The following is a 56346-nucleotide window of genomic DNA, read 5'->3' as shown; positions in this document are numbered from 1 at the left end:
GCTGGTCGGGCAGTACACCCACCGGCTGTTCGCCGCGCTGACCGGTGATTTCGGGGTCTCGACCCGCACCGGTGAGCAGGTGTGGCCGCTGATCGTGTCGGTGCTGCCGCACACCGCCCTGCTGGCGGGTGCCGCGCTGGTCCTCGCCGTCGCGCTGGCCTTCGCCGTCGCCGCCACCGCGGGCTACACCCGCACCAAATGGATCGCCGACCTGGTCGCGACCCTGCCCGCGGCGGGGGTGTCGGTGCCGGTGTTCCTGGTGGGGCTCGCACTGCTGCAGGTGTTCTCGTTCCAGCTGGGCTGGTTCCCGCCGATCGGCAACGAAGGCTTCGGCGCGCTGGTGTTGCCCGCGGTGACGCTGGCGATTCCGGTGTCGGCGCCGATCGCGCAGTTGCTGATCAAGAACTTCGACGCCGAACTGCACGCCGGGTATGTCACGGTGTCGGTGGCCAAGGGCGCGACGCGGCTGTGGGTGTTGGTGCGGGAGGTGTTGAAGAACGCCGCCCTGCCCGCGCTCACCATCGCCGGCGTCACCTTCGGCAACCTGCTCGCCGGCGCGGTGATCGTCGAAACCGTCTTCTCCCGTGCGGGATTGGGCCGATTGACCGAAACGGCGGTGCGCACCCAGGACGTGCCGTTGGTGCAGGCGGTGGTGGTGTTCGCCGCACTGGTGTTCGTCACGGTGAACTTCCTCGTCGATCTCGTCTATCCGCTGGCGGATCCGCGGCTGCGGTCCCGTGTGCGAGCAAGGACCTCCGTATGACCGTCCTCGACAACGACATCCGTACCGCACCGACGGTTCCCGATCGCGTGCGCACCGCGACCGCGGTGCTCACCGCCGCGCCGGGGCTGACCCTGGCGTGGCTGGTGATCGCCACCGTGCTCGCCTGGGCGCTCGTCCCGTCCTGGTTCGCGAAATACTCACCCTTGGAAGGGGATTCGGACGCCAGTTTCAGCGCACCGAGTCTCGAGCACCTGTTCGGCACCGATCGCCTCGGCCGCGATCTGCTCGCCCGCACCATCTACGGCACCTCGACCACACTCACCGCGACCCTGCTCGCGGTGGCGCTGGGGTTCGTGATCGGATCGGCGATCGGTCTGCTCAGCGGGTTCCTCGGTGGCCGGGTCGACGCGGTGATCATGCGCTTCGTCGACGTACTACTGGCCATCCCGAGCCTGCTGCTGGCCATGACCGTGGTCACCGCGCTGGGCTACGGCACGGTGAACATCGCTGTTGCCGTAGGCATCTCGGCGGTGGCGGCGTTCGCGCGGGTGATGCGCTCGGAGGTGCTCAAGGTCGCGGGCACCGACTATGTCGAGGCCGCCTACGGCTCCGGGGCCGGTTTCGGACGGGTCGTGGTGCGGCACGTGCTGCCGAACTCGGTCTCGGCGGTGCTGTCGCTGGCCGCGCTCGAATGCGGCACGGCGGTGCTGGCCGTGGCGGCGCTGGGCTTCCTCGGCTACGGCGCACCGCCGCCGGACCCGGAATGGGGCCTCGCGGTCTCCGAGGGCAGGGACTTTCTGGCCACCTACCCGTGGATCTCGCTGCTGCCCGGCATCGTGATCGCCGTGGTCGTGCTGTCCACCAATCGAATCGGGCGAGCATTGGGAGAGAAGCGATGAGCGAGAAGGAAACTCTGCTGCGGATCGAGGACCTGTCCGTACGCTACCGCGCCCGCGGTGCGGACGCGCAGGCCGCGGTCGACGGTGTGTCGCTGACGGTGGGCCGGGGCGAATTCGTCTCGATCGTGGGCGAATCCGGGTCGGGCAAGAGCACCACCATCCACGCCGCGCTGCATCTGTTGCCCGCGTCGGCGCGGGTCGAGGCCACGGTGCTGGCATTGAACGGGCACGACACCGCGTCCTGGACCGACCGCAAACTCGCTCGATTGCGCGGCCCGTTCGTCGGTTTCGTGCCCCAGGACCCCGGCACCTCGCTGAACCCGGTCAAACGGGTCGGCACCCAGGTGCTCGAGGCCTTGCGACTGCACCGGCGCGTCGAATCCGGGCCGGGGCGCGAACTCGCGGTGGCGAAACTGGCCACGGCGGGATTGCGCGAGCCAGAACGGGTGTACCGGCAGTACCCGCACGAACTGTCCGGCGGTATGAAACAGCGGGTGCTCATCGCCATCGCGCTGGCCAACGACCCCGCGCTGCTGGTGGCCGACGAGCCGACCTCGGCCCTGGACGTCACCGTGCAGAAGGTGATCCTCGACCACCTCGCCCACTTGCGCGACACCCTCGGCCTCGGCGTTCTGCTGGTCACTCACGACCTGGGCGTGGCCGCCGAACGGTCCGACCGACTGATCGTGATGCAGCGCGGCCGCATCGTCGAGGAGGGCCCAGCCGGTCGCATCCTGGCCGACCCGCGACACGACTACACGCGCCGACTGGTCGCGGCGGCACCCACCCAGCGCAGCACCCGCCTGACGAGCACCGAACCCCGCCTCGAACCAGGTGACCAGTCCTCCGCCGGCGGTCCGACGCCGGTTCTCGGAGATTCGGCTTCGTCGACAGGGACCGGATCGTCGGCCGTGCGTGCGCGGTCGGCGCCGACAGCCATCGGTTCGTCGCCGGGGCGGGCGACGGCTGTGCCGAAGGCGACGGGGCCACTGCTCGAGGTCCGGGAACTGACCAAGACTTTCGCGCACGGTGGCGTGCGCGCGGTCGACAACGTCTCCCTTGCCGTCCGCGCGGGGACAACGCACGCGCTGGTGGGGGAATCGGGGGCGGGCAAGTCGTCCGTCGCTCGGATCGCGGCGGGGTTCACTTCCCCGGACTCCGGTCAGGTGTGGTTCGACGGTGCCCGCATCGACGGGCTCTCACGCGGGAAACTCCGTCCGATCCGTCGCGAGATCCAATTCGTCTATCAGAACCCGTATTCGTCGCTGGACCCGAAGTTCACCGTGGAGCAGATCATCGCCGAACCGCTCATCGCGCTCGGTCTGCTCCCGCGTGGGCCGCGACGCCGCGATCGGGTGCGTGAACTGCTCGACGAGGTAGCTCTGTCGCGAGAACATCTGGCGCGCAAGCCCGCCGAACTCTCGGGTGGACAGCGTCAACGCGTCGCCGTGGCCCGCGCGCTCGCCGCCGGACCGCGAGTCCTCGTCCTCGACGAGGCGGTCTCGGCCCTCGATGTCTCGGTGCAGGCGCAGATCCTGCGTCTGCTGGTCGATCTCCAGCACCAGCAGGGTCTGACGTACCTGTTCATCACCCACGACCTGGGTGTGGTGCGGCTGGTCGCCGACGAGGTGACAGTGATGCGCGCGGGTGCGGTGGTCGAATCCGGTTCTGTCACCAGTGTTTTCGAGAACCCCACCCAGGACTACACCCGACGGCTGCTCGACGCGGTACCGGTCGGTGCGGGCACGTCCGTCGCCGTCGATGCCGTGGTGGCGTGATCGGCGAAGCGCAGCTGCACAGAATCGCTCTGATCGTAAGGATTTCCTGGAATGTCGCTACTGCGGATGATGGGCGAATCCGGACGCCAACCGGTCGAAGCGAGGAATTCATGTACGACATTCGACGCCTTGTCCTGTTGCGCGATCTCGCCGAGCGAACCACCATGACCGCCGTATCGGAATTGCACGGGATCACCACCTCGGCGGTCTCGCAACAGTTGCGCATTCTCGAAGAGGAAGTGGGCGCGGTGCTCACCCGCCGTGAAGGTCGGGTGTTGCGCCTGACCCACGCGGGGCGGGTGCTGGTGGACTACACCTCGCGCATCATCACCGCGCTCGAGGAAGCCGAGAGCGCGGTGGCCGCCACCGCGGAGGCCATCACCGGTGTGCTCACCCTGGCCACCTTCCGCACCGCGCAGACCCGGCTCGCGCTGCCCGCCGCGGCGAGACTGATGAACGAGAACCCCGGCCTTCGGGTGCAGGTGGTCGACCTGATTCCGGTGGACGCGGTGCCCGCGGTCCGCCAGCAGGAGGTCGACATCGCGATCACCTATTCGTACTCGTTCCGGGCTCGGGATCTGCCGCTCGGGCTGTCCTCGGAGTACCTGTTCGACGATCCGCTCGTGCTGCTCGCCCCACCCGGCCTGCGGGAACGGGCCCGCCAGCAGGGCTTGTCCGCGGTGCGTGACGCCGACTGGATCGCCGCCCGCGACGGCGCGCCGTCGATCGTGTCGGTGATGTACGCCTGCCGCGAGGCCGGGTTCGCCCCGCGGATCGAGCACCGCAGCGGCACCTTCGCCGGGATGGCCGAGATCGTCGACCACGGGCTGGGCGTGGCGGTGGTACCGGAGATGTCGGTGCCACCGGAGTACCGGCACCTGGTCGCCTGCACCATCGCCAACGGGTCGCGCCAGGTCGGCGTGACCTACCGGCAAGCCTCCCTGGAACGGCCCGCTGTCGCCGCGGCCATTCGGATGCTGCGCACCATCGCCGCGCCCGAGCAGTTGGCGTCCTGATCGCGGTCGACGATCGAGAAAAACTGAACGAATCCGGTAGACCGGCTGTCTTGTTCGCTGGTATCGGAGGTTCCGATACTGGATTACGGATGCCGAACGTGAAAAGGGGGTCTCGTGGAATTGCCGAATATCCGGATCGAGGCCGCCGCCACGGCTCCGCCCTGTCGTCGTTGATTTCGACGATCCACTTCATCGCGCCCCGGTTCCCTTTCCGGTGAATTCCGGTGCGCCGCAAAGATCTGCGTTCGACCGCCGCCGAGCGGTCGTGACGCGACCAGGAGAGTGACACCCGCATGACCGCTGTGGCACCAGCACACACCGTGCACGGTCTCGACGAGGACGCGTTCGCCGACGCGCTCGCGCTGATCGCCGATCGCGCCGCCGAACACGACCGGGCGGGGGCCTTCCCGTTCGCCGCCTTCGAGGCGCTGCGCGCGATCGGCGCGCCCGCGCTCACGGTTCCGGTGGAATACGGCGGTCTCGGTGCGGGTCTCGCCGAGGCGGTCGAGGTGATCGAACGCGTCGGCGCCGCCGACCCGTCGGTCGGACTGATCCTGCAGTGGAACTACACCAACCATCTGAGCTTGCTCCGCGACGACAGTCCGTGGCCCGCCGACCTGAAGGAACTGGTGTTGCGCTCGGCCGCGACGGACGGCGCGCTGATCAACGGCCTCGCCGTCGAACGCGAACTGGGCAGCCTCTCCCGTGGCGGCATCCCGGCCACCACCGCCACCCGGCTGCCGTCGGGGGACTGGCGCATCGACGGTGAGAAGGCCTACGCCACCGGCATTTCCGGGCTGAGCTGGTTCACCGTCACCACCAGCACCGCCGAGCCGAGCCCGCGTGTGGCGACCTTCCTGCTCGACCGCACCGCCACCGACTGGCACGTCGAACCGACCTGGAATCACCTGGGCCTGCGCGCCTCCGACACCCAGTCGGTGGTCTTCGACGGCACGGTCGTGCCCGACGCCAGGCTCGTCGACCTGCGCGACACCCACGGCGGCACCGCCAAGATTCGCCGGGCCGGGCGCCAATCGCTGCCCCTGCTGTTGGCCGCGAACTACAACGGCGTCGCGATCGCCGCGCGGGACTGGCTGGTGCGCTACCTGCACACCAGAGTGCCCACCGCACTGGGTGATTCGCTGGCCACCGTGCCGCGTTTCCACGACCGTGTGGGTGAGATCGAAGCCTGGATCCAGACCAGCCGCGCACTGGTGCGCCAGGGCGTGGCGAGCCTGGCCGACGACGAGCACGGTCGCCTGCCCGCGCTGGCCAAACACGTCGCCACCTCCACCGCCATCCGGGTCACCGAGTCCGCGCTCGACCTGACCGGAAACCCCGGCCTCGACCGCCGGCATCCGCTCGAACGCCACCATCGCGATGCCATGGTCGGGCGAATCCATTTCCCGCAGAGCGATTTCGTGCTCGCCGATCTCGGTCGCGCCGCGCTGGCGGCGGGCCGTGCCGAGGAGGAACAGCCGTGACCCGACGACAGGTGCACCTCAACGTCAACATTCTCAACGCGGGAGTGTTCGGTGGTTCGTGGCGCTTCCCCGGCACCGACCCCGCCGCGAGTTTCACCCTCGACCACTACGTGCGCATCGCTCAGCGCGCCGAGGAAGCCAAGTTCGACGCGATCTTCCTCGCCGACGGGCCCGCCATCCGCGAGGACATCCGGTACCGGCCGTTCAACAGCCTCGAACCGACCGTGATCCTGGCCGCCCTCGCCGCGGCCACCGAGCGCGTCGGCTTCATCGCCACTCTGTCATCGAGCTACAACGACCCCTACGACGTCGCCCGCCGCTTCGCCTCGCTCGACCTGCTCAGCGGCGGTCGCACCGGCTGGAACGTGGTCACCACCGCCGGTGTCGACGCGGCGCGCAACTTCGGCTTCGACGCCGAACCGGCCCATGGCGCCCGCTACGAACGCGCCGCCGAATTCGTCGAGGTGGTGCGCGCGCTCTGGAACAGCTGGGAGCCCGACGCGCTGATCGGCGACAAGGCCACCCACCGCTTCGCCGACTACACGCGCATCCACGCCGTCGATCACCACGGCCCGCACTTCGACGTGGCCGGTCCGCTGAATGTTCCGCGCTCGCCGCAGGGCGAACCGGTGGTCGTGCAGGCCGGCGCGTCGAAAGACGGCCGGGCACTGGCCGCCCGAGTCGGCGAGGTGATCTTCACCGCCGCCCAGACCGCGGACGAGGCGGGGGAGTACTACCGCGACGTGAAGGCGCGTGCGGTCGGCTACGGGCGCAGGGCCGAGGACGTCCTGATCCTGCCCGGCCTGTCCACCGTGCTCGGTTCCACCGAAGCCGAAGCCGCCCAGCGCCGCGAACTGCTGGCCGAGCTCGTGCCGCCGGACTACGCGCTCGACCGGCTCGCCACCCAGCTCGGCGTCGACCGCGACGATCTCACCCTCGACGGCCCGCTCCCGTGGCACCTGCTGGCCGACCCCGACGAGGCGGGCGGGTCGCAGACCTTCTACAAGATCGCCCTCGGCCTCGCTCGGCGCGAGAACCTGACGGTGCGCCAGCTGCTGCGCCGACTCGGCGGCGGCGCGGGCCACCGCATCGTCACCGGCACACCGGAACAGGTCGCCGACGCGATCATCGAGTGGGTCGAGGCGGGCATCGCCGACGGCTTCAACCTGATGCCTGATGTCCTGCCTGGCGGCTTCGACGACTTCGTCGACGGTGTCGTGCCGATCCTGCGCGAGCGCGGCGTGTTCCGCACCGACTACGAGGCGACCACCCTGCGCGGTCACCTCGGCCTGCCCGTCCCCACCTACCGGGGCACCATCGCCGAAGGGGCTGCCTGATGGCACGCAGACTGCACTTCCTCGTCAACGTCGGCAGCGCCGGCTACCACCCGGCCGCGTGGCTCGAACCGACCCTGCCCGCCGACGCGTTCATCCAGCTCTCGCACTACCAGCGGGTCGCAGCGGTTGCCGAACGCGGCGGACTCGACGGCCTGCTGTTCCCCGACATCCCCGTGCAGCAGCCCGGCATCGCCCGAGCGCCCGCCGCCACACTCGATCCGATCCTGCTCAGCTCGGCGCTGGCCGTGACGACCGAGCGCATCGGGCTGATCCCCACCGCGACCACCTCGCTGAACCTGCCCTACAACCTGGCCCGGCGGATCCTCTCGCTCGACCACGTGAGCGGGGGCCGCGCGGGCTGGAATGTGGTCACCACGTTCGAACCGAACGCCGCCCGCAACTTCGGCATCGCCGAGCTGCCCGAGCGCGACGAACGGTACCGGCGTGCCGGCGAATACGTCTCGCTGACCGAGAAGCTCTGGGACAGTTGGGAATCCGACGCGCTGATCGGTGACCAGGAAGCCGGGGTCTTCGCCGATCCGGATCGGGTACACGCGGTGGACCACCGGGGCGAGTTCTACTCCGTCGCCGGACCACTGAACGTGCTGCGCTCTCCGCAGGGCCGCCCGGTTCTCGTGCAGGCCGGAGCGTCCCCGCAGGGCCGGGCCTTCGCGGCCGCCCATGCCGAGGCGATCTATACGACGCAGCTCAGCCTGTCGGCCGCGCGCAGCTTCTCGGCCGAGATCCGTTCGGCAGCGGCGGCTTCCGGCCGCGACGGCGACGCGATCCGGATCCTGCCGGGCCTGGTCCCGGTGATCGGGTCCACCGAAGCCGAGGCCCGCGCACGGTTCGACGAGTTGCAGGGGCGACTGCACCCCGACAGCGCTCCGGTGCGCCAGTTCGCCCGCTGGCTCGGCTATCCCGACGTCGAACTCGACCTCGACTCCCCGCTGCCGCACGAGCTCACCACGCTGCCCGCCGACCGGATCGGCCCGCAGGGCTTCTTCGCCTCCCTCACCGGCTACGCCCTCGAAACCGGCCACACCGTGCGGCAATTGCTCACCGAGTTCCTCGGCGGCCACCGCGTGGTGATCGGGACACCACAGACGGTCGCCGACCACATCGAGCTGTGGCACCGCAACGCGGGCATCGACGGATTCACCATCATCCCGGCTGTCCTGCCCGACTACCTCACCGACTTCGTCGACCAGGTCGTGCCCGAACTGCGCAAGCGCAGGCTCTTCCGTCGCGAATACGAACACACCACCCTGCGCGGTCACCTCGGCCTGTCCGAACCCGCGAACTCCTTTGCCCGCGAAACTGTTTCCACAACCTGAAAGTGACAACCCACTCCATGACACTGCGACACCTCGGCCGCACCGGCGTACTGGTGAGCCCACTCACGCTGGGCGCCATGAACTTCGGTGCCTGGGCCAACCCCGACCACGACGACGCGGCGACGATCATCCACCGCGCCCTGGACGCGGGCATCAACGTCGTCGACACCGCCGACGTGTACTCCCAGGGCGAGAACGAACAGATCGTCGGCAAAGCCCTGCGTGGCCGCCGCGACGACGTGGTCCTCGCCAGCAAGTTCCACGGCCAGATCGGCACCGACCCGAACAGTCGCGGCAACTCCCGGCGCTGGATCATCCGCGCCGTCGAGGACTCGCTGCGCCGCCTCGGCACCGACCACCTCGACCTCTACCAGGTGCACCGCCCCGACCCGGACGTCCCGCTGGAGGAGACGCTGCGCGCGCTGGACGATCTGGTGCGCGCGGGCAAGATCCGCTACTACGGCACCACGACGTTCGAACCGCATCAGCTGGTCGAGGCGCAATGGGTGGCTCAGGACCGCAACCTGGCGCGCCCGGTCACCGAGCAGCCGCCGTACTCGATCCTGGCTCGCGGCGCCGAACGCGCCACCCTGCCGATCGCCGAACGGCACGGCCTGGGCGTACTCACCTGGAGTCCGCTCGCGGGCGGCTGGCTCTCCGGCCGCTACCGGGCGGGGGAGACCGCGGCCGAGTCGAGCAGGCTCGCCCGGCAGCCGCACCGGCACGACCCCGAACTGGTCGCCAACCAGCGCAAGCGCGCCGCCGCCGAGGAATTGGCGAAACTCGCCGACGAAGCGGGCCTGTCGCTGGTGCATCTGTCGTTGGCGTTCGTACTGCAGCATCCGGCCGTCAGCACCGTCATCATCGGGCCGCGCACCCTGGCCCACCTCGAGACCCAGCTCGGCGCCGTCGATGTGCGGCTGAGCACCGAGGTGCTCGACCGCATCGACGAGATCGTCGCACCCGGAACCACACTCAGCCCCGCCGACGAGGGCTACCTGCCGCCCTCGCTCACCGACGCGGCCGTCCGCCGCCGCACCACGATCGGAGCCACCCGATGAGCCTGTCAGACCTGCGCCTGCTCGGCCGTACCGGAGTTCGGGTGAGCCCGTATGTGCTCGGCACCATGAACTTCGGTTCCCGTGGCGGCACCACCCACGAAGAATCCATCGCACTGATCCATCGGGCGCTGGACGCCGGAATCAACGCCGTCGACACCGCCGACACCTATTCGCGCGGCGAATCCGAGATCATCGTCGGCAAGGCGCTGCGCGGTCGGCGCGACGAGGTGATCCTGGCCAGCAAGTTCCACAACGCCGTCGATGACGACCCCACCCACCGGGGCAACTCCCGGCGCTGGATCGCTCGCGCCGTCGAGGATTCCCTGCGTCGCCTCGACACCGACCACCTCGACCTCTACCAGGTGCACCGCCCCGAATCGGTGACCGCGCTCGAGGACACCGTCGCCGCTCTCGACGACCTGGTCCGCGCGGGCAAGATCCGCTACTACGGCACCTCGGTCTTCTCGCCCGGCGAACTGGTCGAAGCGCAGTGGATCGCCGACCGGACCAAGGCCAATCGCTCTGCGGCCGAACAGGTTCCGTATTCACCGCTGATTCGCGGCATCGAACGCGAGACCCTGCCGATCGCGCGCAAATACGGACTCGGCGTCATCACCTACGGCCCGCTCGCCGCGGGGTGGCTCTCCGGTGAGTACCGCCTGGGCGCACCCCAGCCGAGTTCGCATCGGGCCGAACTGATCCCGGGCCGATTCGACATCGACGCACCGACCAACGCGGACAAACTCGCCGCCGCCGACGCGCTCGCCGTGCTCGCCGAGGAATCGGGCCTCACCCTGATCCAGCTCGCGATCGGTTTCGTACTCGCGCACCGCGATGTCACCGCCGCCATCATCGGCCCACGGACCGACGAGCACCTCGACGCGTACCTGGGTGCGGTCGACGTCGTCCTGAGCGAGGAGATCCTCGACCGCATCGATGAGATCGTCCCGCCCGGCACGATCTTCGCCGACCGTGACACCGGCAAGATCCCCGACGCGCTGGCCGACCCCGCCCTGCGTAGACGCGCCGCCTGACCCGTCGGTGATCGCTGAGGGAGACGTCATCCCCTCTTCCTCAGCGATCTCCGGGTTCGGCAGCCACTTCGGTTGATCGTTCGCCGCCCGGCACACGGGATCGCCGTCGCGGATCGAGGCCGTGGACAAGCGCACCGAGCGGCCGGTCACGCCGAGGTCGGCGCCGCGTTCGTGAAGGCCGGTTCCCAGCCCAGTTCGGGAGCGATCAGGTGCACGGTGTCGTGCAGGATCTGCTCGTAGTTCTCGCGATGGAATTCGTAGGGCAGTTCCAGGCGCAGCTCAGAGGTCTGCGCGAGCACCGGGTCGGCTCGCAGCTGTTCCAGGATCTGCTCCGCGGTCCCGACGATGTCGGGCGCGAACAGAATTCGGCGTTCACCCTGCGGGCCGAGAGTGCGCTCGTGGCGGCTCGCGGCGTAGGTGCGGTAGCGCTCGCGGGTCGCGTGGTCGGCGCTGTCGAACGGCACGATCACGCGTCCGACCGCCACACGGGCGGGTCGAGCCGGGTCGATCAGGCGGCGATAGTCGGCGATCAGGGTCAACTGGGAGGTCGTGAAATCGTCACTGGCGTCGCCGAAAACGACGTTGCCGCTGAGCAGATTCAGTCCGTTCGCCGCGGTCCAGTGCACGGATCGGATGCTCCCGCCGCCGTACCACACACGATCGGCCAGGCCGGGGCTGTGCGGCTGAAGGCGGGGACGCTGGGTGTTGCCCGGCGACTGGATGACGGTGTCGGCGTCGCCGAGGTAGTCACCGCGCAGGTTCTCGAGCAGGCGGGCGACGCGGCCGTAGGACAGGTCGAAGCTGCGCCAGTCGCCGTCGAAGACCAGGTCGCCGATGAGATCGGCGTGCGGTGGGGTGCCCGCGCTGAAACCGGGCTGCAGTCGGCCCTTGGACAGCACATCGGCCAGCGACAGGTCCTCGGCGAGCCGGAACGGGCTCTCGTAGCCGATCGGAATGACCGCGGCGCCCAACTCCACTCGGCTCGTGCGCTGGGCGGCGGCGGCCAGGAAGACCGCCGCCGAACCCACGCCGTGCTCGAGGTGACGCTGGCGGATCCAGGCACCGTCGAACCCGAGGCGCTCCCCGAATTCGAACAGTTGCAGCGTGTCCTCCAACCCGGTGTACGGGTCGTCGTCGAGGTAATTGCCCGGCGTCAGGAACGCCAAGGTGCTGATGCGCGGTGCGCTCATGCCTGACGCTCGTAGGGGATCTTCTCTCCTGCCTCGACCGCGATCGGGAGCCGGTTCTCGGCGGGCGGCAGCGGGCAGGTCGCCAGATCGGTGTAGGCGCACGGCAGGTTGACCGCTCGATTGAAGTCGAGCACGACCGTGCCGTCGGCCGCCGGGGTGGATACCTGCACGATGCGATTGGCGGCGTAGGTGGTGACTCCGGAGGTGGTGTCGGTGAACAGCACCGACAGGTCGCCGGGATTCCTGCCGGGGAACGCGGTCAGCCGCAACGGCTGACCGTCGATGTCGAACTCGACCTGCCCCGGTGCCTCGTAGACGTGCTCGAGCCCTTCCACCGAGGCGCCGACCGTGGTCGGTCGCGGCTGCTCGAATCGAACGTAGCGACCCGTCACCACCCACTTCGGGTCCGGTGCGTACGCGGGCGTGCCACGAAAGTCGGTGCGCAACTGGTTGTTCGGGTGCCGAGGGCGCACGATGTCGTTGCCGCCACGGCGGGCGACCTCGATCACCGCGTCACCCCACACAGCGTTCACCCCGTCGCGCTCGGCGATCGGACCGAACGCGTAACGGCCGTGCACCGGCGTCCCGTCGACCACCAGTTCCTCGCCTTCGTCGAGGACCACGACCACACCATCGACACCGGTGGACCAGGCGCCCGGCGCATCGGTGAACCGCTCCGGGGTCTCGGTGAGCCAGTGCAGGTTCGTGATGGCCAGGAATCCGTGCCGGTCGGACAGGCGCGCCTCCTGCTGACGGTGCCATTGCTGCCAGTCGGCGGTGAAATCGTCTACCTCGGCGACCGGGGTTTCCTGTGTAGCCATGCCATCGATCCAACCCGACACCACCGCCGTCGAACAGATTTGTGCTCACCCCGAACACAAGACATTCGAGTAGTCCGATACTCGTTCCGATCAATCAGAGGACTGCCGAGAATCGGGTGGACGGATCTGAACGCGATAGGAGTTCGCGATGCGGTTGATCGGGCTGGGACGGCATGTGGCGCTCGCGCTGTGCACGCTCGCGCTAACAGTGTCCACGCTGCTTTTCCTTGCCTGCGCCGACGACAACCCCGGTCCTGCCGAGGCACCGTTGCGCACCACCTCTGCCCCCACGGTGACGCCGGGCACGACACCACCGCAGGGGTCGATGGACCTGCCTGAACTGTCTGGATCGCCATCGCAGGGTCCACCCGACGATTCAGGCTGGCCCGAACCGTCCTCGTTGCAGATGCAGACCCGCTCTACGGGGGCGCGACCCACGTCGGCCGGTCCCTTTCCCCTCGGCCCGACCACCACGCCTCCGCTCACTCGAACGGAGCTGTCATCGAACCCCACCGTCCCGATGCCACCGTCATGACCTCTGGTCCCTCGCCACCGCCGGTGCCCACCACCGCGACGACCCCACAGACGACCGACCCGTCCTCGACCGTGGCGATCGACAAGTGGTTGGGCATCGTCGCGAACATCCTCGCCCCCATCACCGTGATCACCGGCCTCTGCTTCTACTTCGGACTGGTGGCCGCGCGCAAGTACTACGGGTATTTCGGGGTCGATGCCAACGCGCTCGGGCTCACGTCCGCCGACTATGTGATGCGCAGCGTGAGTGTGCTGTATCCGCTGATCGTGGCCTTGCTCGCGCTGTACTGGGTCTCGGTATGGGTACGTGAATACGCCGACCGCGCGATCCATGGCGGCCGACACCCCCGCGTCGTCCGCTGCTGCGCGTGGGGTTGCGTGGCACTCGGGATCGCGCTGACCGCTCGCGGCATCTTGGGAGTCACCGCGCCGGGACTGGTGCTCGTCGACTTCGTCGGTTTCACCCCGGGTGCGCTCGGAATCGGTGCCTGCCTACTGATCGTCGGCGGCTGGGCTGTGAGACAGGTGCGATCACTGTCGTCCCCCAGGCCCTCGACGTCCGTGCGACGTGCCAGTCAGGTAGCCGCAGGCGCCACGGTGATCCTGGCGTTGTTCTGGCTGACCAACATCTTCGCGACCGACCACGGCCTGCACGCGGCGAAAGACACCGCGGCCGGGCTCTGGCGCCGCGAGACCGTTGTCGTCCTCGACACCTTCGAACGCTTATACGCGCCCCCCGAATTCCTCAGGGAGACAATGCTTCCGGTCGTCGCGGGACAGAGGTTCCACTATCGGTACGAGTGTTTCCGCACGCTGGAGGTACGCCCGGATCGCGTTGTGCTCGTGCCGGTCAAATGGTCACCGGAGAACGGTTACAGCCTCATCGTCAGGTTCGACGACTCTTCGCGAATCACCTCCACCCGCTACCGGGCTCTCGCAACGGCCGACTACGCGAATTACGACAGGTGGAAGTGCCCGGAGATCGAGCAATGACCTCGATATCGGGCACTTTCTCGCTCACCTCGGACTCCGGCGCGACCGCAGACCGAATTACCGGGCAGCCACGACCACCTTCATCTCATCGAATCCACGCCTCGACCGGTGATCGCCCCGGTGGTTTCCAGGATGGTCGCGGCGACCAGGTGTGGGTCATCGACCATCGGGACATGACCGACACCCGGCAGGATCCGGTAGTGCGCGGCCGGTAGGCGTTGCCGGGCGACGGGGCCGTAGATCGCGGCAGGCAGAATTCGATCGTGTTCGGACCAGGCGAGCGTGATCGGGCAGGGGAGTGGGTCGAGCGGGGCGATCTGTTCGTCGGTGCTCAACAGGTCCGCGGTCACCGTGCACTCGAGCAGATCGCGGACGATGTCGAGGGCGGCTGTGGAGGTGGCGCGGTCGCCGTGAATGGCGATGTCGCGCAGTACGATCCGCCGGACCAGCGATGAACGCAGCCCCAGGGGCGCCAGCGGTCGTCCCAGCTTCGCGAGTGTCAGTCCGCCCGCGATCTTGGCGGTCGAATCGGAATGAGTCGTACTGCCCGAGTCCCAGAACCCGGCCGGGGACAAGGCGCAGACGGTGACAGCACGGCCGCGGCGCGCCAGTTCGATGGCCATCCAGCCGCCCAGGGAGTTGCCGGCGATGTGGACCTGGCCGAGGCCCCTGGCATCGAGGTCGCGTTCGACGTTGTCCACGAGGTGGGCGCACCGCGCCGGGCGCAGGACCGCGGGCGGCCCGCCGCGATGGCCGAGCGCGGTGGGGCTGATGATCTCGTGATGTGGGGTCAGCAGCGGAACTACCTCGGTCCAGGCGCGTTCGGACATCGTGACGCCGTGCAGGAGTAGTAGTGGGATGTTGCTGGGCATGGTCGTCCTTCGGATCGGTGAAGAGGCAGCGCACGTGGTCAGCTGACGAAGGCTGCGTGAGATCTCAGTATTCGGCGGTGGGCCAGGAGGCCGCGTCGGTGTTGCGTGACACCCGCCGTAGCAGAGCCACGAGGGTCTGTTGCTCCTGCTCGTCGAGTCCCTCCAGCAGCCGACGGTCCCGTTCGACGCGGCTGGGCAGTTCGGCATCGACGAGTTCGCGTCCGGCCGCGGTCAGTTGGAGCAGCACCACTCGGCCGTCCCGTTCGAACGGCAGTCGTTCGAGCAGGCCGATCTTCGCCAGCCGGTCGGCGTGTTTGGTCGTCGCCGCGCCGCTGGTCATGGTTCGCGAGGTCACTTCACTGGCGCGCAGTGGGCGCCCGGCGCGGGCGAGGACGCACAGAATCTCGAAGTCGCCGCGGGTGACGCCCCTCGGTGCGAGCGCCCGATCGAGCTGGTGCAGCGCCAGCGAGCTGATCCGGTTGATGCGCCCGAGTACCTCGATCGTCGAGGTGTCCATCGCGGGATAGGTCCGGGCCCATTCGGCTCGGACGCCGTCGACGAAGTCGGGGGAGGTGTCGCCCATGCGCTCATCCTAGGCGACCGGGTTCACATTATTTCAGATATGTTTTACAAGTAAAATAGATTTAGGATGGAGCCGTGCCTACCGCGACTCCCGACCTGCAGACCTCGACCGCGGTCACGCCGACTCGGCTGCGGCACTCCGGTGGCGCGCTGGCACACTCGGTCGCCGTCTCCACGTGGCGGCGGGCGCTCGAGGTGCGGCCCGCCGACGCGACCGTGGCGGCCTCGATGCGCGTCGGCGCCGCCGCCGCGCTGGTGTTCGTCGGCTGTGGTCTCCTCGACCTGCGCCAGTACGCCGGCTTCGCGGTACTCGGCGCGCTGGCGTCGGCCTTCGCGCGGCACGAGCCGATGGTTCGGGTCGCGGCCAAGGTGAGTCTCGTCGGCGGGCTGCTTGTCGCTTTCGTCGCAGGTGGAGGGCTGCTCGCCCTCGCACACCTGCCGATCCGGTCCGAGGTCGCGCTGATGTCCGGCGGTGCCGCCGTCGCGGCCATATCGGTGTCGGCCTTCCGGATCACCGGCCCCGGCCCGGTGATTCTCGTCTTCGCGGCCACCGCTGCCGTCGGTTATGTGACCACGATCGGCGATCTAGGCCGGGTGTGCCTCGCTGCGGCGATCGGTGCCACGGTGGGATTGCTGGCGCAAGCGGCCCCGCTGCTGGTGTTGCCGCTCGGCCCGGCCCGACTGGCTGTGGCGCGAGCGCTCTCGGCCGTGGCCGCGCTCGATCGCGGCGGGTCTGTCGAACCGGCCCGCGTCGCGATCGCGCAGGCGCGGGAGAAGGTGGCGCTCAGCGGCGTTCGCGGAAATGACTCGGGACACCACCGTGAGCTGATCGCGCTGCTCGACGAGGCGGAAACCGCGCTCGACGAGTGGGCGGCGGGGGACCCGGCACGGGTGTTCGAGGTGGCACGTCACGAGGCCGAACTGCGCAAGATCAAGCGTCGCAGCGCGATCTTCGGCAACGGCGCGCCGGTCGAGGTGTCCGCGCTGCCGCGGCCGGAGGGGTTCGTGGCAACGGGTCTGTCCGGACTGCGCTCGCGCGTGGTTCTCGGCAACGCGGCGCGAATCGCCCTCGCCTCGGCCGGCGCGGGGTGGTTCGCCGCGGCGGCCGGTCTCGACCATCCGCTGTGGGCGTCGATGGGTGCGATGGCCGCCATGCAGGGCGTCTCGTACGCGCTGACCGTGCAACGGGCGATCCAGCGTCTGCTCGGCAACGTCGGCGGCGCGGTCATCGGGGCGCTGCTGATCGCGGCCGGTCTCGGGTACTGGCCGACGGTGGTCATGATCGTGGTTCTGCAGGTGACCGCCGAACTGGCGGCCACCCGGAACTACGCACTCACCTCGCTGTCGGTGACGCCGATGGCGTTGCTCATGGTCGGCCTCGGAGCGCACCTCTCGCCCGAGATCGGCATCAGCCGGATCGTGGACACACTGATCGGCGTCACGGTGGGCGTCGTCGTGGCGGCCGTGACCATCAGTCGCACCGACCGACAGCACCTGCCGGCATCCTCGGTCGCGTGAGTCGCAGAGGTCGGCCCGGTGGTTTTCCGCGGTCGACGAGGTGCGCTGGCGTAAACCTCGAACGTAGGCTCATAATGATCATGGTTTTTATTCTCGTCTGCTGTGTTGAGTGCGTGATTCATTCCACGACCGGGCGGAGGATTACCACGATGACCGTTTCAGCGAGTACCCAGGACCGAGCGAATCTCTTCGACGAACTCGACCACGCGATCAGTGACATCGCCGCCGGACGGGCGGTGATCGTGGTCGACGACGAGCACCGCGAGAACGAGGGCGACCTGATCATGGCCGCCGAACTGGCTACCCCCGAGACGCTCGGGTTCTTCATTCGCTACACCGGTGGGGTGGTGTGCGCGCCGATGTCGGTCGAGCGGGCCGAGCTGTTGGGGCTGCCGTTGATGACCGCGGCGAATCAGGACTGCAAACAGACGGCGTTCACCGTGACCGTCGACGCGGTGGCGGGTGTGGTGTCGGGCATTTGCGCGGCCGATCGGGCCGCGACCCTGCGCGCACTGGCCGACCCCGCCACCCGGGCCGAAGACCTGCAACGGCCGGGGCACGTGTTCCCGTTGCGAGCGCACCCGCGGGGACTCGCGGCGCGCCAAGGCCACACCGAAGCGGGCGTGGAATTGATGCGACTGGCGGGGCTGTCACCGGTGGCGGCGATCAGCGAGGTCTGTCACGACGACGGTGCGGTGATGCGGCTGCCCGCACTGCGTGCCTTCGCCGATCTGCATGGGCTGAAGCTGATTTCGATCGAACAACTCATCGCCCGCGGCTGTCGTCGAGACAACGGCGCCCGACCGGCATGAGCGATCGCGTCGAAGCCGTCCTGTTCGACCTGGACGGAACGCTGGCCGCCACCATGCAACCCTGGGACCGCTGCTGGGCCGACTACGCTGCCGATCACGGTCACACCTGGACCGACGCGGACCGCCACCGCACGCACGGCCACGGCGACTGGGCTCGCTACCTTGCCCGGGTGTGCGGTATCGACGCGGTCGATCGGGTCGTCACCGACTGCGTAGAGGCGATGGTCGGCCAGGTCGAGGCCGGTCGTATCGAGTTGCTGCCCGGGGTGGACGTACTGCTGGCCACGGCCACGAGCCGGGTGGCGACCGGTGTTGTGTCGGCCTCTCCACGGCGGTTCGTCGCGGCGGCCCTCGACCATTTCGGGCTGCGCCGGTCCCTGCGGGTCGTGGTCGCTCGAGAGGATCAGGTGCATACCAAGCCTCACCCGCAACCTTGGTTGCACGCCGCCGCGCTACTGGCAGTCGAACCGAACGCCTGTGTGGCAGTGGAGGATTCAGTGGCCGGGGTTCGGTCCGCGCATGCCGCCGGGATGCGGGTGCTCGCGATTCCGAGTTGGGCGCCCACATTGTCGCCGAGCGTTGCCGCGCTGGCCGAGCATCTCGCCCCCGATGCCGACCACGCCCAGCGGTGGCTGAACAGCATTTTCACCGAACCGGCCCGCACAATCGCCCGCTGACGCGACCCTGGTCCCCGACGTCGTCAACGGGAGCGTTGGGTGTGTCCGTACACCGAATTGTCCCGAGCCGAAGATCAGCACGCCGGGTCTCGGCTACTTCGTGGTCGCCTAGAAGGTGGCAGTGGTGTTGATGCGTAGTGCGGTGACGAACTTGCGATAGAGCTCGTCGCGTTCCAGCAGTTCGTGGTGTGTTCCTCGATTGCGTACGTGACCGTGGTCGAAGACGATGATCTGGTCGGCGTCGATGACGGTGGACAGTCGGTGGGCGATGGTGATGACGGCGCCGTTGCCGGCGATAGCGCTGATCGCGGCTTGGATCGCGGCCTCGGTGACACCGTCGAGTTGCGCGGTTGCCTCGTCGAGCAGCAGCAGTTCGGGCGGTCGCACGAGTGCCCTGGCGACGGCGAGACGTTGGCGTTCGCCGCCGGAGAGGCTGGTGGCGGCGACCTGGGTGTCCAGCCCTTCGGACAAGCTCTTGATCTTCTCCGACAGGCCGACGGCGTCCAGAGCCTGCCAGGCGTCCTCGTCGTCTGCGTCGTCGAAGCGGAACAGCACGTTGTCGCGGACGCTGCCGGGAACGATCGGCGTCTCCTGCTCGACATAGGAGATGCGGGAACGGACCTCATCGATGCTGAGGCTGCTATAGGGCACCCCGTCGAGTTCGATGGACCCGGATCGGGGGTCGATGAACCGCAGCAGAAGCGAGAATATCGTGGTCTTTCCCGCTCCTGAAGGTCCGACCAGTGCGATGTGTCCGGTGCGGGGGATCTCCAGGCTCACCCTGTTCAGGGCTGCGGTTTCGGCGTCCTCGTAACCCGCGGTCACCTCGCGGAGAACCACGCGGGGCGGGTCGGTCGGCTCCGACGGTGCCGACGTCGAGACGGGCGGCTTGGCAGTGAGGTCCTCCATTGTCAGGTGCTGGGTCTGTTGGATGCGGGCAGCCGCGGCCAGGCCGGTTTGCAGCTGGGTGAACGCCATGGTCAGGCTGGAGATGGGTTCGATGATGTTGAACGCGTACAGCAGGAACGCCACCAGGGTGGACACCGTCAGCTCGCCCAGGCTGACCCGCCATGCTCCGATACCGAGGATCGCGATAATGGCCAGTTGGATGCCGCCGCCCGCGATCGTCCAGGCGGTCGCGGTGATCCAGACCGACCGGATCGCGTGCTGGGCCGAGGTGGTCGCCTTCTGCTCGGCGCGCTGGATCTCGCGTGTCTCGGCCCGCGAGGACTTCACCGTGCGCAGCGCGCGCAGGCCGCCTTCCAGGGTCCCGCCGAGTTCGCCGATCGCGTCTTGGGAGCGCTTGTCGGCCTCACCGATCTTCGGCATGAGCACCGCCAGCAACACCGCCACCCCGACAATCGCGGTCAGGGTCGTCGCCAGCAGCGGAAGGTCGAGAACTGCCATGAGCACGACCGTCCCGACCAGGCCGACGACGCCGTTGACGACCTGGACCACACTCGTGGTCAATGCTTCACGCAGCAGCACCGTGTCGCTGGTGACCCGGGTAACCAACTCGCCGGCTGTGAAGCGCTGGATCTGTTCCAACTTGGCGCGGAAGAACCGTTCGATCAGCGATTTCCGCGCGTCGAGCACGACATGCTCGGCCAGCCGCCCCAGCACGACGTTCTGCGCGAATCCCGCCAGCGAGCCGATCACCAGCAGCCCGAGGAGCAGACAGACGGGCTGCACCAGGTCGGCATCGGTCCCGAGGGTATCGAGCACCCCCTTGGTGACCAGCGGTGTAGCCAGCGTGACACCGGTCGCCGTCAAGCCGAGCAGAACACCGACCACGAGCGTGGAGCGGTGCGGCCTCGCGTACGACCACAGAATGCGCAGCCGCTCGCGACTGTCAGCACGTGAACCAGCCATGCCAACAGTGAACACCACTGTCCGGCGAGGGCGGTTACGTCCGCGTCGAACGCTGTCCGAAGGCGTTCGCCACCGAGGAGCGTACTGACGGGAACGGTTGTCGAATGATCGTCGTTCGCTAGGTCGGCTGAGCCTTCACCGTCTCCTCGCGAGCCGACTGATAGTTCGGAATACGCACGGCGGCTGAGTGATTCGGGTCGTCGGCGGCCAGGAACTCGGACAGGACCGGGTGGACATCCGGGCGATGCGTATCCGAGGGGGTGCCGGTCTCGATGACCTGCCCGCCGTCGACCATGACGATCCGGTCGGCGCGGTCGAGGTGGCTGCGTAGATCGTGGCTGATCACCAGCACCGCCGCGCCGGTTCGGTGCCGGTAGCGGTCGAGGTGTTCGAGGATCCGTCGGGCCAGCGGCGCATCGAGCGCGGTGGTGATCTCGTCGCACACCAGGACCTCGGGTTCGGCGCCGAGTGCTCTCGCGAGGGCGGCGCGTTGAAGCTGGCCACCCGACAATCCGGCGGGGTATCGCAGTGCTTGCTGTGCGTCGATATCCAGGTCCCGCAACAGTATTCGCGCCTGCTCGCGGGCAGCGGCACGGTCGACTCCGCGCAGCCGGACAGCGGTGGCCGCGACCTGGTCGAGAACCGTGCGCCGGGGGTCGAACGAGGGTGCCGACTCCTGCCATACGTATTGCACCGCGGCGATGTGTGCGCGGCTGCGCCGACGGAGCGGCCCCAGCGGCACGCCGCCGAGCACGACTCGGCCGCTGTCCGGAGTGACCAGCCCGGCGATAGTGCGCCCGATTGTCGACTTGCCCGCCCCGGACACACCGATCATCGCGACCATCTCGCCGCGATGCAGATCGAGATCGACATTCTGCAGAACGCGCGAACGTCGCTGGGAGACGGTGATATCGCGCAGTCGCAGAATCGGTGGTGAATCCGGAGACGCACGTCGTTCGGGCGATGCGGCCGACGGGACCGGTTGCCCGCTGCCGTGGAGCCGACCCGCGCGCACGAACAGGGTCAGGTCGCTGACTCGGTCGACGGCGACAGTGTCGTGAGTGACGAGCACGACCGCCTTGTTCGTGCTTCGCAGCCTCTCCAGTCCGGTGAGCAGGGCGGACCGTCCGAGCGGATCCAAGCCGACGGTCGGTTCATCCACCACGAGCACATCAGGATCCGACATCAACACCTGCGCGAGCGCGAGCCGAGCGCGTTCGCCACCGGAGAACTGGAACGGATACTTGCCGAGCAGAGGGCCGAGGGCGTCGTCGGACACCTCGAACGCCGCGGCCGCCAGGATGTCGGCGATGTGGCGGCGCAGGGTGACTCGGTCGGTGCGCGGCAACCCGAGCTGACGTCGGCGCAGTCGCGCCAGTTCGGCGAGGGCGGTACCGATCCTGCGTGCGGGGTTCAGGGTGGACGCCGCGTGCTGGGGAAGGTAGCCGATCCGGACACTGTCGCGCTGACCTCGGTACCGAATGCTGCCCGCGACAACGTTTCCCGCGACGGCGACGCCCGCGATCGCGGTAGCGATGGTGGTCTTGCCCGCGCCGGACGGACCGAACAGGGTGACGATCTCGCCGGCGTGCACGTCGAGGTTCACCTCGTCGACGAGAACCGTATGGCCCGCGGTGACCTGAAGCCCACGTACCGCGATGAGCGGCTCAGACATCGCGGGTGGTCCGATGTGCGGCGCGGGTGCGTGGGTCGGCGAGCAAGTCGTCGGCGAGCAGATTGACTCCGACGATGAGCGCCACGATCAACAGCGCCGGAAGTGCCACCGACCACGGTGCGATGGTCAGTGCGTCCTTGTTCGCCGCTACCGACACGGCCCAGTCGGTGGAGGTGGTGTCGAAGCCGAGACCGAGGAAGTTGGCCGAGGCGAGGAAATACACGGCCGCGGTGAATCGCAGCGCCAGATCGGCCGCGATCGGCCGAGACATCGCGACGATCGCGTATTTGCCGTATCGGAAGGCGCGGCTCTCGCCCTGCATGCGCAAGGCGTCCATGACCGGACTGCGAACTGTCCCTCTGGCCGTCATGCGGACGAAGCGCGCGATCGGCGCGACGAGCACGAACCCGATCGCGCACGCGATCGCGACGGCGGAGCCACGGGTCCGCAAGGCGGCGACCATGATGATGAGCAACGAGGGCAGACACAGCAGCACATCCATCGGGCGCATCAACAGTTCGTCCACCCACGCGCGGGGCGCGGCGGCCGCCGCGACACCGATCATCGACCCGACGAGATAGGCGATCGCGACGGTGAGAGCGGCGACGACGAGGAAGGTCCGTCCGCCGCTGAGGGCCGCGGCCAGCACGTCGCGCCCGAGCCGGTCGGTGCCGAACGGTGACCACTGCGACGGCCCGAACGGCGCTTGGCGATGCTGCGGCGCCCCCGCGGCGAGGAACGGTCCCGCGGCCGCGACGAGCACCGGCACCGCGACGAGGACGCTGAAGATCCAGCGGCGCGGGGTCATCGGCCCACACCTTCGGCCGACACCGGCACCATGCGTTGCCCGGCGATGTCGATCAGGGTGTTGATGACGATCGCGACCACCCCGGTGATCGCGACGATCGCGAGGATGACCGGGGCGTCCCGGTTGCCGATGGCGCCGATGAGTGCCGAGGCGACGCCGGGTACCACGAACACGGCCTCCACGATGAGCACGCCGGACAGCAATCCGTCCCCGGTGCGCCCGAGCTCCTGCATCGCCGGTGCGAGCGCGTTCGGCGCTACATGGCGCGCCAGCAGCGACATCCGGCCGACGCCGAGCCGACGGGCCTGCGCGATGTAGGGCTGATCCATCACATCGATGACACCGGCACGGACCAGCCGCACCAGGGGAGCGGCGACGCGCGCGACCATGACTATCAGCGGCAGCACCAGGTATTCCGGCCGGTCGAGCAGGGTGTCGAGGTCGGTCCCGAGGAAGGTGGCAGGCAGCAGGTCGAGATCGATGGCGACGTAGCTGACGAGCAACACCGCCAGTACGAAGTCCGGAACCGAATCGAACCCGATACTGATCGCGCTGACGATCCGATCACACCACGATCCCGGCGCCGACCCGGCGGCGAAACCCGCTGTCACCGCGAGGGGGACCAACAGCGCCGATGCCAGCACAGCCATCAGCGCGGTCGTCAGGAACGGGTCGGCGATCACCTCGCCGACCGGGTGTCCGTTGGCGTAGGACACGCCGAAGTCACCGGTCACGGCGCCGGCGAGCCAGTCCAGGAACCGCTGGACCGGTGCGACATCGAGGCCGAGCAGGTGCCTGGCCGCCGCGCGTTGCTCGTCGCCGAGAACATCGTTGCTCTGCACATCGGCGGCGTCGCCGGGCAACAGCAGCGACAACACGAACACCAGAACGAGCAGCACACCGAGCTGCCCGACGCCGATGACGGCGCGGCGCACCAGGAATCGGGTGAACGGTGTCGAAACGCGCACGGACGCTACCGGATACCGACCACGACACGGTCGTCGCCGTACTGCCACACGATTCCGGCTTCGGCGAATCCCGCGTCTCGGGCGAAGGCGACATAGTCGTGCACGGTCGGGCGATCGCGCACGGTGTGCTCGAATCCGCCGTTTCGCAGTCGCACCAGCTCGGCGAGTTCGGGCGCCCGGTTCACCGCGTCCCACCAGGATGCCCAGTCCTCGGCGGCGGCGGTTCCCTGCCGCTCGGCGCGGCGCGCGGTCATCGATCTGCCGAGGGCGTCGAGCCTGGGACCGGCCGGGCCCTCGTAGAGGTGGTCACCGTCGACGAACAACCCGCCTGGTTTCAACGCTTGCGCGCAGGTCCTGATCAAGTCTCGCAACGGATCCCGATTCATCCAGTGCAGGGCGGTGGTGCTGACGAACGCGTCCGGGACCCGGTCAAGGTCGAGGGCGTCGAGCCAGCCTTCCCGCCGCAGGTCGGCGAACACTGTCCGGAAGCGGGGGGAATCGTAGGCCAGGTCGGCGAGGCCGAGCAGCAGCGGATCGGCGTCGACGCCGACAACGGAAGCGGCGGGGAACCGGTCGAGGAGGCGCTGCGACAGCGTTCCCGGGCCGACCCCCAGATCGACGATCAACAGGTCCTCGCGGCCACCCAGTTCGTGCACCACATCGCCGATGACCTCGAATCGCTGCTCACGGTCGGGCATGTAGTGCTCCTGCTGGCGGTCCCAGCGTTCGATCCAATACCGCGCTCGCGCGGCGTCGAGTCCGGTCATCGCGCGCTCACCTCGTCGAATCGGGCCCAGCCGTGCGAGTTCGGCACCGCCGCGGGCAGTCGCTCGAAGCGATCGCCCGCGGCGCTGTTCCACGCGGTGTTGCCGAAGAATACGAATCCACCCCGGTCGTAGAGGATTTCGTGCATCGTGCGGTAGATCGCCGCCCGCCCTTCCTCGGTGGGGGTCGACTGCGCCTTGACATACAGTGCGTCGAATTCGGCATCGGACCACTTCGTCCGATTCTGTGGCGATCCGGTGAGCAGGCGCGACGCGAAATGGTTCGGAACGGGCAATGGCCCGGACTGACCCATCGTGAGGTGACCGGTGTTGAGCGCGTCGGTGTAATAGGTGTCCTTCGATCCGAGCACGACATTGACCTTCACCCCGCAGCGGCTCGCGTGCTCGGCGAAAAGTCGTGCCGACTCGACGAATCCATGCGCGACCGGCGCGGTGAAGAGGTCGAACGAGAGCTCACGCACCCCGGCGCGACGCAGCAACCGGCCCACCTCGTCGGGATCGAAGCTGTGCTGCGGCAGGTCGGCGTAGTACTGGAACCCCTTGCCGAATACATCGTTGGCGATCTCGCCGTTGCCCTCGAGCGCCACCTTGACCAACTCGTCGCGATCGAGCATCCGCATCACCGCGCGGCGCACATCAGGATTGTCGAACGGGGCGCGGTCGGTCTTCATGGCGAAGAAGTAGATGCCGCTGTTGGGGGTGGCCGCGAGCGTCACGCCGCGTCGTCCCTGCAGGGTCCGTGCCGCCGACGGCGTGAGGTTGTCGGCGTAGTCGATCTCGCCGCTCTGCACCGCCGCGAGCCGGGCGTCGGACTCCGCGCTGACGATGCGAAGTCGACGAATCGACGGGGCGCCGTCCCAGTAGCGATCGTTGGCGGTTGCTACGAATTCCTTTCCAGCCGTGAAGGAGTCGAAAACGAACGGACCCGTGCCCACCGGCCGCTCGAAGTCGGTCGCCCCATTCGGCACGATCTTCGTCCCGTAGGCCGACAGTGCGATCAGGAACTCGAAAGAGGGCTCCTTCAGCACGATCTCCACCGTGCGCGCATCGATGGCGCGGCTCTGGGCGAGGTCGACCTTGTCGAGCGACGAGGCGGCGATGAACGGGCGACGCTGCGGCGGGCCGAGCACCCGCGCGAAGGTGTAGAGGACGTCGTCGGCGCCGAAGGCTTTTCCGTTGTGCCAGGCGGCATCTCGCAGGGAGATGCGCCACCGGGTCCCGTCGGCGTTCGGCTCGGCCGCCGTCGCGAGGCGGGGAATCGGCGTCATCGTCTCGTCGATCTCGAACAATCCGTCATAGACCGATTTCATCCGGGCTTCGTCGATGAACAGCGTGTTCACGCCGGGATCGATGCCCTCGCCGGCGCCCGAGCCCTGGAAGGCGGCAGTGAAGGTGTCGACCGAGTTCCCGGACGGCGTCGACCGGTTGCACCCGGCGAGGACGGTGCCCGCGGCGAGTGCGCCACCGAGCAGGAATGTGCGGCGTCGCAGGTTCGGTGGCTGCATGAAGGCTCCTATCGCGTTGGCTCTCACGCGACGAAGACATGCGGAAACAAGCCACGACCGGTGTGGCTCGGTTCGGCGCATCGATCAATACCCACGTGATCACGACCGTTTCAACAGTTCATCCGCAGGTATCTGGCTTCGGCTCGCGGACGAGCCTCACAGTTGCGGGACAGCCCCGGACTCACACCGGTCTTCCCTACGGACAGGCGATATCCTACGCACACCGGTGAAAACCGGTGTCGGTACGGACCCGTGGACGCGCCCGTCGGGCGCCGTCACCGGTCACCGCCATTCGGCTCGCGGGAACTCGGACCGGGGGTTGCATAATGACGGGGTGCATTCTGGTGATGGTCTGTTCGATCGACGCCTGTCCGACCGCGCGCGTGAAGTGATCCGCCAAGGTGCCGAGATCGCGCTGAACGCGCCGGAGGAGTGGCTCGACGAGCTCTACGACGCCACGCTGCTCAAGACCAGCCTGCGCGCCATCGCCGGGGATCCGTTGCTGGCCGAGGCAGTGCGGCGCGTCAATCGTGCGAACCTGCTGCACTGGGCATCGGCCAACGTGGCCGATCCGGGGATGCCGGTGCCGATCAACCTCGGCGCCGACCAGATCGCCATCGTGCGCGACCTGGTCCGCCGCGGCTTGAACGAGGCCGCTCTCCAGGCCTATCGCGTCGGTCAAGACGTTGCCTGGCGGCGGTGGATGTCCATCATCTTCATCCTGACGACCGAGCCGTTCGAGCTCCAGGAGGTCTTCGAGGTTTCCGCCGCGTCGATAGCCGACTTCGTCGACGGCACCGTCGAGGCGATCACCGAGGTCATCGACGACGAGCGTGACGAGCTGGCCCGCGGTTCGTATGCCGAACGGCGGGAGATGATCTCGCTCATCCTCGAAGGCGAACCGATCAATGTCGAGCGTGCTTCGATCAGGCTCGGCTACCGGCTCGATACGACCCATACCGCGGCCATCGCCTGGAGTGGCATTCCCGGTGCCGAACTGGAGGAACCGCATCGGGTGACCAGGGCACTCGCGCAGGCCACCGGTGCGGCGACGGCACTGAGTCTGCTCGCCAGCGCGGCCACCCTGTGGGTGTGGGTGCCGGGCCCGACGCCTCCCGATCTCGCGATCCTGACCGAGGCGATGGACCATATTCCCGGGGTGCGAATCGCCATCGGCTCGACCGGTCGAAACGTCGCGGGTTTCCGGACGAGTCACCTCGACGCTCAGGCCGCGCACCGGATCCTCGCTCGCCCACACAGCACGCGGCGTCTGGTCACCTTCGGTGAAGTGCAGCTGACTTCGCTGATCACCGAAAACGGCGCTCAGGCGGACCGTTTCATCAAGTACACCCTCGGCGAGCTGGAACATGCCGACAGCGAACTGCGCGAATCGGTGCTCGTCTACCTCAACGAGCAATGCAACGCCACGCGCGCCGCGGCCCGCCTGTTCACCCACCGGAACACGATTCTGCGCAGGCTCGCCCGCGCGGACGAGTTGTTGCCTCGACCCCTGGCGGACAACAGCGTGCACGTCGCGGTCGCGCTGGACGCGCTGTACTGGCGACAGAGCACGCCACAGCCGATGTGAGCTCGCCACGGTCTATTGCGCCGGGCAGACCGGGGTGAGGCGATGAGTGCCGCGCAGGCCCTTGAGGGTGGCGTCCCGAGGGGTCCCGATCGTGAGATCTGTCGTGCTGCCGATGGCTTCCAGTACCGGCTCGCTGACGAGGACCTCGCCGCCCTCGGCCTGCGCGGTGACGCGCGCGGCCATGGCGACGTTGCGGCCGAACAGATCGTCGCCACGGCGGACGGAGGACCCCATGTGGATGCCGATCCGGACTCTGAAATCGGTGTCGCCGCGCGACGATTCGGCGTCCTTGGTCAGCGCCGCCTGGATGGCGAGTCCGCAGGATACCGCCCGCTCCGGCGCGGCGAAGGCGATCATGTACCCGTCGCCTTGGTTCTTGACCACGTGGCCTGCCTGGTCCCGCACGCAGCGCTCGACGAGACGGTGGTGGCGATCCAGCAGCTTGACCCAGGCGCGGTCGCCCAGTTGTTCGTTGAGTGCGGTCGACTGCTCGATGTCGGAGAACATGATCACGACGTTGCCGTCCGGTGTCAGCCGTGCCAGGTCGGGGCGCTCGACCCGTGCCCAGCCGGCGAGGTCTTCGATCGAGGTCAGCACGGCGGCGCGAAAGCCTTTGGCGCGCACCAGGTCCGCGGCCTGCCAGGCCGTCCGCACCGCTTCGCGACCGCCCACCATCAATCGCTGCGTGGTCGTCGACCGACGCGGGGATCTGCGTTGTCGCCGGCTGCGGGCAAGCAGGATCGACAGGGTGATCAAACCGGCGGCTTCACCGACGGCGACCAGTGCGAGCACGGTGATCACGACTGTAGTCATCGGGCGAACCTCGGCGGAGTAGCGTTGCTGGTCGAACCCTGTAGCGGCTGCGCGCCCGAGCTTGTCACGGCAAAATAGTACACATGTGTTCACTCGAATTCGAAACGGTGTGCTCGCTGCTCGCCGTCGTTGCGGAGCATGCGGTGGCGCCTGCGTGGCGCACGCGGTCGGACTCCAACCTCCCGTCGAACCGAGGCCTGTACAGCTGCAATGCCCTCAGTGGGTGAACCCGGGTGGCGGTGTGTCCCGTGACCGCGAGCGCTGGCGGAGGTCGCGTCCGAGGTGACACGAACTGCGGCCGTCGGGTCGATTCGATACCATCTCGGTGTACAGGTGGTGTCCATGATCGAGTACCGGTGATGCATAGTGCACAACGCGGATTCGATTCGGGTGCGAATCGCCATTGGAACGCGGGGTACCGAGACCGCACGATGGAGCGCAAACACCGGAAAGTAGGAAATGTGCCCATGCCCGACAGCATCCTGTCGGCCCGGATCGTGACGGTGGGAGGTCGGCCCGCGGTCGACTGCCTTCCCCCGGCGTCAACGATCTCGGGCAAGATCATGAGCCGATTCGTCGTCGACAGCGCGCTGCCCGCCAGAGTGCCACTGGCGGCCCTGCGCCGCGATGTCACCGCAATGGTGAAGGCGTGCCTGGAGCTCACCGCGCGACTGCTGACCGGCGCGGACGCTTCGAAACCGTTGGACGATGTCCGTTTCGGCGTCCTGGAATGGGCACAGGAAGGTGTCCCCATCGACGCGATGCTCGAGGCGGTGCACACCGGCACTCGGATGGTGTTCGACCATCTCGCCGCCCAGGCCGGGTCCGCCGGGGACCAGGTGGCCGTGTCCGACGTGGCGCACGTGTTCGTCGGGCTGTCCAGCCGATTGGCTGCCGCGATCGCACAGGCGTACTCGGGACAGACGCGAGCCGCCGTGGATGACGACGCCGACGCCCTGGCCGCGGCCGTGATGGCCGGGAACGCCACACCGGCCATGGCCCGTGCCTGCGGGGTGCGGCTGGCCGAGAACTACGTCGTCTTCGCCGTGGCGTTCGTGCCACACCAGGAAGAGGCGCAGCCACACCCGGATCGCCAGATCATCTCCTCGCGAACAGTTCGCCGAGTCAGAGCCGAGGTGTCGCGCCTCGGTGGTGACCACGCGTTGATGCAGATGGGAGCCGGCACCGCGACCCTGCTGATTCCGCAGGACCACTTCGACCCCGCAGCGGCGGAACAGTTCGTCGAGCACCTCGTCGCCGCGGCGCGGACGCGGGTACGCGCCACATTCGTGACGGTGGGAATCGGCGGCATTCGTGAAGCGGTCGAGCGCGTGCACGCGGTACTCGACATCATGCGTCGACTGCGCCGCGAGGGGCTCGAGCGCTTCGAGGGCCTGTCACTGGAGTATCAGCTGTCCAGGCCGGGCGCGGCGGGGCGCTACCTTGCCGCGACGTTGGACCCACTCGACAAGCATCCGGTGCTGCTGGAGACGCTGAAGGCTTACCTCACGACCCGCTCCACGCGCCTGCGCACGGCGCATGTACTGCACGTACACCCCAACACCGTCGACTATCGGCTGAACAAGATCGCCGAGATCACCGGATTGGACCCCCTGCACTCGGACGGGGTCTGGCGCCTGCGTTCTGCCCTCGTGGCCCGCATGATCGGTGTCGGCGAGCAAGAGTCGGTCGAGCGCGGCGACCCTGACCAGGCCGCGCCAGCCGCGCAGGCCTGCTGATCACCTGCGGGTCGGTGCGCCCGGCATAGGCCAGTCCTGCGGTATTCCCAGGATGGCGCCCACATCGCGGATCGCCGCCATCACCGCGGTGACCCCGTCGAATCCCTGCGCGAAGGCTTCGGTGCGCTCATCGATACGGAACGGGCACAGGTAGGTCTGGGGACGGTCGGGGTCCTGGCGGGGCCGTCCGATCGTGATCACCACCGGCCCCGCGGGGGTGTCGACGGCTCGCGCCCCCAGCGGCGAACCGAACGCCCTGGCCTTCGTCGCCGATCCGGCGGCCTCGCCGATACGTAGGGGAGGAGCCTCGGGTTCTCTCGATAGGTCCGCGTCGGACGGTCGGCCTGCCGAGCCGACTCGGGCCGCCGCGTTCGGAATATCGATCAGTGCGGCGTAGATGGCAGCCAGCCGGTCCGGGCCGTGGGCTCTGCGCGCTCGGACGCCTTCGACGCGGTAGACGCACTGCCAGCGGTGCGTCGTGTGGTCCTGTCGAGGATCGGCGACCTCTATGCGCAGCTCTCGTTCGCCGGTCTTGAGGATGCTGGCTATCGTTACCTCGTCGAGTGCACTGGTCACAAGATCCTCCTGATGGTCGTCGCTGGCGCGGGTCGCGTGCGATGCCGCCCATCGGGAACAGGTTGGTCGACGCTCACAACGCCGACGGAGTTCGCTGTGCACTGGTACATGGATGGGTGCCCAGTCCTCAACCGGCCTCTTCGGACAGTTATCTATCTCACACAAGTGGCATGCCCGCTGGTACGGCTCACAAATGCGCCACCGATAGCCGCTAATTAGCCATTAAACTTCCGCGGTAGCCAACCGTTTTCTGCGAATATTCGGTAAGTTGACCACCGGCACAGAACAAGTTCGACAGGGGGGTCGATGGACGAGTACATGAGCAATACCCCGCGATCGCTCGATGGCGAAGGCGATGATCAGGTCGGCTGGAATCTCGAACACGGCTCGGATTTCAATGTCGAGTCATATGACAGCGAGACCGCTCATCTCCACGACGTTGTCGATCAATTGGAATACGCGGTACAGGTCTGTTCACAGGAACGCATTCCGCTTCCCTTCGTCTTGAATGAAGTCGAAAAGGCTCTCGGTGTGGTCCTCGACGATATTTCCGCCGATTGGCAAACCGATCTCCGTCTTCATCTCGTCGATTATGTGACCGCGGCATTCGCGAAGGATCATCTCCAGCCGCCACTTTCGTGACGACGCGCTCGAAGTCGCAGCATCCGAACAGGACCTGTCGGCGCTGACTTCGACCGACCGCCGCGATGAGATCGGACCGATTCTATTGCTTCTCCCAGCCCCGTCTGCCCGCGATAATTGCCGGCATTCGGAGTCGCGCCGATGCGCGTAACCCATCGATCTCGCCGCTAGGCGAACCTCGGGAGACCAGCGATGACCAGCACCGTCACACCCACCGTCGTTGCCAGTTCCACCTCCCCGCTCTCGGCCACCGCCGCGCCGAGTGCCTTCTTCAGCACCGAGGACTACCACCGGTTCCACGCCCGCGCGGCCACCTACGACGCCGCGAACACCTTCTTCACCGAGGATTTCGAAGAACTGCGTGACGCGGGGTATCTGCGCGCCGCCCTGCCGCCGCAGTACGGTGGTCGAGGACTCTCGCTGAGCGAAGTGGCCAGGGAGCAAAGGCAATTGGCGTACTGGGCGCCCGCGACCGCGCTCGCTGTCAATATGCACCTGTACTGGACGGGGCCCGCCGCCGCGCTGACCAGCTCCGGCGCCGAGGACTTCAGCTGGTTGCTCGGCGCGGTCCGCGACGGTGAGGTGTTCGCGGCCGGTCACGGTGAACGCGGAAACGATGTGGGACTGGACGATTCGGTGGTAACCGCCCGACCACAGCCCGACGGCTCCTACCTCATCGACGGCCGCAAGACCTTCACCTCGCTCGGGCCGGTATGGACCTCGGTGGGGATCCACGCCCGCGACGATTCCGACCCGGCCGACCCGCGCATCGTGCACCTGTTCGTCGCCCGCGATCAGCCAGGAGTGCGCACCGAGGAAACCTGGGACACCCTCGGGGTCCGGGCGACCCGCAGCGACGACACCATCTTCGACAATGCCCGCGCCGAAGCCGTGACCGTCGCGGGAACGCACGCGCCCGGCGGCGCCTACCCGCCGCTGATCAACGGCATTCTCGGCTGGTATCTACCGCTGCTGGCCAATGTCTATTTCGGGATCGCCCGGCGGGCGCTCGATGTCGCGATCCTGCACGCGGGCACACGCTCGTCGCTGGTCCCCGGCATCGACGCCCATGCCGCGAAACCTGCCGTGCAGCGTCAGATCGGCGAAGCCGAAATCCAACTCGATGCCGCGTACGCACTGCTCGAGACGGCGACTCGGGACGCGGACGCGGGTGTCGATCTCGGTGTCTGGACGGTGCCGCGTCTGTTCTCGGCGAAGGAATTCGCCACCAGGACAGCCAAGAACGTCGTCGACATCGCCGTCCAGGTGGTCGGCGCTTCGTCGGTCAGTCGCCGCAACGAACTCGAACGTCTCTACCGCGACGTACGCACCGGACAACTCCATCCCCCCAACTCCGACGCCATCCTCGACGTCATCGGACGCACGTCCCTCGGACTTCTTCCCTGACGCTTTCCTGACCGGCGGGTTCGCCGCCGAGCGGGACATCGGGAAGGCCGCGGCTGTTTCTCGATCTCAGGCGATGTCGTTTCCGTCCTCCAAGTACGCTGATGACCGCTCGCTACGGGCGCGAAGCGCCGCCGTTACGCGGCGAGTCATGACGTCCGGCAAGCGGTTTGCGACCTCAGCGGAATCGCACCATGCCCAGCTTCTGAGTTCGTCCGCCGGAAGAGCGATCGCCGCGATCTGGTCGGCTGTCAGCACTGTGCCGTCGAAGATCATCATGACTCCATCATCGGGATATAGACCGGGCGCAACCCAATCCACCACCAGCAGACGCCCCGGCGAGACGTCGAGGCCGAGTTCTTCGCGGATTTCCCGCACAACGGCCGCATAGGGCGACTCGTCGGCCTCCACGACACCGCCCGGAATCTCCCAATAGTCCTTATAGGTCGGTTCGACGAGAAGTACCCGGTTCAACTCGTCGACGAACAACGCACCTGTCCCCATCCGTTTGCGTGGGAAGTTCGTAATGGCTTCGATTCGTTCGGATTCCATGAGGCGCAAGACTATCCGCGCCGTACTCGCAGGTTTGCTGTCGCTCTGACGGTGTAGTTCGCGATCGAGTCGCTGCCTGAAACGTTCGGATTCCGGTGCGTCATCCTCCGATGCCGAACCACACCCGCCCGAATGTGGGTGTGGTTCGGCATGGGTCGGGTGTCAGCAGTCGCCGGTGCCCGCGTTTCCGGGAGCGCCGTTGACCAGGCCCGCGCCGCCACTGCCCGCGGTGCCGCAAGCGCCGAGGGTGCCGTTGCCGGTCTGGGCGCCACCGTTGCCGCCGCTTCCTCCGGCACCGCCGGTTCCGAGGACTCCGGTGCCGCCGTTGCCGCCGCGCGCGCCCGCGCCGCCGCTGTTGTTCGGGCCCGAGGCGTCGCCGCCGTTGCCCGCTTTGCCGCCCGCGCCGCCGGTGTCGACGGCGAGAGCGTCGCCGCCGACACCGCCGTTGCCGCCGGGCGCCCCGTCGGTGCCCGTGGCGCCGGTCGCCCCCGCCCCGCCGTTGCCGCCTTCGCCGCCTGCGCCACCGGATCCGCCATCGGGACCGCCGAGTCCGCCGTTGCCGCCGAGACCGCCCGCACCCAGAACGCCGAGTCCGCCACTACCGCCGTTGCCGCCCGCCCCGCCGGCGCCGCCGCCGTAGCCGATGCCGCCGTGGCCACCGTGACCGCCCGGACAGTTCGCCGTGCCTCGGCTGCCGTTGCCGCCGCTGCCGCCCGCAGGCTGCGAGGCGGTGCCGGGAGCGCCATCGGCGCCGTCCACGGTGTTGCAGGTGGCGAATGCGGGCGGTGCCACGGCGATCATGGTGCTCGTGGTCAGGACGAGACCGCCGAACAGTGCGGCGATACAGGTCCGTGCGCTGCGAGTTCTCGGCACAAGAATGCTCCTCTATTGTCGAACGCTGCGGCCGACACAGGAAATCGGCCATCGGGGGTACGCGCATCATCGATCGGCCGATACGGTCGGAATCAAGGTGAATGCCCAGCGCGTCGCGGCGCATTCACGGGCTCGTCGTGCAGCGGCGAGCCGATGTTTCACTCGCTTCGTCGAAGACGGTGAAGAGTGGAACCTGTCGGTGATCGCAGTGATCGGGCCGCCGCCAGCTGTAATCCGTTGCTGCCGAGATATTTACGACTGACAGTTTCGGGAGGCGAATATTGTCGCCTGTGCTGGAGCGCCGAATCGAGCCTACGCTTGTAGCGCGACGTTTACCCGCGCGCCGCGACAATTCTCGAATTCTGTTTTCGGACAAGAGCAGAAGAAAAAGACTGGTTCTCGCCCGGTGCGCTGGCTAGGGTCCGTGTGCATGAGTGGCGAAGTGATCCTCATGACCGGCCCACCCGCTGCGGGAAAGACGACGGTCGCCCGCCTTCTCGCCGATACGGCGGGTACCCCGACGGTGCATCTCGAGACCGACCTGTTCTACCGGTCGATCCGCACCGGATTCGTCCTGCCGTTCCTTCCTGAATCGCACCGACAGAACGAGGTGGTGATCGAGGCGATCGTCGCGACAGTCGCGGCCTACGCACGCGGCGGCTACGACGTCATCGTCGACGGCATTGTCGGGCCATGGTTCCTGCCGCAGTTTCGGGCGCTCGCCGACGACTATGGGCCGACCATTTCCTATGTGGTCCTGCGACCTGACTTGGCCACCACGCTGTCCCGCGCGAGACAACGCGCGCGAGACGAGCTGACGGATCTGGAAGCGATCAGTGGCTTGCACGGAGCGTTCTCCGACATCGGAGACCTCGAGAAACACACGATCGACACCGGCGGCCTGGATACCGAGCAGACTGCCGACCGGGTCAGACAGCTTCTGGCCGACGGCACGCACCGGCTGGCCTGATGCGAGATCGCTCGGTCAGTTCCGCAGACGACCGCCTGGTGGGCAGTCGGGAGCCGCTGATCTCGGCAACCATGGCGACATCCTTTCCCTCGATCGATCCGAATGTCTTTCGGATCGTGCAGTTCGATCGGCGTGGGTGCATCGGCAACTGATGGAACACCCGGACCGGTAGTACGCGGGGGCGCCGTGATCGAGTGGTGCCGCTGGGAGGACGCGGTGATCGCGCACGAATCCCTCGGCAGCCCTGGGCAATACAGCGCCAAGCCGGACACCGCCATGATGGCCTTCGTTCGGATCTGCACGCACTACTTCGCGCATGCGGCGTGGCTCGACGAAGGCGTGCGACTGCGCGAGTCGGGGCGGCTGGCGGGGATTCCCGGTGAACTGATCCATGGCCGCCTCGATCTCAGTGCCCCGCTCGAAACCGCGTGGGAGCTCGCGAGGGCCTGGCCGGACGCCCGCCTGCACATCATCGACGACTCCGGCCACACCGGCAGCCCCGCCATGGGCGAGGCCGTCGCCCGCGCCGTCGCCCGCTTCGCGCGGCTCGATACCGATCGGGTCGGCCGGGCGGCGGCACGGGAGGCAGGGGATTCGCCGCGGTAGTCGGCCGAGCCGGACTACGCCTGGATGACCTCGATGCCGACCAACGCGTTGAGCGAGTCGCAACTTGCCCACGACTGGTTCTGGCCGTACTGCGCGGGGCCGTACTTCCAGTAGACGAACGGAACAGGCCATGCGACACAGGTGAGTTTCACCTGATGCCAGGTCGGCAGTTCACAATTGGCCATCCCGCCGGTATTGAAGATGTTGTACACGTGGCAGTTGGCCTGCCAGACCGGTACGTCGGCTCGGGCTACGCCGCCACCGACGAGCGCAGCGGCAGCAGTCGCGGTGACAACAACGGCACTAGCGGCGAGTCTCTTCGCAGAAAGCATGAGAACCTCCTGAAATCGATGTTGTCTGAAAGATCGCTGAGGGGTCGAAAGTGTTACTCGCAACGTTCATGATGGTGTACTGGTGTCGGCCTAGAGATGCTTTTGATCTGTGCTTTCAATCGAATAGTCTGTCAATTCGCGGCACGCGAGGCTGATCGAGGAGCGTTTGCTGTTCCCGTCGACGACCTCAGGCGAGGGCGTGATCGGCCCAGGCGGCAGGCAGGGCCGCGCTGGAGACGCCGGCGATCTCCTGTAGTCGTCGCGACGGAACTCCCAAGCGGCTCAATTGAATCAGGCCCTGGGAGACCAGAACGATGTTGGCGCTGAGCGCCGAGAGTTCGCAGTCGTCGATATCGTCGCCGGCGCGCCGCGCGCCGAGACCGAGCCGTTCGGCCACGCCCTGCTCCATCGCGGAGGTGGCGTGGGTACTGATGGTGGCGACTTCGGGTATTCGGGTGCCGAGTTCGGCGATGCTGTTGATCATCAGGCAGCCGCGCCGATCCGGATGCGCGGCGCAGTCGTCGATGACCGCCTGGAACAGGGCGCGCACGGCTGCTCGCGCCGATCCGGGGGTCGAGAGTACGACCTCGCGGACGAACTGGGCCCGGCGCTCGCAGTAGCGCTCGAATGCCGCGAGAAACAGACCGCGCTTATTGCCGTAGGCGGCGTAGATGCTGCCGTTACCGACACCGGTCGCGCGGGACAGTTCCTCGACCGAGGCGCTGTCGAAGCCCTTCGACCAGAACAGTTCGACGGCGGCGGCGAGCAAGCCCGCTTCGTCGAACTGTCTCGGCCGTCCCATGCGCTCACCGTACCAATCCGGATGCGGATCACTCGCCTTCCGCTTGTTCTGGAGGCGTGACTCCATAATAATGGTTGCCATGTCCCCAATATTCGCTGAAGCGCCCCGCAAGCGGGTGGGCGTGCTGGTGTTCGACGGCGTCAAGATGCTGGATTTCGTCGGACCCGCCGAGGTGTTCGTCGAAGCGAATCAAGCCGTGGCGCGCTACGAAGTAGTCCTGATCTCGGCGGATGGCCGCGATGTGCAGACCTCGATCGGGGCGCGCGTTCAGGTCGGCTGCGCCGCGGCCGATGCCGACCGCTTCGACACGGTCGTCATACCCGGCAGCGAACTGCCGCCCGCGAAGTTCGTGACACCCGAATTACTGGCGGCGACTCGGCACCTGATCGGGAAGACCCGGCGGGTGGCGTCTATCTGTAGCGGGGCGTATGTGCTGGCAGAGCTCGGACTACTCGACGGCAGGCGCGCGACGACCCACTGGAAGTTCGCGGCCGACTTGGCGAGGCGATTCCCGTCGGTCGCGGTCGATCCCGATGCGATCTTCGTCCGCGACGGCAATCTGTACAGCTCGGCGGGCGTCGCGGCTGGTGTGGATCTCGCGCTCGCGCTGCTCGAGGAAGACCACGGAGCCGATCTCGCCCGCCAGGTGGCGCAGTCGCTGGTGGTGTACATGCAGCGGGCGGGCGGGCAGTCGCAATTCTCGGCGTCTCTGAGCGGGCCGACGCCGCGCAGCCCCCTGCTGCGCGGCGTCGTCGATCTGATCTGCGCGGATCCCGCCTTTCCGCATACGGTGCAAAGTCTGGCCGCCCATGCCAGGGTCAGCGTTCGGCACCTGACCCGACTGTTCCGCACCGAACTCGAACGCTCGCCCGCCGAATACGTCGCGTTCATCCGGTTCGGCATGGCCAGGGACATATTGCACACCGGGTGCAGCGTGACAGCGGCGGCGACGGCCGCGGGGTACGGCAGCAGTGAAGCGTTGCGGCGCGCGTTCGTCGCCCGGCTGGGCATATCGCCCAGCAAGTACCAGCAAAGGTTCCGCTCCACCGGCTCCACCGCCCTGGTCGAGGTCGCCGACACGCGGGCCGTGTCCTGATCGGAGGCTTTTGCGGCCTGTAGAGGGGGGCGCGCGACGGGGGAGCGGTGAAGACTGAGTCGGGGTACAGCAACCGCCCCGACGAGATCGTCACCCGTCCACGCAAGCCAAGCATTGGAGCATCACCCGATGTCCTCTCCGACCATTGTTCTCGTGCACGGCGCCTTCGCCGATGCGTCCAGCTGGTCCCCGGTCACCGAGCGGCTACTCGCCGACGGTCATCGGGTACTGGCGCCGCCGATCTCCAACCGGAGCCTGTCCGCCGACGCGGCCTACCTCCAGTCCTTCGTCGAGCAGATCGACGGCCCGGTACTACTCGCCGGGCACTCCTACGGCGGTGCGGTCATCACCGTCGCCGGGGTCGCCGACAATGTCGTCGGTCTGGTCTATGTCTCCGGATACGCACTCGATGAAGGCGAAAGTCTCGGCCAGTTGCAGGGCGGCTTTCCGGATTCGGATCTGGCGGCGAATCTGGTCTACACGCCGTACCCGACCGACGGCGGTGCACCGGGAACGGATGTGTCGGTCGACATCGACGCGTTCGCCGCGGTATTCGCCGCCGGGCTCGATACCGTGAAGGCGCAGGTGCTCGCGGTCTCCCAGCGCCCCCTCTCGGCCATCGCGTTCGGCGAAGCCGCCACCGCCGCCGCGTGGAAGACGAAGCCGGGCTGGGGAATCGTGTCCAGCGCCGACCACACGATCAATCCCGACGTCGAACGCTTCGGGTACCAGCGGGCCGGCCTGCGCTCAGTGATCGAGATCGACGCACCGCACCTGGTGATGCAGACCCACCCCGAGCAGGTCACACAGGTGATCACCGCCGCTGTCGCCGAATTGAGCTGACCAGCAACACCGTTCACCACTACGAGAAAGGGCATCATCATGTCAGGCAATCCGTTGGGTCTCCCGCTCGAGCAGGCAGCACAGGAGTTCGTCGACGCGACATCGCAACCGCCGTTCCTGTACCAACTGACCCCGGAAGAGGGGCGCAAGGCGGTGGATTCGGTCCAGGACTCGCCGATCTCCAAGCCCGAGATCGACGAGGAGTGGATCACCGTCGAAGGTGGGCCGACCGGCTCGGTGCGGGTGCGGATCGTCAAGCCTCGTGGCTCGACCGAGACGTTGCCCGTCATCGTGTACACCCATGGCGCGGGCTGGGTGTTCGGTGACGCGCACACCCACGACCGGCTGGTGCGCGACCTCGCCGTCGGCGTGCACGCGGCCGTGGTGTTCCCCGAATACGACCGCTCGCCCGAGGTGCGGTATCCGGTGGCCAACGAACAGTCCTACGCCGTCGCGACATGGGTCGCCGCTCATGGCGGTGAGAAGGGTCTCGACCGGTCACGCATCGCGATCGCGGGCGATTCGGTCGGCGGCAATATGGCCATCGCGCTGACCCTGATGGCCAAGGAGCGCGGCGATGTCTCCTTCCTGCAGCAGGTGCTGTTCTACCCGGTCACCGATGCCAATTTCGACACCGGCTCCTACCAGGAGTTCGCGGAAGGCTATTTCCTCACCCGTGAGGGTATGAAGTGGTTCTGGGACCAGTACACCACCAGTGCGCAGGACCGCGCCCAGATCACCGCGTCGCCGTTGCGGGCGAGCACCGAGCAGCTGGCCGGACTGCCGCCCGCGCTCGTGATCACCGGTGAAGCCGATGTGCTGCGCGATGAGGGCGAGGCCTTCGCCGGAAAGCTGCGCACGGCAGGCGTACCGGTCACCCAGGTGCGCTACGGGGCGATCATCCACGATTTCGTGATGGTCAACTCGATGCACGACACCCACGCCGCCAAAGCTGCCGTCGCCCAGGCAGTCGCGACCCTGCGTGCCGCGTTCGAGATTTCGTAGCCGGTTCCGAGGGCGGACAAGGCGATCCCGGCTGCGCGTCGTGCCGTGCGTGAGAGTGTGACGGTCGAGCACGGCCGCATGCCGGTGTCGAGCACCGTTAATCCCCGATTGCGGTGGCATCCGGTCGTATCATCACCGAACTGCTGTAGCCGGGCTCCGGTTCGGCAGTGAGTGCGTGTGCCGGTGAGTCGTCGGTCGAATCACAGGGGAACAGATGAATTCCACGCGTGGGTACTACCGACATCGGACCGCCGAGACTCCAGCCGGGCGCGCCCCCCGAAAACGGCGCCTGGGCGGTGGGCCGACTTCGTGCCCACCGCGGAGAACCCTCCCGCCCCTCGACCCCTCGCGCGCATGAGTACCGAGGATCCTCTGTCTCGCGGCACAGCCGCCGGTCGCCACCAGGAAAGTCCGGTCGCGCGCCGGGTCGGGGACTCCGCGGCACCTGCCTCCGGGCGTCGGGGGCTCAGCTTCGGTGGGGCCGTCGGTGCGTTGGTACTGGTGTGGTTGTCGCTGACGCCGTCCTTGCTTCCCAGAGGACCGCTGTTCCAAGGAATCGTCACCGGGGCCACGGCGGTGTTCGGATACGGTCTCGGCGTCGCGGTCGCCGCGCTGCTGCGGTGGATGTTGCACCGACAGCCCAGCTCGACCCGTTCGGCATGGTGGTGGGTGCTAGGAGTCGTCGCCGGCCTCGGTTCGATCGCCGCCCTCGCATGGTTCGCCGATTGGCAACGCGACCTGCGTTCGCTCATGGGAGTGAGCGGGCTTTCCTGGCATGCCTATCCGATCATCGTGGTGATCGCCGTCGTGACGTTCGCGGTGTTGATCGCGGTGGCGCGGGGGTGCTGGGCGTTGTCGCGATGGGTCGGTGGGCTCCTGGGGCGGGTGATGCCCACTCGCGTCGCCACGGTGCTCGGCGGTGTGGTGGTCGCCGTGGTGGCCGTCCTCGCGGTCAACGGGGTGGTGGCCGACGTCGCGATGTCGCTGCTCAACGAAACGTTCAAGGCCGTCAACGAGAAGAGTGCGCCGGATACGGAGGAACCTGTCGTCGCGGAGCGTTCCGGCGGTCCCGGATCGCTGGTGGCGTGGGACTCGCTGGGCAGGCAGGGGCAGATCTTCGTGTCCAACGGGCCGACCGCGCTCGAATTGACCGCATTCAGTGGAAAGCCCGCGCGTACGCCGATCCGGGTCTACACCGGGCTGGAATCCGCGGAGACCATCAGTGCCGAAGCGGATCTCGCGGTTGCCGAATTGCGCCGTGCCGGGGGATTCGAACGCTCGGTCATCGGAATCGGGACCACCACCGGAACCGGGTGGATCAACGAGTCGACGGCCTCGGCATTGGAGTATGTGGCAGGCGGTGACAGCGCATTGGTGAGCATGCAGTACTCCTATCTGCCGAGTTGGCTGTCCTTTGTCGTCGACCAGGAACGTGCGCGCCAAGCCGGTCGCGCATTGTTCGAGGCTGTTCACGCCGAGTGGGACACACTGCCGGTAGATGATCGGCCGAAGCTGGTGGTCTTCGGCGAAAGCCTCGGATCCTTCGGTGGGGAAGCGGCGTTCTCCGGTATCCAGGACATGGCGGCTCGCACCGACGGGGTCCTGTTCGTCGGTCCCACCGCCACCAACCCGGTCTGGCGCGACGCCACTGCGCGCCGCGACCCGGGTTCTCCGCAATGGCTGCCGATCTACCGCGACGGGAATACCGTGCGTTTCGTCGCCGACGCACCCGATCTCGCCCGCCCCGAGCGGGAGTGGGGCTCGCCCAGAGTGGTCTACCTCCAGCACGCCTCCGACCCGATCACCTGGTGGACACCGCAGCTGCTGTTCCAGAAACCGGACTGGCTCGACGAGGAACGTGGTCGCGATGTCCTGCCCAGCACCCGCTGGATTCCCGTGGTGACGTTTCTGCAGGTATCGGCGGACATGGCTGTCTCGGTCGACGTGCCCGACGGACACGGCCATACCTTCCAGGCCGTGATCGCCGATGCCTGGGCCGCGATCCTGGCACCGCCCGACTGGACCGCGCCCGACACCGAGCGATTACGCGAGATCCTGCGAGGCACCGAGTGAACGCCATCCGATACCGAAGAGGAGAAGGATTCCAGTGAACACATCCGCCGACAAGCCGTCCCTGCTGCGTCGCGTCTCACCGACGCAATGGGTCGCGATCGGAATGAGCATCCTGGCCATCATTTTCGTTTTCGAGAACAGAGGAAAGGTATCCGTCGAGTTCCTGTTGATCACGATCAGTTCCCCGATGTGGTTGATCCTGTTGGCGATGTTCATCGTCGGGTGGGTCGCCGGGGTTCTCACCACCCGCCGCGCCCGTAAATAGGTCTCACGGTGCCGCCGTCGTCGGCGGTGCCGGGCGTCGCTCAGTCGGTCGACTCGAGCTGCTTCTTGAGGTTGCGCAGGGTCCGGTGGATGTTCTTGCGCTGGAACTGCACGAAGGTGTCGCCGCCGGTGGCGATCCGGTCGAAGACTTGAACCACCGCGTTCGGCCAGGTCTTGCGGTCGTCGTACCAGGTCTCGGTGACCCGGGTACCACCGTCGGCCGCCTCGAATCGGTACTCCCAGGTCGCGATACCGCCGCGAAGCCATGGCCGTCGCACGCCGATCGCCTCGACGCGAAACGCGAACACCTTCCCCGGCTCTGCCGCGATCACCACGCAGCGGGTTACCCAGCGAGCAAACCCCCGCTTGTTGAACCCTTCGAATTCCATTCCCACATAAGTGGACTCGCGCGCCTGCGTGACCCGTGCTCCGCGGTTCTCCGGACTCCACCGACCCATCAGTGTCGGATCGCTGACTTGCTGATAAACAGACACCGGGTCGGCAGCGATGTCGATGCTGTCGAGGACGGTCGTGGTGCGACTCATGGACTCGAACCTATCCGACCGAGCGGGTGCCTCCGATGTCAGTGCGTCGACCGATGGCGACAGCGGCTATCCCCAGGATGAGACGTCCTGATCGGACAAACCCCGCTGGTGATCGACTCGCGGAGGAATCAGGGCGGTGTGAGCTTGGTGACCGTGCCGAGGAAACTGGTGACGTACAACGCGTTCGGGTCCCATCCGGGTCCGGATCCGAACCGTGCCGACGACGACAAGGGCAGACCGGTCGCGATCGCGCAGGTCTGGCCGGTGTCCACATCGACCTGCTGAATAGTGCCCGCCACGTTCAGTGCCACGTAGACCTTGCCATCCGGGCCGACGGTCAGATCATCGGCCGAGTTCAGCGGTCCGACGCCCGGAATCACGGCCTGTCGCGGTGGGCTGTCGGGGTCGGCGTAGTCGACGGCGGCGACCACCGAGGTGGGGTCGAATGTGGTCGAGACGATGAGCCGGTGGCGTTGTCGGTCGAACGCGAGGCCGTTGGTGGAACTCAGCGACGGCGCATACGGTGCCGCTATGTTGTCGGCGGTGACGCGGGTCAGGGTGCCCGCGCCGATATCCCTGCTGACGACGAAATCGCCGTTCGGCAACTGCGCCAACCCGTTCGGCATCGTCAGGCCGGTGGCCACCGTCGTCACGGTGCCGCCGGCGAGGTGCAGTGCGCCGATCGTGCCGTCGGTGCGGCCACTGAGTGCGGCGGTGGCGGTATTGCCCGTCGTGAAGTACGCGGTGTCGCCGACGACCAGGATGGCGCCGGGGCCGTCGATACCGTCGACCGCGACAGACCTCGCGCCGTCGGCACCGAGGCGTTGCAGGGAGCCGGTTGATCCGGTGGCCGATTGCTCGGCCAGCAGCAGGTTTCCGCGACCGTCGAATCCGAGGTTCTCGAGAATCCCGTAGCCCGCCGCGACGGTGTGGCGAGTCCATTGCGGACACGAAACCGGTTCGGCGGACGCGGTATTCGCGACGGGAAGGACGGCGGCTGTCGCGGTGACCGCCATCGCGGCGAGTGCGCGAGACGCGGTGCGGGAGAAGGTCATCGGTTCCTCGGGGTCGAGCCGGTGGCCCGGTAGCTCGGCCACCGGTGCAGGCGGCGTCGTCGACGGGATCGACCCCAGCCTAGGGGGGTTACCGCGGTGTGCGCGACGGGACGCCCGGCCGGCAGTCGTTTCCGCTGCCGGACGTCCCGCCGCGAAGAGTTTCCTACTGTCCCGCCTCGCAGTCGATCCATTCCAGGTAACCGCTACCCGTGACCGGACGCCGGCCCTGCCAGGTCCCTCGGTAGGTATAGGCACCGACGTAGCCGCGGCCGTGCCCGTAGCGCAGCGGGCTGTCGACTTCGGCGTCGAACGTCAGGATCTGCGCACCGGCCGCGTCGCGCACCCGCCACCGAAGTCGCTGGGGGACCCGCATCGTGCGGCCGCGTGGATCGACCTGCGGGTGCTCCTGATAGGACAGGACCGTCATGGCGACATCGTCGTATACGCGTGTTGTTCCGTCGAGGCACCGCACGTACGCGAGCAGGCAGGCGACCGCGCCGGCGGCGCGCACCTCGGTGAGCAGCACCTGGGTCGAGCTGTTGAGGTTGATGATCTGATAGGTGAAGAAGTCGACGGGGAGTTTGCGTCGGGTGGAGAGGGCCTGTGCGGTCAGCGCTTGCGGTGACATGCAACGGGCGTATTCGAACGTGCACAGCGTCTGTTCGATGGCAACGGTGGCGCCGGTGTCGTCGGTCAGCGTTCCGGTGGCGGTCGCGAGCAGGCTGAGGTGGTCGTACAGGGGAGTACGAACGAACCACGAAACCTGTTCTGTCGCATGGATGTCGAGGCTGACCTCGAAATTGTCGTAGTGACCGCGGACGTGGAAGTGGGGATAGGCTCCGGTGATGCTGAGGTCGCGGCCCCAGTCGAGGCGGGAGCCGTCCTCGGCGAAAGAGCAATCGCGACCGGTGTCGTAGGCGCGGTAGTGGTGCTGTCCGTCGGCGGCGGTGGACGACAGCACGGTGGCCGTGTCGCGGGCATCGTCGGCGGCGAGGTAGTCGTTGTCGAAGGCCAGCGCACCGGTCGCGCCGATCAAGGTCATGGTGTTCAGGTATCGGTGAGGTCCGGGTAGCTCGGGGAGGAACACCCCGTAGTGCGTCCAAGCCCATCGCCGGGACGCAGCGTGCGGTTTCATCATCGCCGGGGTTTCGAAAGCCGTGGTCGACCCCGGAATGCGCGAGTCGATACGCGGCAGGACGGCGTCGAGTATCGGGTGCGCGAGGCGATCGAGTACGCGCGATCGACGGTCGGCGGCGGGAGGCTGCGAAAGTTCCGTGGAGTGTTCCATGAGCGCCATTGCTCCTTTGCTGGACCGTCTGGCTCGTGCCTGCCGGTCCGGGTCACATGTATGTGTTACTTATGGTCACGGTTACAATTGACTGATTGGTAAATTACGCGCGAGATGCCGAGCCGTCAAGCGGCGCGCCACCGGTGCGACCGCATCGATGGACCTGCTCGTGGCTGTTTGTCCCGGGTAAAGGCGGGTAGACGTATCTCATGAATCAGTCGTTGGTCGCGGTGTGTAGTACCGCGTCATGAGCGGTGACATCGACCGGGTGATCGTGGTGGTTCCGGCCCGTAACGAGGAGCGACTGCTTCCGCGGTGTCTCGCGGCGCTGGAACGTGCCGTGCGCCGAGTCGACGTTCCGGTGCGTGTGCAACTCGTGCTCGACGCCTGCACCGATGGCTCGGCACGGGTCGCTTCGGCTGCCGACATACTGACGATCAGCGAGCGCAATGTCGGGGCCGCGCGGCGACGAGGATTCGAGCACGCGGGCGCGGCGTGCGATGCCCGAACCTGGTTCGCGACCACCGACGCCGACTCCGAGGTCGAAGAATCCTGGTTGTCGGCCCAACTCGATTACGCGCGACAGGGTTTCGAGGTGGTGGCGGGCGTGGTGGCGGTGCAGCAGTGGGACGCGCACTCGGCGCAGACCCGACGGATCTACGAGCGCGAATACCGGGCACACGGGCCGGACGGTCACGGTCATCTCCACGGCGCCGCGCTCGGCTTCCGGGCCGACGCGTACTGGGGAGTCGGCGGTTTCCGCGCCTTGCGCACCGGCGAGGACGTCGACCTGGCCGTCCGGCTGCACGCCGCCGGGGCCAGGATCGCCTGGGCGGAGGACGTCCGCGTCACGACGTCGGCCCGGCGAAGGGGTCGCGCGCCGCACGGATTCGCCGAGCATCTGCGCAGGCTGGGACGTGACGAGCCGCAGGAGGTCTCGTGACATCGGTGGACAGTCCCGCCGTCGGCCCACACGCGACAGCCGAGCCACGGATCGCGGCGGCCATGAAGTCGCTCGCGAGCTCGGGACGGCTGGATCTGCCGTTGCCGGGTTCGGGACGAACCCTCGAGCGATGGCGTGCCCTGGCCGAAATCGCCTATGAGGACACAGTTCTCGGCCGACTGGCCGAGGCCCACGCCGATGCCGTGGCGATCATGGCCGAGCTCGGCGGTGGTGGCGTGGACGCGGACCGTCCCGCCGCGCCGTCCGGCGAGATCTGGGGCGTGTGGGCCGCGGAACCGCCTTCCCCGGTACTGCGCGCACGCGCGGTGTCCGACGGTTGGGTACTGGACGGACGCAAGCTGTGGTGTTCAGGTGCGAGCATGTGCACGCACGCGCTGGTCACAGCCGTCGCGGACGAGCAGCGAGCGCTGTTCGCGGTGCCACTCGACCGTGCTGTCGCCCAGCCGGTGCCCGATACCTGGCCTGCGGTCGGAATGAGCGAATCCGATTCCGGTGCGGTCGATTTCGACAACGCCGCGGCCAGGATAGTCGGTGTTCCCGGCGAGTACCTGAGCCGTCCCGGATTCTGGCACGGCGCCATCGGCGTCGCCGCGTGCTGGTACGGCAGCGCGTGCGCGGTCGCCGAACCGCTGCATCGGCACGCGGCCGCCGGACGCGCCGACGACCATGCCCTTGCCCACCTGGGTGCGGTCACCGCGGCGCTGTCCGCCGCTCGCACCGGCCTCTCCGACGCCGCGCACGCGATCGACGCCGATCCGCGCGACACCGCCGGTGACGGTCGAATCCGCGCCCGGACCGTGCGTGCGGTGGTCGAGCACGCGGCGACCGAGACCTTGGACCGCGTCGGGCGCGCGCTCGGCGCGGGACCGCTGTGCGGCGACAGCGCCCATGCCCGCCGGGTCGCGGACCTGACCGTGTACCTGCGCCAGAGTCATGCCGAACGCGATCTGGCCGCCCTCGGCCGTGACCAGGCGGAAAAGGAGTTCACATGGTTACCCGGCCGCTGATCGATACGCAAGGTCCCGGCGCAGGCGAAAGTGTCTGGGCGTCGTGGCGGGCGAGTCGACCCGAACTTCGCATCCACGGCTGGCGACACCTCGTGGTCGTCGCGCCGCATCCCGACGACGAGGTGCTCGGAGCGGGCGGGCTCATCGCGCAGCTGCGATCCGCCGACATCCCGGTGACGTTGATCGCGGTCACCGACGGAGAGACCTCGCACCCGGGCTCACCCACCCACACCCCCGCCGAGTTGGCCGCTCTGCGTATCGAGGAATCGCAGAACGCGGCCTACGAACTCGCTACCGGAGCGCCGATGCGGCTCGGTATGCCCGACGGCGGCGTCGCCGAGCAGGAGGCCGAGCTCACCGATCTGCTCACCTATGTCCTGTCCCACCTCGGTGGGCCGGGAGTGCGGTGCGCGGCCACCTGGCGCCACGACGGCCACCCCGACCACGAAGCCGTCGGTCGCGCCGCCGCCACGGCCTGCGGCAACACCGCGACCGAACTGCTCGAGTACCCGGTGTGGATGTGGCACTGGGGCAGCCCGGAGCATGCGCGGGTGGCCTCGGAAAACGCCCTCGCCCTGCCGTTGTCACCGTCGGCGGTCGCCGCCAAGGCGCGGGCGATGGCGCAACATCGCACCCAGATCCGCCCGCTGTCGGATCATCCGGCCGATCGTCCCGTCCTGCCCGCGCATGTCCTCCAGCGGTTCACCGCACCCGACGAGGTCTTCTTCCAGTGAACGAAACACCTATGCCGCCGGGCTATTTCGATCGGCTGTACGCCCACGACGACGACCCGTGGCGCTTCACCACCCGCTGGTACGAGCGGCGCAAACGCGCGTTGACGATGGCGATGTTGCCGAAGGCGCACTATCGACGAGGGTTCGAGCCCGGCTGCTCCATCGGTGTGCTCACCGAAGAACTGGCCGAGCGCTGCGATCAACTGGTGAGTACCGATATCGCTGAGCGTGCCCTCGACGCCGCGCGATCGCGTCTGGTCCACGCACCGGTGGAGTTCCGGCTGTGGGGTCTGGGACAGCGTTGGGCGGCTGAGGATTTCGATCTCATCGTCTTGAGCGAAGTCTGCTATTACCTCGACCCCGCGAGTCTGCGCGAGGTCTTCGAACAAGCCGTGACGCACCTGGAGCCAGGAGGCACCCTGCTGTGCGCGCACTGGCGCCACGTCGTGGCGGATTACCCGCAGACCGGCGACGACGTCCACGCGATCGGCCTTCAGACAGCAGGTCTGTCGGCCTCCGCCCATTACGAGGACGAGGACCTGCTCATCGACGTGTTCGCGGCGTCGACCCGGATTCCACCCTCGGTGGCCGAGGTCGAGGGCCTCGTCTGATCCAGGCGATTTTCCGGTGTCGGGAGGGGAATCCCGCGCGGGCATGGGTGTCGGGGCGATCGGCTAGCATCCTCGGTACTACTTTCGGTCCAGCAACCGGCCGGCGGAGTCAGTTCGCGCAGTAGGCGCCTGTGATCGGAGGCTTTCGTGCACACCCTGGGTTTTGTACTGTCCAGGTGGGGAGGGGTAAGTCTGATGTGGCGCGAGCAGGCGACTCTCGGCTGTGCCGGCGGTGGTCGTGGTGCGCAGTGACGCGTTGAACGCCGATCTCTTCGCGGCCGGGCCCGGATCGCGGCGTCAACTCAACATACTGCTGGTCGAGGACGATCCCGGCGACGCCTTGCTGGTGGAGGAGATGGTCGCCGATCTGTCCCCGCGCCCGCACCTGGACTGGGTACGCACCCTGACCGAGGCCGGCGACCGACTGAGCGTTGACGTCCCCGATTGCGTGCTGCTCGATCTGCATCTGCCCGATGCGCACGGACTCGAGGCGCTGGCCGGGATCCGGGATCAGAACGACCAGGTCCCGGTCGTGGTGATGACCGGGCTCGACCAGGAGCGCACCGGACTGTCCGCTTTGGCCTCCGGTGCGCAGGACTACCTGGTCAAGGGGCGGGTCGACCCGGAATTGTTCGGGCGCGCAGTGCGGTACGCGATCCAGCGCAAGCAGGCCGAACTCACCAGCGCGGCCCTGCAGGCCAGTCAGATGCGGGCACAGGAGAACTCCCGGCTGGAACGCGGACTGTTGCCGAGGCCGCTGTTGGGCGCCGACCCCGCGGTCGAGGTGGTGTCGCGGTATCGGCCCGGTCGTGACCACTCACTGCTCGGTGGTGACTTCTACGACGTGGTCCAGGACCCGGCCGGCGTCGTGCACGCCATCATCGGTGACGTCTCCGGCCACGGTCCCGATGCCGCGGCGACCGGGGTCGCCCTACGGCTGGCGTGGCGCACGCTGGTGCTCAGCGGTGTCACCGGCGTCAGGCAACTGAACCTGCTCGAAGAAGTGCTGCTCGCCGAGCGCGCCGACCAGCAAACCTTCGCCACCGCGACGAGCTTGGTGCTCGATCCGGCGACCCGACAGGTGTCGGTCCGCCGCGCGGGTCATCCCGGCATGCTGCGGTGCACCGGCGCCGGATTGAGTTGGGTCGAGGTCCCGGGCGGACCGGCCCTCGGGTTCGTCCCGGGCTACGCGCAGTGGCCCGCTAACGAGGTGGCACTGACGGACGACGCCGGGCTGATGCTGTTCACTGATGGACTGTTCGAAGGACGCGTCGGCGACGGCAGCACCCGGCTCGGCGAGGACGGATTGTTCGAATTGGCACAAACACTGCCCGCCGAGCGGCCCGAGGCCTTCGTCGACGCGCTGATCGGGCAGGTCGCGGAGCTGTCGTCGGCGGCAGGCGGTTTGGATGACGATGTGGCGATCCTGTATTTGCGGTGGAGTGATGCGATGAGGCGGATGACGTGACGAGTAGTACATCGGCCCGGTCGGGGACTGTCCGCAAGATGACGGCACAGGGCTGGTTCCAGCTCGTGTTCGTGCTGATGATCCTGCTGGCGATCTTCGGCGCCGCAGCGGGCGCGCAGGTCATCGCGCACACCAACCGGGTCACCGACCGTCTGCTCTCCGAAACCCTGCCCGCGGTCACCGAAGCCTATCGGCTGCAGGGTGCGCTGCTGAATCAAGAGACCGGCATCCGCGGCTACGCCATCACCGGCGACTCGCAGTTCCTCGAGCCCTACGACCGAGGGCGACAGGAGCAGACCCGAGCCGGGGACCGCCTGCGGGAGCTGCTGGTCGAGCATCCGGTATTGCTCGCCGACCTCGCCGCGGTCGACCTCGCCGCCCAGCGGTGGCAGGCCGACTTCACCGACCCGGCGACCGGGGCGGTGTCGTCTCGCACGGGCATCGGCATCGACGCGGCCACGGGAGCGGTGCGCAGAAAGGCGCTCTTCGATGCCGTGCGCGGTACCTTCGCGGCGCAGAACGACCATCTCGTCGCGGTCGTCGACAGCGATTCCGCCGAGCTGGCAAGCGCACGCACCACGCGCAACATCGTGCTGTCGGGCACCGTGGCGGTGTTCCTGCTGACCGGGGTATTGCTCACCGTTCTGGTACGGCGACTGGTTGTGCGGCCGTTGGGCTATCTCACCGAGTCGTCGCGGCGGGTGGCCGCGGGGGAGTTCGACGCGCATATCGATGCCGTCGGCCCTTCCGATATCGCGTTGGTGTGCGAGGCGGTGGAGAACATGCGCCACCACATCGTCGCCGAGCTCGACTCCACACGCGTCCAGGAAGCGGTATTGCTGCGGCAGAAGCAGGATCTCGACGTCCAGGCCGAGGAACTGCGCCGTTCCAACACCGAATTGGAGCAGTTCGCCTACGTCGCGTCCCATGATCTGCAGGAGCCGCTGCGCAAGGTGGCCTCGTTCTGCCAGCTGCTCGAGAAGCGCTACGGCGACCGACTCGACGATCGCGGCAAGCAGTACATCGACTTCGCCGTCGACGGCGCCAAACGCATGCAGGTGCTGATCAACGACCTGCTCACCTTCTCCCGCGTCGGCCGGATGTCGGAGGGCACCGAGCCGGTGGCCCTCGATCAGACCTTGGACGAGGCGGTGGCCGCGTTGTCGGCGACCATCGAGGAAACCGAGGCTGTGATCGAGCGGCCGGAGGCGCTGCCGGAGCTCGTGGGGGAACCGACCCTGTTGGCCATGTTGTGGCAGAACCTCATCGGCAACGCGATCAAATTCCGCCGGCCCGACCTGACTCCTGTGGTCCGGGTGACATGTGCGCCCAACGCCGACGACCCCGAGGAATGGGAGTTCTCGGTGTCGGACAACGGAATCGGCGTCGCGGCCGAATTCGCGGAAAAGGTCTTCGTCATCTTCCAGCGCCTGCATCCGCGAGATGCCTACGGCGGCACCGGCATCGGACTGGCCGTGTGCAAGAAGATCGTGGAATTCCACGGCGGCCGGATCTGGCTCGACACGGACTATCGTGACGGCACCCGCTTGTGCTTCACCCTGCGGGCGGCTGCGCCCGCGACCACCGCTGTACCCATCGAGAACGAGGTATTCGCATGACCGATCCCGGCCAGCCGGTCGACATCCTGCTCGTCGAGGACGACCCCGGCGACGAACTGATGACGCGGGAAGCCTTCGAGGACAACAAGATCGGCAATACGCTACATGTGGTCAGGGACGGCCAGGAGGCGCTGGACTTCATCTATCGCACCGGCGCGTACGTCGATGCGCCACGCCCGGATCTGATCCTGCTGGATCTGAATCTGCCCAAGTACGACGGCAGGCAGGTGCTGGAGAAGATCAAGGCCGATCCGGAGCTGTCCCACATTCCCGTGGTCGTGCTCACCACCTCGGCGGCCGAGGAAGACATTCTGCGCAGTTACAAACTGCATGCGAACGCCTACGTCACCAAGCCGGTGGATCTCGATCAGTTCATCGCCGCGATCAGGCAGATCGATGAGTTCTTCGTCCAGGTCGTGCGGCTCCCGCGCGTGCGGGAGCCGCGACCTCGGACCTAGTGCGCGTTCGGCTCCGCGGCGATCGCCGCTTCCAGGGTGCCGTAGACCGCGAGCAGCTTGTCGAGCCCGGTCAGTTCGATCGGTCGCGCCACCTCGCGGGAGGCGACCACGCGCAGCTGGTAGGGCGCTGCCTTGGACACGACGAGCAACGCGCTGAGCCCGGCCGAGCCGAGGAAGCCGACCTGGGTCATATCGACCACCAGCGTCTTGCCGCCCTGCTGGGCCTTCTCCAGCACCGCCTGGAGCTGGGGCGCCGAGGCCATATCCACCTCCCCACGAACGGTAAGGATTTCGAAGTCGTCTTGTGCCCGTGTCTGCACGTCGAGGTCTCGGAAGCCGCCTTCTACACTCACCGAAGGTCTCCCCGGTTGCGATTCGCCACTTTTCTACCTCTTACCTCTAGCTTCGCCGGTTCGGCGAATGAGCGAGCGATTCTTGCCCCAGCAACCTACCCCATCCGCTCGGGCCACAAACCGTTGCGCAGCACCGGGGTACCCTGGCTCGGACGTATCCACCGGGCCGCCGTGGGAGGGCATTCTCACCCCCTGAAGTGGCATACCCGCGCAGTGCACGGGTACTGCCAATGGCGCGGGGGTTCTCGTGGATTCGTTGGACGTCGAGATGAAGAGGGAGGCATCAGGTGACGACGCACCCATCTCGGCAGGACAGCGCCGTGAAGCCGTTCGAGATCGATTTCTCGGCAGACGCCGCGAGGTTGGCCGAAGTACGTCACGCGCTGCAGGCCTGGCTGGCGGAGGTGCCGGTCGACCCGAACGCGGCATACGACATAGTGCTCGCCGTCGGTGAGGCGTGTACCAACGCCGTCGAGCACGGTCACCGTGGCGACGGCGGCACCGTACGTGTTTCGGCCGTGCTCACCGAGACCCACGTCCACACCGTCGTGACCGACGGGGGGAGCTGGTTGGCACCCGACCCGGACACCGATCAGTCACGTGGGCGTGGGATGGGCATCATGCGAGCGCTCAGCAGTGAATTCGAGGTCAGCACATCGGCGGCGGGCACCGTGGTGGACATGCGGTTCGCTCGGGCCTGAGCGGCCCTGACCTACGTAGCGCTCATTCGCGCAGGGTCTGCCTCGGTGGTCGACCGTAGCGGTGGCGGTAAGCCGTGGCGAAGCGGCCGGGATGGGTGAAACCCCACCGGTAGGCGATGGTCGCGACAGTCTGGCCGTCACCCGGCAGCGCGGCGCCGAGTTGTTCGTGTGCCGCCGACAGCCGCAGTCGCTGCAGGTACTCGAGCGGCGTCGTGTCCAGATGACGGCGGAAGGCCAGCTGCAAGGCGCGGGGAGTGACAAAGGTCGCCGCCGCGATGTCGGTGATCGCGATTCTCTCACCCAGATGCGACTCCATATAGGCGATGGCGCGCCGCACCGTATGGGGGTGCGCGTCGTGGCGATCGATGGCGTTCGGCTCGTTGTCGGCGGTCGTCGACATCGTGGCCAGCACCGTCGCGGCGAGGTAATCCGAGGCTGTCGTGACGGTGAGCGGGCTGTTCGCTGCGTCGGGGTCCGCGGCGATCTGCTGCAGATGGGTGAGCACCCGCCGCAGCCGGTTTCCGGCCGCGATCGTGACAGGCCGGTGCCCGTCTACCCGCACTCGTTGCCCGCCCTCGTTGGTGGCGACACGGTCCAGGATCGCGGGGTCGAACATGGTGATGCCGTAGCGGCTGGTTCGGATGACACCCGAGTAGGGCAGGTCGGGAGGGGTGAGCAGGCCTGTCTGTCCGGGGGTGAAGGTGTCGGGGCCGCTATCATGATAGTTCTCCTCGATCCGGCCGCTGTGGACGGTGACGAGGCAGACCCGACCCAGTGGGTCGGCGTCGTAGGCCATGTCGAAACCCATATCGAGCTGGTCGAAGTTGATCGAACCGAGAACTTCGCGACGGATCCGGGTGCGCACCTGGTGTGGGCCGTGATTGCTGATCTGCACCCTGGTGTAGGCGTTGCTGAGGAACTCCTCGGTCACCGCCAGGTCGTCGCTCTCGAAATTCAGGCTCTGCACGACGCTCCCTCCGTGGACACACGGTACCGGGGGCACGGCAGGGATGGCGGGGCGCCGGACAACCGCGCCCGATGGCTACTCATCCGCCATATTACCGGCTCGATAATTGGCGACGCACCCGTTGTTTCACCCTCGGCGCCCTGCGTGTCGCTCTTTCGGCACCCAGGCCACCGAGACGAAATACGAAAGCGGATCACCGCGATTCAGGACCGATAGCGAACAAAGGGGTGTCGGGACAGTCCCGGAACCATGCGGTTTGCCGGGCCGCGTGCTGGAATAGGTAGCCGGCCCGATCTTGAGCCCACAGGACTGTTGGCAATGCACTGCTCCATGGTGCTGAAGAATCGAGTCTTTTGAACAATCGTCCCGACGAAACCCGCTCGCCCGCAGCCGACGACCCGGCTGCCGATCTCTGCCGCCGCTTGGACGCCGTCGCGGAGTCCGCAGGACAGGTCATCGTGCTCCATGCTCGCGGGGAAATCGACGCCTATACCCTCCCGCGCTGGCGCAACCTGCTCGAGTCCGCTGTCCCCGACTCCGCCGAGGGGGGACATCTCGTCGTCGACTTGGACGAGGTCACGTTTCTGTCGGTCCGTGCCGTGACGGTCCTCACCGATCTCGCCCAGCATCTGGACCGACGCGGCATCGGAATGCATCTCGCCGACGGGCGTGCTACCACGACCATCGCGCGCGTGATCGACCTCGCCGGAATGACGGAGTGGATTTCGATCCATCCGGATCTCGCCACGGCCCTTGCCGCGACCGCCGGTCCGCGTTCCGCCGCCTGATCGATCGGCCGATCACGAACGCCCCGCACTCGGACCGAGTGCGGGGCGTTCTGTTCGGGCAGGGGGACAGGGGAGTCCTGGCCGCTGCCGTCAGCGTGGAGCCGGTCAGATCCCGGCGTCGGGGCGCGGGATGTCGCCGCGCCACGCTCCGGTTGCGCGACCCTCGCTTTCGATGAACTGCTTGAAGCGCTTCATGTCACCGTTCACCCGGTGCTCTAGCACGCCCAGTTTGTCGGCAGCGGTTTCGACGAAACCCTGTGGGTCGACATCCATCTGCGCCGTGATACGGGTATGGGTGTCGTCGAGCCGGTGAAATGTGATGACTCCGGCATGGTCGGGTCCGCTGTCGGATTTCCACGCGACTCGCTCGTCCGGGTGCTGTTCGGTGATGGTGGCGTCGAACTCTCGTGTCGACGGGCCGACGTGGATGCGCCAGTGGGTGTGACGGTCGTCGAGCTGACTGACCTGCTCGACTCCTTCCATGAACTGCGGAAAGGTCTCGAACTGCGTCCACTGGTTGTAGGCCGTACGGATCGGGACGTCCACATCGACAGTTGCGGCTACCGTGCTCAACGGGTACTCCTTCCCCAGCCTGCCTGCGTCTTAGCCGTCACAGACTGGATTCGGTCACAGCTGCAAGCCTTCGAGGCCCTGCAACTCGTACAGTGACTGCCTACCCGGGGCCCGAAAACACAAACAGGAGCCAATCGAGGCGCGACTGCCTTGCCGGGCGCACGGAATTCGGATGCGCGGTTTGGGCTGCGGATTTCGAGGTAACACGACCGTGCGGCCGTCGGCCGCGAGCCGTTCACCATATCGTCGGAGGAGGAGTTCATGGAACCCCTGGACATCGTCGCTCAGTGGCGTCGGGACATCGCGATCGCCGATAACGACGGTGACGTCGCCGCGCGGCATCTACACGGCGATGCGGCGTCGGCGATCAGGGTCGCGGGGCAGCATGGACCCACCACCGGGAACGACGAATCCGGTCGACGTACCGGGACTCAGGGCGAGGACTGACCTCTCGTCCGTCTGATCGAACCGCTGTCGGCGATGCATGCGTGAGGCCGTCCGGCGCCGGGATGCGATCCGCTATCGACACTATGACCGCGCCGTCGATAGCGGTGATCGTCGCTGTGGCAGGGTCGAATCCGTAAGTCCGCGCACGTGGTTCGGTCGGACCTCGGGTGGTTGGCGGTTGCCGGGACCGTCGACTGGGTCAGCGTCCGGACGGGACGCGCTGGCCCCGGCAACCGCCCGCCGGCCGGTCAGGAGTTCGGCCATCCCGTCCCCGGCGGCGGTCTGTGGTTCGATCTGCGAATCGGCAG

At 67.6% G+C, this 56346-nt stretch carries 55 protein-coding genes, 1 pseudogene and 1 riboswitch (1 of these 57 cut by a window edge); of the genes and pseudogenes, 34 read left to right on the top strand and 22 right to left on the bottom strand.

All coding sequences use genetic code 11. From position 1 onward, the window contains the following. The 9 genes from QX204_RS17605 to QX204_RS17565 form a co-directional block, all read left to right on the top strand. Positions 1-763 carry the 3' portion of an ABC transporter permease gene (locus QX204_RS17605; protein WP_301900822.1) on the top strand. It extends 191 nt beyond the left edge of the window, so only the last 763 of its 954 coding nucleotides appear in the window; the start codon falls outside the window, past its left edge; the stop codon is at positions 761-763. Continuing rightward, entirely contained in the window at positions 760-1623 is an 864-nt protein-coding gene (locus QX204_RS17600) for an ABC transporter permease (RefSeq protein WP_301900821.1), read from the top strand. The genes QX204_RS17605 and QX204_RS17600 overlap by 4 nt, the downstream gene beginning before the upstream one ends. Continuing rightward, positions 1620-3401, top strand: a complete 1782-nt coding sequence (locus QX204_RS17595; protein WP_301900820.1) for a dipeptide ABC transporter ATP-binding protein — start codon at positions 1620-1622, stop codon at positions 3399-3401. The genes QX204_RS17600 and QX204_RS17595 overlap by 4 nt, the downstream gene beginning before the upstream one ends. Positions 3402-3511: 110 nt before the next feature. Then, complete coding sequence (locus QX204_RS17590) at positions 3512-4417, top strand: LysR family transcriptional regulator (protein ID WP_301900819.1); 906 nt, start codon at positions 3512-3514, stop codon at positions 4415-4417. Positions 4418-4710: 293 nt separating this feature from the next. Further along, on the top strand, positions 4711-5901 hold the full coding sequence (locus QX204_RS17585) for an acyl-CoA dehydrogenase family protein (RefSeq protein WP_301900818.1): 1191 nt from the start codon (positions 4711-4713) through the stop codon (positions 5899-5901). Beyond that, positions 5898-7238: an LLM class flavin-dependent oxidoreductase gene (locus tag QX204_RS17580; protein WP_301900817.1), complete on the top strand. Its 1341-nt coding sequence runs from the start codon at positions 5898-5900 to the stop codon at positions 7236-7238. The genes QX204_RS17585 and QX204_RS17580 overlap by 4 nt, the downstream gene beginning before the upstream one ends. Next, positions 7238-8575 carry an NtaA/DmoA family FMN-dependent monooxygenase gene (locus QX204_RS17575; protein WP_301900816.1) on the top strand — a complete coding sequence of 446 codons (1338 nt, stop codon included), beginning with the start codon at positions 7238-7240 and terminating at the stop codon, positions 8573-8575. The genes QX204_RS17580 and QX204_RS17575 overlap by 1 nt, the downstream gene beginning before the upstream one ends. A 17-nt stretch (positions 8576-8592) precedes the next feature. After that, entirely contained in the window at positions 8593-9636 is a 1044-nt protein-coding gene (locus QX204_RS17570; protein ID WP_301900815.1) for an aldo/keto reductase, read from the top strand. Next, complete coding sequence (locus tag QX204_RS17565) at positions 9633-10670, top strand: aldo/keto reductase (RefSeq protein WP_301900814.1); 1038 nt, start codon at positions 9633-9635, stop codon at positions 10668-10670. The genes QX204_RS17570 and QX204_RS17565 overlap by 4 nt, the downstream gene beginning before the upstream one ends. 146 nt (positions 10671-10816) lie before the next feature. Here QX204_RS17565 and QX204_RS17560 read toward each other — a convergent pair whose 3' ends face one another. Then, positions 10817-11860 (bottom strand): LLM class flavin-dependent oxidoreductase, encoded by a 1044-nt coding sequence (locus QX204_RS17560; protein ID WP_301900813.1) that lies wholly within the window; start codon positions 11858-11860, stop codon positions 10817-10819. After that, positions 11857-12681: a DUF1684 domain-containing protein gene (locus QX204_RS17555; protein WP_301900812.1), complete on the bottom strand. Its 825-nt coding sequence runs from the start codon at positions 12679-12681 to the stop codon at positions 11857-11859. The genes QX204_RS17560 and QX204_RS17555 overlap by 4 nt, the downstream gene beginning before the upstream one ends. A gap of 531 nt (positions 12682-13212) precedes the next feature. Between QX204_RS17555 and QX204_RS17550 the strand changes: the two genes are divergently transcribed. Then, positions 13213-14208 carry a hypothetical protein gene (locus QX204_RS17550; RefSeq protein WP_301900811.1) on the top strand — a complete coding sequence of 332 codons (996 nt, stop codon included), beginning with the start codon at positions 13213-13215 and terminating at the stop codon, positions 14206-14208. 80 nt (positions 14209-14288) lie between these two features. On the opposite strand, the gene QX204_RS17545 is transcribed toward QX204_RS17550, so the two are convergent. After that, positions 14289-15080, bottom strand: a complete 792-nt coding sequence (locus QX204_RS17545; protein WP_301900810.1) for an alpha/beta fold hydrolase — start codon at positions 15078-15080, stop codon at positions 14289-14291. Between the two features lie 64 nt (positions 15081-15144). After that, positions 15145-15663 (bottom strand): MarR family winged helix-turn-helix transcriptional regulator, encoded by a 519-nt coding sequence (locus tag QX204_RS17540; RefSeq protein ID WP_301900809.1) that lies wholly within the window; start codon positions 15661-15663, stop codon positions 15145-15147. A gap of 74 nt (positions 15664-15737) precedes the next feature. On the opposite strand from QX204_RS17540, the gene QX204_RS17535 reads away from it, so the two are divergent. The 3 genes from QX204_RS17535 to QX204_RS17525 all read left to right on the top strand — a co-directional run bounded on the left by QX204_RS17535 (position 15738) and on the right by QX204_RS17525 (position 18669). After that, positions 15738-17180 (top strand): FUSC family protein, encoded by a 1443-nt coding sequence (locus QX204_RS17535; protein ID WP_301900808.1) that lies wholly within the window; start codon positions 15738-15740, stop codon positions 17178-17180. A 149-nt stretch (positions 17181-17329) separates the two neighbouring features. Further along, a complete protein-coding gene (ribB, locus tag QX204_RS17530) occupies positions 17330-17992 on the top strand; it encodes a 3,4-dihydroxy-2-butanone-4-phosphate synthase (protein ID WP_301900807.1) in 663 nt (220 codons plus the stop codon). Then, on the top strand, positions 17989-18669 hold the full coding sequence (locus QX204_RS17525; RefSeq protein WP_301900806.1) for an HAD family hydrolase: 681 nt from the start codon (positions 17989-17991) through the stop codon (positions 18667-18669). The genes ribB and QX204_RS17525 overlap by 4 nt, the downstream gene beginning before the upstream one ends. 108 nt (positions 18670-18777) lie before the next feature. On the opposite strand, the gene QX204_RS17520 is transcribed toward QX204_RS17525, so the two are convergent. The 6 genes from QX204_RS17520 to QX204_RS17495 all read right to left on the bottom strand — a co-directional run bounded on the left by QX204_RS17520 (position 18778) and on the right by QX204_RS17495 (position 26282). Continuing rightward, on the bottom strand, positions 18778-20541 hold the full coding sequence (locus tag QX204_RS17520) for an ABC transporter ATP-binding protein (RefSeq protein ID WP_301900805.1): 1764 nt from the start codon (positions 20539-20541) through the stop codon (positions 18778-18780). A 118-nt stretch (positions 20542-20659) separates the two neighbouring features. Beyond that, complete coding sequence (locus QX204_RS17515) at positions 20660-22216, bottom strand: ABC transporter ATP-binding protein (protein WP_301900804.1); 1557 nt, start codon at positions 22214-22216, stop codon at positions 20660-20662. Continuing rightward, positions 22209-23024: an ABC transporter permease gene (locus tag QX204_RS17510; protein ID WP_301900803.1), complete on the bottom strand. Its 816-nt coding sequence runs from the start codon at positions 23022-23024 to the stop codon at positions 22209-22211. The genes QX204_RS17515 and QX204_RS17510 overlap by 8 nt, the downstream gene beginning before the upstream one ends. Next, the gene (locus QX204_RS17505) at positions 23021-23992 is read right to left on the bottom strand and encodes an ABC transporter permease (protein WP_301900802.1); all 972 of its coding nucleotides are present in this window, start codon (positions 23990-23992) and stop codon (positions 23021-23023) included. The genes QX204_RS17510 and QX204_RS17505 overlap by 4 nt, the downstream gene beginning before the upstream one ends. A gap of 5 nt (positions 23993-23997) precedes the next feature. Continuing rightward, positions 23998-24759, bottom strand: coding sequence for a class I SAM-dependent methyltransferase (locus tag QX204_RS17500; RefSeq protein ID WP_301900801.1), 762 nt, complete (start codon positions 24757-24759; stop codon positions 23998-24000). Beyond that, positions 24756-26282, bottom strand: a complete 1527-nt coding sequence (locus tag QX204_RS17495; protein ID WP_301900800.1) for an ABC transporter substrate-binding protein — start codon at positions 26280-26282, stop codon at positions 24756-24758. The genes QX204_RS17500 and QX204_RS17495 overlap by 4 nt, the downstream gene beginning before the upstream one ends. Positions 26283-26387: 105 nt before the next feature. After that, positions 26388-26519, bottom strand: a riboswitch (cobalamin riboswitch). Positions 26520-26616: 97 nt separating this feature from the next. Here QX204_RS17495 and QX204_RS17490 point away from each other — a divergent pair. After that, entirely contained in the window at positions 26617-27870 is a 1254-nt protein-coding gene (locus tag QX204_RS17490) for a PucR family transcriptional regulator (protein WP_301900799.1), read from the top strand. Positions 27871-27882: 12 nt separating this feature from the next. Here the strand turns inward: QX204_RS17490 and QX204_RS17485 are convergent, their stop codons facing one another. Next, on the bottom strand, positions 27883-28683 hold the full coding sequence (locus QX204_RS17485) for an adenylate/guanylate cyclase domain-containing protein (RefSeq protein ID WP_301900798.1): 801 nt from the start codon (positions 28681-28683) through the stop codon (positions 27883-27885). A 467-nt stretch (positions 28684-29150) separates the two neighbouring features. Between QX204_RS17485 and QX204_RS17480 the strand changes: the two genes are divergently transcribed. Beyond that, positions 29151-30422, top strand: coding sequence for a PucR family transcriptional regulator (locus tag QX204_RS17480; protein WP_301900797.1), 1272 nt, complete (start codon positions 29151-29153; stop codon positions 30420-30422). Here the strand turns inward: QX204_RS17480 and QX204_RS17475 are convergent, their stop codons facing one another. Then, positions 30423-30998, bottom strand: a complete 576-nt coding sequence (locus tag QX204_RS17475) for a DUF6968 family protein (RefSeq protein ID WP_301900796.1) — start codon at positions 30996-30998, stop codon at positions 30423-30425. Between the two features lie 306 nt (positions 30999-31304). On the opposite strand from QX204_RS17475, the gene QX204_RS17470 reads away from it, so the two are divergent. Both QX204_RS17470 and QX204_RS17465 read left to right on the top strand, forming a co-directional pair. Beyond that, positions 31305-31640 (top strand): hypothetical protein, encoded by a 336-nt coding sequence (locus QX204_RS17470; protein ID WP_301900795.1) that lies wholly within the window; start codon positions 31305-31307, stop codon positions 31638-31640. 192 nt (positions 31641-31832) lie between these two features. Continuing rightward, positions 31833-33047: an acyl-CoA dehydrogenase family protein gene (locus tag QX204_RS17465; RefSeq protein WP_301900794.1), complete on the top strand. Its 1215-nt coding sequence runs from the start codon at positions 31833-31835 to the stop codon at positions 33045-33047. 66 nt (positions 33048-33113) lie between these two features. Here the strand turns inward: QX204_RS17465 and QX204_RS17460 are convergent, their stop codons facing one another. Continuing rightward, positions 33114-33596 (bottom strand): NUDIX domain-containing protein, encoded by a 483-nt coding sequence (locus QX204_RS17460; protein WP_301900793.1) that lies wholly within the window; start codon positions 33594-33596, stop codon positions 33114-33116. A 162-nt stretch (positions 33597-33758) separates the two neighbouring features. Beyond that, on the bottom strand, positions 33759-34469 hold the full coding sequence (locus tag QX204_RS17455) for a hypothetical protein (protein WP_301900792.1): 711 nt from the start codon (positions 34467-34469) through the stop codon (positions 33759-33761). Between the two features lie 430 nt (positions 34470-34899). Between QX204_RS17455 and QX204_RS17450 the strand changes: the two genes are divergently transcribed. Continuing rightward, a complete protein-coding gene (locus QX204_RS17450; protein ID WP_301900791.1) occupies positions 34900-35439 on the top strand; it encodes an AAA family ATPase in 540 nt (179 codons plus the stop codon). A 192-nt stretch (positions 35440-35631) separates the two neighbouring features. Next, a pseudogene (locus QX204_RS17445) lies at positions 35632-36045 on the top strand (prolyl aminopeptidase); the annotation flags it as partial. Between the two features lie 14 nt (positions 36046-36059). On the opposite strand, the gene QX204_RS17440 reads toward QX204_RS17445, so the two are convergent. Together QX204_RS17440 and QX204_RS17435 are read right to left on the bottom strand one after the other, a co-directional pair. After that, entirely contained in the window at positions 36060-36377 is a 318-nt protein-coding gene (locus QX204_RS17440) for a hypothetical protein (protein WP_301900790.1), read from the bottom strand. Positions 36378-36564: 187 nt separating this feature from the next. Next, entirely contained in the window at positions 36565-37179 is a 615-nt protein-coding gene (locus QX204_RS17435; RefSeq protein WP_301900789.1) for a TetR/AcrR family transcriptional regulator, read from the bottom strand. 79 nt (positions 37180-37258) lie between these two features. On the opposite strand from QX204_RS17435, the gene QX204_RS17430 reads away from it, so the two are divergent. The 5 genes from QX204_RS17430 (at position 37259) to QX204_RS17410 (ending at position 42461) form a co-directional block, all read left to right on the top strand. Beyond that, a complete protein-coding gene (locus QX204_RS17430; RefSeq protein ID WP_301900788.1) occupies positions 37259-38275 on the top strand; it encodes a GlxA family transcriptional regulator in 1017 nt (338 codons plus the stop codon). 129 nt (positions 38276-38404) lie between these two features. Then, positions 38405-39118 carry an alpha/beta fold hydrolase gene (locus tag QX204_RS17425; RefSeq protein WP_301900787.1) on the top strand — a complete coding sequence of 238 codons (714 nt, stop codon included), beginning with the start codon at positions 38405-38407 and terminating at the stop codon, positions 39116-39118. A 39-nt stretch (positions 39119-39157) separates the two neighbouring features. After that, positions 39158-40123 carry an alpha/beta hydrolase gene (locus QX204_RS17420; RefSeq protein ID WP_301900786.1) on the top strand — a complete coding sequence of 322 codons (966 nt, stop codon included), beginning with the start codon at positions 39158-39160 and terminating at the stop codon, positions 40121-40123. A gap of 354 nt (positions 40124-40477) precedes the next feature. Further along, positions 40478-42196, top strand: a complete 1719-nt coding sequence (locus QX204_RS17415; protein WP_301900785.1) for an alpha/beta hydrolase — start codon at positions 40478-40480, stop codon at positions 42194-42196. A 34-nt stretch (positions 42197-42230) separates the two neighbouring features. Then, positions 42231-42461, top strand: a complete 231-nt coding sequence (locus QX204_RS17410; RefSeq protein WP_301900784.1) for a hypothetical protein — start codon at positions 42231-42233, stop codon at positions 42459-42461. A 40-nt stretch (positions 42462-42501) separates the two neighbouring features. Here the strand turns inward: QX204_RS17410 and QX204_RS17405 are convergent, their stop codons facing one another. From QX204_RS17405 to QX204_RS17395, 3 genes are all read right to left on the bottom strand, one after another. Next, positions 42502-43005 carry an SRPBCC family protein gene (locus QX204_RS17405; RefSeq protein ID WP_301900783.1) on the bottom strand — a complete coding sequence of 168 codons (504 nt, stop codon included), beginning with the start codon at positions 43003-43005 and terminating at the stop codon, positions 42502-42504. A 128-nt stretch (positions 43006-43133) separates the two neighbouring features. Next, positions 43134-44102 carry an SMP-30/gluconolactonase/LRE family protein gene (locus QX204_RS17400; protein WP_301900782.1) on the bottom strand — a complete coding sequence of 323 codons (969 nt, stop codon included), beginning with the start codon at positions 44100-44102 and terminating at the stop codon, positions 43134-43136. Between the two features lie 121 nt (positions 44103-44223). Next, positions 44224-45348 (bottom strand): DUF6670 family protein, encoded by a 1125-nt coding sequence (locus QX204_RS17395; RefSeq protein ID WP_301900781.1) that lies wholly within the window; start codon positions 45346-45348, stop codon positions 44224-44226. A 247-nt stretch (positions 45349-45595) separates the two neighbouring features. Between QX204_RS17395 and QX204_RS17390 the strand changes: the two genes are divergently transcribed. From QX204_RS17390 to QX204_RS17360, 7 genes are all read left to right on the top strand, one after another. Beyond that, complete coding sequence (locus QX204_RS17390) at positions 45596-46291, top strand: glycosyltransferase family 2 protein (RefSeq protein ID WP_301900780.1); 696 nt, start codon at positions 45596-45598, stop codon at positions 46289-46291. Positions 46292-46353: 62 nt separating this feature from the next. Further along, entirely contained in the window at positions 46354-47319 is a 966-nt protein-coding gene (locus QX204_RS17385) for an acyl-CoA dehydrogenase family protein (protein WP_301908026.1), read from the top strand. Further along, complete coding sequence (locus QX204_RS17380; RefSeq protein ID WP_301900779.1) at positions 47301-48053, top strand: PIG-L deacetylase family protein; 753 nt, start codon at positions 47301-47303, stop codon at positions 48051-48053. The genes QX204_RS17385 and QX204_RS17380 overlap by 19 nt, the downstream gene beginning before the upstream one ends. Next, a complete protein-coding gene (locus tag QX204_RS17375; RefSeq protein ID WP_301900778.1) occupies positions 48050-48664 on the top strand; it encodes a class I SAM-dependent DNA methyltransferase in 615 nt (204 codons plus the stop codon). The genes QX204_RS17380 and QX204_RS17375 overlap by 4 nt, the downstream gene beginning before the upstream one ends. A 223-nt stretch (positions 48665-48887) precedes the next feature. Beyond that, complete coding sequence (locus QX204_RS17370) at positions 48888-50132, top strand: PP2C family protein-serine/threonine phosphatase (RefSeq protein ID WP_301900777.1); 1245 nt, start codon at positions 48888-48890, stop codon at positions 50130-50132. Next, positions 50129-51751, top strand: a complete 1623-nt coding sequence (locus QX204_RS17365; RefSeq protein WP_367620134.1) for a sensor histidine kinase — start codon at positions 50129-50131, stop codon at positions 51749-51751. Before QX204_RS17370 ends, QX204_RS17365 begins: the two co-directional genes overlap by 4 nt. Next, a complete protein-coding gene (locus tag QX204_RS17360) occupies positions 51748-52209 on the top strand; it encodes a response regulator (RefSeq protein WP_056809526.1) in 462 nt (153 codons plus the stop codon). Before QX204_RS17365 ends, QX204_RS17360 begins: the two co-directional genes overlap by 4 nt. Here QX204_RS17360 and QX204_RS17355 read toward each other — a convergent pair. After that, positions 52206-52562, bottom strand: coding sequence for an STAS domain-containing protein (locus tag QX204_RS17355; RefSeq protein ID WP_056809524.1), 357 nt, complete (start codon positions 52560-52562; stop codon positions 52206-52208). The genes QX204_RS17360 and QX204_RS17355 overlap by 4 nt on opposite strands. A gap of 287 nt (positions 52563-52849) precedes the next feature. Here QX204_RS17355 and QX204_RS17350 point away from each other — a divergent pair, with 287 nt between their 5' ends. Continuing rightward, positions 52850-53263, top strand: coding sequence for an ATP-binding protein (locus QX204_RS17350; protein ID WP_301900776.1), 414 nt, complete (start codon positions 52850-52852; stop codon positions 53261-53263). Between the two features lie 22 nt (positions 53264-53285). Here the strand turns inward: QX204_RS17350 and QX204_RS17345 are convergent, their stop codons facing one another. After that, positions 53286-54230 (bottom strand): helix-turn-helix domain-containing protein, encoded by a 945-nt coding sequence (locus tag QX204_RS17345; protein WP_301900775.1) that lies wholly within the window; start codon positions 54228-54230, stop codon positions 53286-53288. Between the two features lie 353 nt (positions 54231-54583). Here QX204_RS17345 and QX204_RS17340 point away from each other — a divergent pair, with 353 nt between their 5' ends. Further along, positions 54584-55018 (top strand): STAS domain-containing protein, encoded by a 435-nt coding sequence (locus QX204_RS17340; RefSeq protein WP_301900774.1) that lies wholly within the window; start codon positions 54584-54586, stop codon positions 55016-55018. A gap of 105 nt (positions 55019-55123) precedes the next feature. Here the strand turns inward: QX204_RS17340 and QX204_RS17335 are convergent, their stop codons facing one another. Continuing rightward, positions 55124-55591 carry an SRPBCC family protein gene (locus QX204_RS17335; RefSeq protein ID WP_301900773.1) on the bottom strand — a complete coding sequence of 156 codons (468 nt, stop codon included), beginning with the start codon at positions 55589-55591 and terminating at the stop codon, positions 55124-55126. A gap of 261 nt (positions 55592-55852) precedes the next feature. On the opposite strand from QX204_RS17335, the gene QX204_RS17330 reads away from it, so the two are divergent. Further along, positions 55853-56038, top strand: a complete 186-nt coding sequence (locus tag QX204_RS17330; RefSeq protein WP_301900772.1) for a hypothetical protein — start codon at positions 55853-55855, stop codon at positions 56036-56038. Positions 56039-56346 lie beyond the last annotated feature (308 nt).

This window comes from Nocardia sp. PE-7, from assembly GCF_030486425.1.
In the GTDB taxonomy this organism is placed as follows: Bacteria; Actinomycetota; Actinomycetes; order Mycobacteriales; family Mycobacteriaceae; genus Nocardia; species Nocardia salmonicida_A.
The sequence above is the reverse complement of the archived record's forward strand: the minus strand, read 5'-3'. Positions and strand labels throughout refer to the sequence as shown.

Bases quoted from the DNA above. Each gene is read 5' to 3' on its own strand.
- QX204_RS17600 (WP_301900821.1), top strand. From the start codon at position 760: ATGACCGTCCTCGACAACGACATCCGTACCGCACCGACGGTTCCCGAT.
- QX204_RS17595 (WP_301900820.1), top strand. From the start codon at position 1,620: ATGAGCGAGAAGGAAACTCTGCTGCGGATCGAGGACCTGTCCGTACGC.
- QX204_RS17590 (WP_301900819.1), top strand. From the start codon at position 3,512: ATGTACGACATTCGACGCCTTGTCCTGTTGCGCGATCTCGCCGAGCGA.
- QX204_RS17585 (WP_301900818.1), top strand. From the start codon at position 4,711: ATGACCGCTGTGGCACCAGCACACACCGTGCACGGTCTCGACGAGGAC.
- QX204_RS17575 (WP_301900816.1), top strand. From the start codon at position 7,238: ATGGCACGCAGACTGCACTTCCTCGTCAACGTCGGCAGCGCCGGCTAC.
- QX204_RS17570 (WP_301900815.1), top strand. From the start codon at position 8,593: ATGACACTGCGACACCTCGGCCGCACCGGCGTACTGGTGAGCCCACTC.
- QX204_RS17565 (WP_301900814.1), top strand. From the start codon at position 9,633: ATGAGCCTGTCAGACCTGCGCCTGCTCGGCCGTACCGGAGTTCGGGTG.
- QX204_RS17560 (WP_301900813.1), bottom strand. From the start codon at position 11,860: ATGAGCGCACCGCGCATCAGCACCTTGGCGTTCCTGACGCCGGGCAAT.
- QX204_RS17555 (WP_301900812.1), bottom strand. From the start codon at position 12,681: ATGGCTACACAGGAAACCCCGGTCGCCGAGGTAGACGATTTCACCGCC.
- QX204_RS17550 (WP_301900811.1), top strand. From the start codon at position 13,213: ATGACCTCTGGTCCCTCGCCACCGCCGGTGCCCACCACCGCGACGACC.
- QX204_RS17545 (WP_301900810.1), bottom strand. From the start codon at position 15,080: ATGCCCAGCAACATCCCACTACTACTCCTGCACGGCGTCACGATGTCC.
- QX204_RS17540 (WP_301900809.1), bottom strand. From the start codon at position 15,663: ATGGGCGACACCTCCCCCGACTTCGTCGACGGCGTCCGAGCCGAATGG.
- ribB (WP_301900807.1), top strand. From the start codon at position 17,330: ATGACCGTTTCAGCGAGTACCCAGGACCGAGCGAATCTCTTCGACGAA.
- QX204_RS17525 (WP_301900806.1), top strand. From the start codon at position 17,989: ATGAGCGATCGCGTCGAAGCCGTCCTGTTCGACCTGGACGGAACGCTG.
- QX204_RS17520 (WP_301900805.1), bottom strand. From the start codon at position 20,541: ATGGCTGGTTCACGTGCTGACAGTCGCGAGCGGCTGCGCATTCTGTGG.
- QX204_RS17515 (WP_301900804.1), bottom strand. From the start codon at position 22,216: ATGTCTGAGCCGCTCATCGCGGTACGTGGGCTTCAGGTCACCGCGGGC.
- QX204_RS17510 (WP_301900803.1), bottom strand. From the start codon at position 23,024: ATGACCCCGCGCCGCTGGATCTTCAGCGTCCTCGTCGCGGTGCCGGTG.
- QX204_RS17500 (WP_301900801.1), bottom strand. From the start codon at position 24,759: ATGACCGGACTCGACGCCGCGCGAGCGCGGTATTGGATCGAACGCTGG.
- QX204_RS17495 (WP_301900800.1), bottom strand. From the start codon at position 26,282: ATGCAGCCACCGAACCTGCGACGCCGCACATTCCTGCTCGGTGGCGCA.
- QX204_RS17485 (WP_301900798.1), bottom strand. From the start codon at position 28,683: ATGACTACAGTCGTGATCACCGTGCTCGCACTGGTCGCCGTCGGTGAA.
- QX204_RS17480 (WP_301900797.1), top strand. From the start codon at position 29,151: ATGCCCGACAGCATCCTGTCGGCCCGGATCGTGACGGTGGGAGGTCGG.
- QX204_RS17470 (WP_301900795.1), top strand. From the start codon at position 31,305: ATGGACGAGTACATGAGCAATACCCCGCGATCGCTCGATGGCGAAGGC.
- QX204_RS17465 (WP_301900794.1), top strand. From the start codon at position 31,833: ATGACCAGCACCGTCACACCCACCGTCGTTGCCAGTTCCACCTCCCCG.
- QX204_RS17460 (WP_301900793.1), bottom strand. From the start codon at position 33,596: ATGGAATCCGAACGAATCGAAGCCATTACGAACTTCCCACGCAAACGG.
- QX204_RS17450 (WP_301900791.1), top strand. From the start codon at position 34,900: ATGAGTGGCGAAGTGATCCTCATGACCGGCCCACCCGCTGCGGGAAAG.
- QX204_RS17440 (WP_301900790.1), bottom strand. From the start codon at position 36,377: ATGCTTTCTGCGAAGAGACTCGCCGCTAGTGCCGTTGTTGTCACCGCG.
- QX204_RS17435 (WP_301900789.1), bottom strand. From the start codon at position 37,179: ATGGGACGGCCGAGACAGTTCGACGAAGCGGGCTTGCTCGCCGCCGCC.
- QX204_RS17430 (WP_301900788.1), top strand. From the start codon at position 37,259: ATGTCCCCAATATTCGCTGAAGCGCCCCGCAAGCGGGTGGGCGTGCTG.
- QX204_RS17425 (WP_301900787.1), top strand. From the start codon at position 38,405: ATGTCCTCTCCGACCATTGTTCTCGTGCACGGCGCCTTCGCCGATGCG.
- QX204_RS17420 (WP_301900786.1), top strand. From the start codon at position 39,158: ATGTCAGGCAATCCGTTGGGTCTCCCGCTCGAGCAGGCAGCACAGGAG.
- QX204_RS17415 (WP_301900785.1), top strand. From the start codon at position 40,478: ATGAGTACCGAGGATCCTCTGTCTCGCGGCACAGCCGCCGGTCGCCAC.
- QX204_RS17405 (WP_301900783.1), bottom strand. From the start codon at position 43,005: ATGAGTCGCACCACGACCGTCCTCGACAGCATCGACATCGCTGCCGAC.
- QX204_RS17395 (WP_301900781.1), bottom strand. From the start codon at position 45,348: ATGGAACACTCCACGGAACTTTCGCAGCCTCCCGCCGCCGACCGTCGA.
- QX204_RS17390 (WP_301900780.1), top strand. From the start codon at position 45,596: ATGAGCGGTGACATCGACCGGGTGATCGTGGTGGTTCCGGCCCGTAAC.
- QX204_RS17385 (WP_301908026.1), top strand. From the start codon at position 46,354: ATGAAGTCGCTCGCGAGCTCGGGACGGCTGGATCTGCCGTTGCCGGGT.
- QX204_RS17380 (WP_301900779.1), top strand. From the start codon at position 47,301: ATGGTTACCCGGCCGCTGATCGATACGCAAGGTCCCGGCGCAGGCGAA.
- QX204_RS17360 (WP_056809526.1), top strand. From the start codon at position 51,748: ATGACCGATCCCGGCCAGCCGGTCGACATCCTGCTCGTCGAGGACGAC.
- QX204_RS17330 (WP_301900772.1), top strand. From the start codon at position 55,853: ATGGAACCCCTGGACATCGTCGCTCAGTGGCGTCGGGACATCGCGATC.